This window comes from Chlorobium sp. (assembly GCF_036528655.1).
Classification (GTDB): Bacteria; Bacteroidota; Chlorobiia; order Chlorobiales; family Chlorobiaceae; genus Chlorobium.
Genome location: NZ_JAIGND010000033.1, coordinates 1 through 57,229 on the forward strand (window position 1 = coordinate 1; position 57,229 = coordinate 57,229).

Consider the following 57,229-nt stretch of genomic DNA (forward strand, 5'->3'; position numbering starts at 1 on the left):
AGCCCACATCCGTGATGAACAAACCGGCGAGGTTCACGTGATGCAGATGGATACCGATGAATTTGCTGGCAGCGTGCTCGGTAAACTCTTGGGTTCCGAACTTTCGCACTAATGGCACAACTCAGGAGGGCTGCGTGAAACATGAAAGCCTCATGTTCGGTACTTATGCCGGACATGAGGCTTTTAATGTTGATGGCGACGTTGTCTCCGTTATGCTTCGACGGAGGTTATGTATCGAAAAACAGTTTCCTGAGCTGTCGGCGTGCCGAGAAGAGCAGAGCTTTGACCTCCTGTTCATCGATATGCAGGGCTTCAGCAATAGCGGTTTCTGTAAGTCGTTCGTGTTCCGACATACGGTAGGCCTGCTGTTCTGCTTCGGGCAGACGTCCAAGGCAATCCTCCAGCTTTCGGTCTTCGGGAGACGGGGATTCTGACGGTATTCTGACTGATGGCTTATTGACCGGCTTTCCGAAAAGCTCGTCTTCCGTTGCCGGTACCGGATCATCATCGCTTACGTCCCCGAACAGGCGGATGAATTCTTCAAAATCAAGGCCCCTGGCTTCACATGGTTTTATGCGGTGTTCGAGAATATCGGTAGCGAGATTCCGGTACAGTTTACCGATTTCGGGCAGTCCGACGGCAAAATCGAAACTGTCGTCCCTGTCGCGAGCCTCGGTGTTGTAAGGGACTTTCATGAGCACCGTAATGCCTGCGGCCGCCGCATATTTTTCAGCTACGCCGGAACCGTCATCCCTGTTGACTATCATGCCGAGCAGTCGCGACTGTCCCCCTACGGTTTTGAAGTAGTTGTTGGCCTGACAGATATTGTTGGCCGTGAAGATGGATTGCCGGTCGTTGCTCGTGACCAGAATCACCTCTTCACTGAGGGAGCGGGCAAGGGGGGTTGCAAATCCGCCGCATACCACGTCGCCGAGAAAGTCCATGAGAATGATGTCGATATTCCATCTGAAAATACCGAGCTTTTCAAGTACGTCGAATCCCGAAATGATACCGCGTCCGCCGCAGCCGCGCCCTACCTGCGGGCCGCCGAGCTCGATGCCGTAGATCGGTTGAGAAAAACCGGGTATGTCGCGTCGGAAAACGATGTCGCTGATCCTGACCTGCTCGTTTTCTGCATTTTTTTGTGCGAATACATCCGTGACGGTCGGCAGGGATATGCCGCCGAAAAGCGATGTCGTGGAGTCGTGTTTGGGGTCGCAGCCGAGCTGCAGCACCTTCTTGTCCATCATCGCAAAGGTGGCGCTGAGGTTTGTTGTGGTAAAGCTTTTTCCAATTCCGCCCTTGCCGTAGATAGCAATGGTTTTTGCTGCCATGATGCTCCTCAGATATTGCCGGCCATGTAACAGGCTGTTTTCTGCTCTTCGGCTTCCGGTTTCCAGTGCAGTATCATCTTCAGGCAGTCCGGATCGCTGAATGCCTGCATGTAGATTGACGTGATGTTTTCATCGACATGACACTGGTGAGTGAAAATTTTTTCGGCGTTCAGCTTTTTTGCGGCAATGAGGTCGCGCACCCGTTCGAGATCGCCTTTAGCCCACTGTCGAGCCGCAATAAACGAAAGCTCTTTCTGAAAAGCCTGGGAGTAATCGATGTTGATTCGCTGGTAATATCCCCCGAAAATCACTGTGCCGTGAAATTTAAGAAAACGTAAGCCGGTATCGATGGCGCTCATAATACCGGTACTGTCGATCAGGACATCGAATTCATGTCCGGCCAGCGCGGCCGAAACATCTTCCGTTTCAGGGTTGACCTTCAGGTCGGCAGGGGAGTATTTCAGTCTGTTCTGATGCGGTTCGGTGGCGGCAACGAGTTTCGCGCCCATATGGCGGGCCAGTTCCGCAGCGAGAATGCCTACGGCACCCTGGCCGAGTATCAGTACTTTCCTGTTTTTCACGTTTGCCAGATCGACGATATGCAGCGCCGTGGCTCCGAGCGGCAGCGCGATACCACATTGCGGGTTGGCTATGGCGTCGAGAATGGTGATGCTGTCAACCGGGCATGCGATGAACTGCGATGCGCCGCCGAAAGCGGCGTTGACGTCGCTGTAGCCGAATGACCCGGCCACATAGGCGAACTTTCCGATCAGGTTCTGGTTGACATGGTCGCCTGCATCGATGATCTTTCCCACGGTTTCATAGCCGGGAATGAAGGGATAGATAAAGGGGGGCGACGGGATAAGGCCGTTATAGGCCATTTTTTCGGTGCCTGTGCTTATGGAGGACCAGTAGGTTTCAACGAGCACGTCGGTCGAGGAAAGCGGCCTGAGGGTCACCTCTGCAAGGGAAACCTGCTGAACGCCGCTGAAAACAATCGCTTTTGATTTCATCATATCCGGATGTGGTTCAGGCCATCTGCTGCTGTTTGAGTTTTTTCTCGTTATGCTTTTCGAGCAGCAGACGGATGACGAACTGGGCGGCATTGACAAGGTAGCTCAGGTAGGCAAGCAGTGCCGTCCAGATCAGGAAATTTTCGTCGAGACCCTGAAAAAAGAGAACGAAATAGGCGATATGCACGATCATGGCGATGGCGCTGCCGAAATCTTCCCAGAAAAATTCCGGAGCGAACGCATACGCGCCGAAAACTTCTTTTTCGAAAAAAGCGCCGGTGATGAAAATCAGGAAGAGCATGAAAGTTTTAACGGTCACGAAAAAGGTGACCCATGCGAAGTCTTCGATCCAGATACCTTCTTTATAGAGCCATGTAACGGTGAGTCCTGCAAGAAAAATCAGGAACTGGACAGGGGCTAGAATGGCCTGTGATTTCGTCCAGGGGGATGCGTTTCGCCTTGCAAGCTGTTCCGGAGTATAACGGGGCATAAAAAAATGATTTGGCTTGTTGTCAATTGCGCATCGTGTGCGATAGAATGTGGTTGAATATAAGAAAATAGAACAGGCCGGCAAATGTCTGCCGGTTCTCCCTCGGATCAGGGTTTCAGCTTCCAGTCATAGACGTTGTAGAGCGTCGAGAGCAGGTTGACCTCGACGTTTTTCATTCGTCCGCCGAACCCTTCGAGTTCATCGTAATAGTAAAGGAATGTCCTCGGCTGTTCATCGTTCAGGATCTGCTGGTAGGTTTTCCAGAGGGTTGCCTGCCTCGCGCCATCGAGCGGCCCGCTGAGTTCGGCTATGACCCTGTCGAGTTCGGCATTCCGGAAAGCGGAAGAGTTGAATGGTCTGTTGGCAAAATCGCTGCCCCAGATGATAAGCTGGAACGGCAGTGTCTCCGCGGCAAGTCCGGATAGCGCGGCATCGTAGCGGAATTCGTTCTGGTTTTTATTGAAAATCAGGCTTTCATCGAATCTCAGCCGGCATTCGATACCGATATCCCTCAGGTTCTGCTGGATGATTGTGGCGGCATAGTTTCTGCGGGGATTGCCGACAGGGGCTGCAAGTTCGAAGGAGAACCTGACGCCGTTTTTCTGCAGGATGCCGTCCGGTCCGGCGCTCCAGCCTGCGGCTTTGAGCAGTTCCCTCGCTTTTGCCGGGTTATAGGCAAAAGGCTCCATGGATCGGTTGGTTATTGCCGAATATGCGGGTGAGAGAGAGGTATTGACGATGACGGCGTGGTCCGGACCCATGAAGCCGTCGATGATGGATTCGCGGTCGATGGCATAAGTCATTGCCCGACGTACCGCGGCATCGCCGAAAAAGCGGTTCGATGCGATGGTTCGCGAGCTGCGGTACTGCTCACCGTCGATGTTCAGCCATACCACGCTGTCGAAGTAGCGGTTGCGTACCGGTTTGATGGCGATCTCCGGGTTCGTGGTTTTCAGTTCGACGGCGTCCCTCGGGGTGATGCCTCCGGCGGAAATAAGCGCGTCGATCTGCTCCGATTTCAGCATGGCAAGCCTCGTCGTATATTCCGGTATAACGAGAAAGGTTATGGTTCCGGTAACTGCCGGATGCGGCAGCACTGAGGACTCGCTGGAAACCAGTACCAGTTTTTCCTGTCGCTTCCATTCCTTCACTCTGAATGGTCCGGCGCCGACGATGGGCAGTTCGGCAGCCCTGCTTCTTATTTCGTCGGCAGGAATCGCCGTGAACACATGTCTGGCGACAGGCATCAGGTCGTTGAAATGGTCGAGAACGATTTCCTTTGCCAGCGGTTTGTTGAAATGCAGCACCAGCGTCGAGTCGTCAGGCGTTTCAACGGCACGTTCAATATCAGCGGTGCCGTCCGGCAGCAGGAGCAGGTCGTCGAGATAGTCCTGGCGGGAACTGGCGATTTTTGGGTTTTTATACAGGCTGTAGGAGAATTTGAAGTCACGGGAAGTTACCTTTTTTCCGTCTTCCCATACGGCATCGGCGCGCAGATGGAACGTCGCTTTTTTTCCGTCGGCAGAAAAATCCCAGCTTTTTGCCGACGATGGCTTGTAGGTTATCTCACCTTTTTCTTCATTATATTCCGGTTTTACCAGCGTCGGATAGATGTGCGTGCAGACTTCTCGTGAAAGAGAGAGCTGTATGAGCAGGGGGTTGAGGTAATCGAAATCGGCGGAGATACCCACAGCGATATGGTTGCTGCGGGAGTTGCCGCTTTGTTGCCCGCACCCGTACAACCCCGTAACGCAGAGCAGAAGAAGAAGCAAAGAGATGACTGTTTTTCGCATGTTTTGCAGCTGTAAGGAGTTGCGCATATGTAAAGACGATTATAGCATAAGAATTTAGAGAAACTATCCTTCATTCAAAACCAAATGCCTCATGCAGAACGATCTCTACGACGTTATCGTTATCGGCGGCGGACCGGCAGGATCGTCATCAGCGCTCTATACATCAAGAGCGGGTCTGAAAACCCTTGTCATCGATAAGGATCCTCATGCAGGCGCTCTGGGCATGGCGCATCTGATTGCCAATTATCCGGGTGTACCCGATGCCGTGAGCGGCATGGAACTGCTTGAGCTGATGAAGCATCAGGCAGTGTCGTTCGGTGCGGAGTACCTGCGCGACAAGGTTACGGCGATCGATCCCGACGGAGAAGAAAAGAGCGTATTCACGGTTTCCGGAAAGTTCTTTCGTGCCGGTACACTGATCCTCGCCACCGGCGCCATGGGTAAAAGCAGCGAGATACCGGGCGAAAAGCGGCTTGTCGGCATGGGAGTAAGCTACTGCGCTACCTGCGACGCTGCGTTTTACCGGGGAAAAGAGGTAGCTGTGTATGGCAAAAACAGGGAGACCGTAGAAGAGGCGCTGGTTCTGAGCCGTCTTGCCGCGAAGGTCATTGTGCTCTGTCCTGCAGCAAAATTATCCGTTTCGGAGGAAGAGTCTGCGGTGCTGCTGAACGAAGAAAATGTGGATATTCGCTATCACACCAGAATCGCTGCGGTGAACGGCGATAAAGAGCTGGAGTCGGTGACGCTCGAGGGCGTCGAACGTCCTCTGCCGGTTGACGGGCTTTTCATCTATATAAGCGGTTCGGCACCGGTGCTCGATTTTATTGGAGGGCGCCTCGATATTTCGCAGTGCGGATGTCTTAAGGTCAACCGCGAATTCGCGACATCATCTCCGGGAGTTTTTGCGGCGGGAGACATGCTCTGCAAGGAGATAAAGCAGGCAGTCATCGTGGCAGCCGAAGGATGCCAGGCTGCGCTCTATGCCGACAAGTATCTTCGGGGGCGCCACAAGCCGAATAACGATTACCGGTAAGGTTTCCCCTGTCAGGCGAACAGACCGGTAAAGTTCCTGATTCCCGGCGTTCCGGTCGTCAGCAATCCTTCGCCGTACATCGTGCCGATCTGTTCTCCGAAATACCGGGCTCTCGCTTCCAGACCGGTCAGGAACTCCTTCCGGTTGATCAGCGTCCGGGGTTCGGAGCCTTCCCTGTAGAACTGCGAGCCGAACGCGAGGACGCCGGCTCTGGAGGCCTGGAACGTATCGCTGACATCGACGATGATGTCCGGTTCTATATGCCTGAACTGCAGGTAGTGAAAAAGATGCGGGGGACGATGGGGTTCCTGGGCTTTGCCTGTATCGTCCAGGGTGACGAGCTGCTTCAGTCCGGCGTAATAGACGGCATCGGCAATCAGCCTTGAGGCTTTAATATGATCGGGATGCCTCTCTTCGGGTGGGTTCGCAAACACCACTGTCGGCCTGAAGCGGCGGATGACGCCGATGACGGCATGCAGGTTTTTTTCGTTGTACCAGAGTTTGCCGTCGCCAAGATCGAGCCGGACGCGCGCGGAATAGCCCATCACGTCTCGAGCATCTTCGGATTCCCTTTTTCTTGTTGCTGCCGATCCGAGCGTGCCGAGTTCTCCTTTTGTCAGGTCGCAGACGGCTGCGCTGCGTCCCTCCCGGATGATTTTGAGCAGCGTCGCTCCGCAGGAGAGTTCAACATCGTCCGGATGTGCTCCGAACGCCAGCGCATAGACGTTTTCGGATGAATGTTCCACAATGCTATCTTTTTGAAGGTTAAATTGTCTGCCAATTCAGAATGGTTCATGCCTCCGCTCGTCTGCAGGTATGTTCTGCCAATAAGGAAACATTACTATCGATGCTTAAAGTAAAAATTGTCAGAGTAAACAAAAACGCGATTCTGCCGGTATATGCAACCGAACATGCCGCAGGCATGGATATATCGGCATGTCTGGACGCCCCGGTGAATCTTGAACCTTTCTCGACGGCACTTGTTCCGACAGGATTGTGCATCGAACTGCCGCTGGGCTACGAGGCTCAGTTGAGGCCGCGCAGCGGTCTGGCTCTGAGGCATATGATTTCACTGCCGAATACTCCGGCAACCATCGATGCCGATTACCGTGGGGAAGTGAAGGTCATTCTGGTGAATTACGGCAAGGAACCCTTCAGCGTTGTTCATGGAGACAGGATCGCCCAGATGGTGGTTGCCAAAGTAGAGCGCGTGGCATTTTCGGAAGTGAAGGAGCTTGCACCGTCAGGCCGGGGAGAGGGCGGATTCGGTCATACGGGAAAAGGCTCGATACCGTGAGCCGGCGTTTTTGTGAGGAACCCCGCCATCATCCGTTTTTCAGGTGCTGAAGGCTGAATTTGTCGAGTTTCCGGTATAGCGTCGCTCTGCCGATCCCAAGCATTTTTGCGGTTTTTGTGAGGTTCCCCCTCGACAGGCCGTAGGCTTTGACGATCGCCTCGCGTTCATGATCGTCAAGGGAGAAAAGATCCGAGGGCGTTTTAGCCGATTCAGCCGATTCCTGGTTATGCCTTGCCGGTATTGAAGGGCTGTTGCCATGAATACGCGGAGCCGGAAGCATCTCTATGACGTTGCTTTTCCTCGTTACCGCGGCCCGCTGAACGGCGTTTTTCAGTTCGCGTATGTTTCCCGGCCAGGTATAGTCAAGAAGAGACGCCTTTGCATCTTCACTGAATTCCAGCGAATCAAGGTTGTTTGCGCTGGCGAATTCAGAGAGAAAATGTTTGGCAAGAAGCAGAATATCGTCGCTTCTGTCGCGAAGAGGCGGTATGCAGAGCGGAAACTCTTCAAGCCGGAAATAAAGATCTTCACGGAACAGGTTGTTCATTATGGCTTGCGAGAAATCCCTGTTCGTTGCCGATATGACCCTGAAGTCAACCGATCTTTCGGTTTTTTCTCCGACTTTGCGGATTTTTCTCTCCTGCAGCGCACGAAGCACTTTAGCCTGTATATCGGCATTCATATCGCCGATTTCATCGAGAAAAATGGTGCCTTTGTCAGCCTGTTCAAAAAAACCTGTATGGTCGTTATTCGCTCCGGTAAAAGATCCTTTTACATGACCGAAGAGCAGACTGTCTGCAAGATCGTTGGATATGGCCGCGCAGTTCACCGATACGAAAGGCCCTTTCTTTCGTCTGCTTCCGTTATGGATCGATTGTGCGAACAGTTCTTTGCCTGTGCCGCTTTCTCCGAGAATAAGCACGTTCAGATCGGTTTCCATGACCATCATGGCCTGTTCCATGGCATCGCGCAGAGCCTCGCTTTTGCCGATGATGTGATGGAATACCTCTTTGCTTTTGAGTTCTTTCTGCAGCTTGATGACCTCGTTCTGCAGATTCGATTCTGCCAGGGCATTTCTCAGAACGATTTCCAGCCTGTCCATGCTTACAGGCTTGGTTAAATATTCGAACGCTCCCATTTTGATGCATTTGACGGCTAACGGGATTTCGTTGGAGGCCGTAACCATGATGACCGGAAAGTCGAAATGATTTGCCTTGAGGTAGCTCATGACTTCGAAACCGTCTTTGACCGGCATGGAGATGTCGAGCAGGAGGACGTGCATATCCTCATCGGACTCTTCGAGTATACGGATGCAATCCATACCGTCTACGGCTGTATGAGGGATATATCCCATCTTGCTGACAAAATGACTCATCACTCTTCTGGAAGTTTCGTCATCGTCGGCTATAAGTACATGATATCTGATCTTTCCTGATGTTTTTTTTGCGGAAAGAGTGCCGTTGGTCTCAATGGTCTGCACTGAAGTCCGTTTTTAGGGGTGTAGGGGAGTATGGCTTTCTGTGTCTTTATCAGAGAGCATTGAACCAATACCCCTGATTGAAGACGAACGACCAGGGGTATCAAAAAGTTCTCACGTTTTACCGTACAGAGGGCCTGGCCGGAACGGCGGGTGTTTCGGGGGCCTTTGATGCAGCCGTTGCTTCCGGAGCCTTTGATGCCGCATCCTTCGTGCTTGCAGCTTTTTGTGAGAACGGTATCTGCTTCACTTCTTTTTTGTGCGTCTCTTCGCCGCCGCCGGGATACATGCCGGGAGAGAACAGGCTGCCGGCAAGCTGCCCGAGACCTGCGCTCACATTCTCGAAAAGATTCTGAACCTGCCCGGAACTTACTGTGGCGTTGACGGAACTGACCGTTGTGTTGAGGCTCTCCAGCAGATTTTTCCAAAGCTTCCCTATCTCCTGGACTGATGACTGTACCTGTTCGGATTTAAGGGTTGCCGTCACGCCTTCGATAAGCTGCCCGGAAACCGAGTTCACGTTATCGATTATTTTTTTGACCGGTTCGGAATTGATGGTGGAGTTCACACCTTCGATGATCTGGCCTGTAGCATTGGTGACCGTAGTGATCATGCCCTGCACGGATTCAATGGTGGAGTCGATCAGGATTCCCATGTTGCCTATCAGGCTTGCCATATCGCCGTTACCGACATTGCTTGCCGTATCGGCAGAGGGAGCGGGTTTTGCCGCAGGTTTGTTGAGTTCTTCAGCTGCCATGGTTCGTCATGTGTTTAGATGATTGTAATATCAGATAATGCCGTAATATAACAATCTCTTCCATCCGGTTTTTCAAAAAAACGCCGATCGTGTGTATTATTTCTTTCATGCAGGCTTTGCGGAAATGCCGCACAGTGGGAGGTGTGGAAGGAATCTGTTTTATTTACGCATTCGTTTTTTCGGCAGTCCTGCTGAAAAGTAAGGCGAGGTCGCTTCATTGAGCAAAAAGAGGTAACTTGAAACGCAATATGGAATGTTTTGAATCGGAGCGTAACGGGGATGCCGTACCGGACGCGATTCGGGGTGACATCGTTCACGACAGGAGTTTATAATGAAAAAATCTTCATCTGTCCGGCTTCCGGAAAAAGAGTCTGCGCACAATCCTGAAAAGAGGGGCGAGGGAGTCTCATTTCCTGTTATCGGTATAGGCGCTTCTGCCGGAGGACTCGAGGCGATCGAGCTTTTTCTGCAGCATGTGCCTCCTTCTTCCGGCATGGCGTTTGTCATCGTTCAGCATCTCGATCCGACCCACAAGGGAATCATGGTCGAGTTGCTGCAGCGGGTTACGGCAATGCCTGTCTGCCAGGTTTCCGATCGTCTCGAAATAGAGCCGGATCACGTCTATGTCATTCCTCCCAACCATGATATGACGATTCTTCACGGGGTGCTCCATCTGCTTGATATGGTCAGGCCACGGGGTCTGAGATTGCCGATCGACTTCTTTTTCCGTTCAATGGCAGACGATCTTCAGCATCATGCTGTCGGCGTGATTCTCTCCGGTATGGGTTCCGACGGAACACTCGGCCTCCGGGCAATCAAGGAGAAAGGAGGCGGAGTTTTTGTACAGGATCCCGTATCCGCGAAGTTCGACGGCATGCCCCGCAGCGCAATCGATGAAGGACTTGCAGATGTTGTGGCTCACGTAGAGGAACTTCCGGCACAGATTATTGCTTATCTCAAACATATTCCCGTTATCGCCGGGCATACAATTGCTCAAAAAGAGAGGTCGTCGAGTTCTCTGGAAAAAATCGTCATTCTTCTGCGAACGCAAACCGGCCATGATTTTTCTTATTACAAGAAAAACACGATATACCGCCGTATAGAACGGCGGATGGGTATTCATCAGATTGAAAAGATATCCGATTACGTAAGGTATCTTCAGGAGAATCCGCATGAAATCGAGCTGCTTTTCAAGGAATTGCTGATCGGAGTCACCAGTTTCTTCCGCGATCCTGACGCATGGGATGCTCTGCAGACGCTGGTAATTCCTTCCATTCTCGCCTCCCGTCATTCCGGCGGCGTCATAAGGGCCTGGGTGGCAGGCTGTTCGACCGGCGAGGAGGCATATTCTCTGGCTATTGTTTTCCGCGAAGTTTTTGCTTCTTGCAAGCCTTCCGGTAATTTCAGACTTCAGATTTTCGCAACCGATCTGGACAGGGATGCCATAGAGAAAGCCCGATCAGGAATTTTTCCTCCTAATATTTCGGCCGATGTTTCTCCTCAGCGCATCAGGCGTTTCTTTGAAAAGGATGATCGGGGTTACAGGATAACGAGAGAGATTCGCGAAACCATCGTTTTTGCGCCTCACAATGTCATTATGGATCCGCCTTTCACCAAACTTGATATTATCGTATGCCGCAATCTGCTGATCTACATGGAGCAGGAACTCCAGAAAAAACTGCTGCTTTTGTTTCATTACAGTCTTAATCCCGGCGGAACGCTTTTCCTTGGCAGTGCCGAAACTGTAGGCACCAATGCACATCTGTTCGAACCGATTGACAGCAAGTTTCGTCTTTTTCGCCATCATCCTCAGTCAGTCAGGTCGATGAATGTCGATTTTCCCGCATCGTTTGCGCCTTCACATAAGGATTTTCCGGAATTGCCCGAAAGACGGTTTCCTGCTGCAATTTCCGGAATAAACCTCCAGTCTCTGACCGAACAGCTTATACTCCGGCATTTTGCTCCGGCAGCGGTGCTTACGACCGATCAGGGGGATATCATCTATATCAGCGGGCGGACCGGAAAGTACCTGGAGCCAGCAGCAGGAAAGGCCAACCTTAATGTTTTTGCGATGGCAAGGGAAGGGCTTCGCTACGAGCTGAGTCTTCTTTTCGGTCGTGTGCTCCGGCAGAAAGGGGAGATCGTCAAAACCGGCTTGAGCGTCGGTACCAACGGAGGATCACAGATCTTCGATCTCACGGTTAAACTTGTTGAAAAGCCGGAATCCCTGAAAGGGATGGTCCTGATTGTTTTTTCTGATGTGGCCGGAAACAGGTCAGCTGTTGCCGAGGGAGGTTCAATCGCACCCGGGGATGCAGGCGAAAGAAGGCCCGGATCGCTTGAAGAAGATCTCCGGCAGGCGAGGGATGAGATACTTGCCCTTCGGGAAGAGATGCAGACTACCGAGGAAGAGCTGAAATCGTCGAATGAAGAGATGCAGTCGGCCAATGAAGAGTTGCAGAGCACCAATGAGGAGCTGACTACTTCCAAAGAGGAGATGCAGTCGCTGAACGAGGAACTGCAGACCGTCAACCAGGAACTGCAAGCGAAGGTGAGTGATCTTACCCTGGCCAGCAATGACATGAAAAACCTGTTGAACAGCACCGATATTGCAACGCTTTTTCTCGATGACGAACTCAATATCCGCAGGTTCACCAACCGTACGGTCGGTATTATCAAACTGATTGCGTCGGATATCGGCCGGCCGATTACCGATATTGTTACCGATATGCACTATCCTGAACTGGCTGACGATGCGCGCGAGGTGCTTAATTCCCTCGTGTTCAGTGAAAAGCAGGTTTCGGCAAGCGACGGGCGCTGGTTTACGGTAAGGATTATGCCCTACCGTACCCAGGAAAACCGCATTGACGGTCTGGTGCTGACGTTCAACGACATCAGCGTTGCCAAAAACCTGGAGCGGAAGCTTCTGGAAAGTGAGCGGAGTTTTCTGTTTCTGATCAATACCATGCCTGTCGGCATCATGCTTCTGGATTCGGACGGGAAAATTGTTATGGCCAATCCGGAAGCGGAGCGAATTACCGGAATCCCGATCCCGGAAATGCAGGGCAAAAGCGTAACTGAACTTCGATGGAAGCTTGTTCGTGAAGATGGTTCGGTTTTTCCTCCGGAAGAACATCCGGCATTGATCGCGTTACGCTCGGCCCAAAGGGTTTCCGGGGTGGTCATGGGCGTGGTTCATCCCGATAACCGGAAAATCAGATGGATCAGAGTCAGCGCATCGCGCCGGCCAATGGTGGGATCCGACAATCCCTGTCAGGTCTATACCACGTTTTTTGAAATTCAGGAAGCCTGCCTTGAGGGCATATCATAGATGCGCTGAGCTGTTCGGATATTTGATTTCCTGTTTCTGCTAACGCTCCTGAGTTTTCTCTTTGCTTATCGTCTGAAGCGATATTTCCGGCAGGGCTTGAGCCGCAACATCTCAACACCGCCGGTTTACGGCATCTTTTTGCGACAGTAACGGCTCTGCGTCACTTCCATATTTTGTATTCGCCCTTGGCGGTGAACGTTCCGGGCGTCAACTTTGTTGCATAAAGTAATTGAGCACAATATCCGCACGATGGACGCCATGGCTTTCATTCCGGAATGTGAAATTTCTTGAACAGGATTACCCGGCATGAAAAAGAATAGGGATTTATCGGCATTTTCGTCGTTAATGTACATGGATGGTGAAAAAAAACGTACCGTCAGCCGGCATGACAACGGAAATTATGTATCTTCACCTGAAGAAATGCATCGCATCATCCATAAAATGGCGCTGCAAAAGATCGAGCTTGAACTGCAGAATGATGCGCTTGTTCAGTTGAGAGAGGAACTTACGGAGAAGCTCGACCGGTATGCCGGGCTTTTTGATTTCGCTCCCGTCGGTTATCTGAGGCTTGCCAGGGACGGTTCCATTTTCGAAACAAATCTGACGGCATCCAGGATTCTTGGCGTAGACAGACTTCTGCTGAAGGGCGATCGTTTCGGCCGGTTTGTGGTTTCTGAAGATCTGCCGCTGTTCAACGATCTGCTCGAAAGGGTATTCAGCCGGAGAGAGAAGTGCTCGTGTGCGGTCAGGCTCCTGAATGATTCAATTTCTCATTTTTCAGTTCCCATGACTGCGGCAAGCATGCGCGGTCAGACGATCCGAATCGACGCGGTTGCAAGCCAGGACGGTATGGAGTGTCTGGCGGTGGTTTTCGAGACAATCGGGTATAACCGGATAGAATCGGATTGCGTGTCCTGCAGAAATCATGACAGTCCTTCTTCTATTCCCCCCAATGCTGTAAACAGACGCACCATTAATGAACGATAAAAGCAAACATGAGCCGGGTTTTTCCGCATTGCGCAGAAAAGCCGAAAAACGCCTCGAGTCGGTACGGCAGAACCAACCCGACAGGTCTCCTTCCTATTATGAAATGCAGCATCTCATTCATGAACTTGAGATTCACAAGATCGAGCTTGAGATGCAGCAGGATGAGCTGCTTCAATCAAAAGCGGAAGCAGCAAAAGGAATGGAGCGCTATACACAATTCTATGATTTCGCGCCACTGGGCTATCTGACTCTGTCCCGGAACGGTACCATAATCGAAGTAAACCTGACCGGCGCCAAAATAATAGGTCTGGAACGTTCTCTTCTGAATGGCGATCGTTTGGGAAGATTTGTTTTGGAAGAGGACCTTCCTGTTTTCAATGCGTTTCTCGACAGGGTTTTCAGCAAGAGGGATCCCTGGTACTGCGAGGTCAGGCTTATGCATGATCAGCCCTCGCAACCGGTGTTCGAACAATCTCCTTCGAGCGGAACAGTGACGGGTCCTCGTCGAACCATCCGTATGGAAGCCGTTCTCAGTGAAGACACGAGCGAGTGCCGGATTGTCTTGTCGGATATCACAATTCACAAGCAGATCGAACAGATCGGAGAGACAGAGGCCCTGAAGAAGCCGGAATCAGCCGTCAGTCCTGAAGACCGGAGCACGGATGATTTCAACCACCAGTTGCTCGACAAGGTTATTCATTCAAGAATACGGTTTCCCGTGCTTTCATATCTTAATACGGTCAATCAGGCGTCTTTTGTTGAAATCAGGGACAAGATCAAGGCTACGGACGGTAATCTGAGCATTCACATGAAAATGCTTGAGAGCGCAAGGTATGTCAGCTTCAAAAAGGGGTTTCAGGCACGCAGACCTCAAACCGTCTACAGGATCACCCAGGAAGGGCGTGATGCCTTTAACCTGTACACAAAGATTATATCCGAGCTCATTTCCGAAAGAAATCCGCATTTCTGAAAAAAATTATTCCCCTGGCAATGCTATCCCGTCATCGCTCTCCACGGAAAACAGCCGGAGACGGATTTCGGAATTTTCCCAGCGGACCACAATGCCGGTACAAGACTTCCGCAAACCTTTATCCTTGCCATCGGCACTGAAACAGCCCGAAACCGGCAATACGTTTTATCGTTGAGCGAGCAGGTTCGTATATGTCCGGACACAAAGGGTTGTGAACGTTTATTCTTTTGGCTTTGTTATATAGAGTATGCGGTAATGTCAAGTATGAGCGTCGTTAGGGCTGGATGAGTGCTATAAGAGCGCAGAAGAGGCGAGTTGCCTGTCATGCAGTTTTTTCAGAATCGTTCCGATCAGATGGTGATGCGGAGCGGGGTTACTGCACCGGAACTGCAGGCAGGATTTCCGGAAGAAAAAAATGTGCTGATACGACGGTAGTCCATTTGATGCCAGTGCGTTAATCACCATCGACGTTAACTGTATACTAATGGAGTGCCTGATGAACAGAGAAAGAAAAACGCCTCTGGATGTAATGGACGATCTCTACACGCTCGCGTACTGGATGACCGGAACCGGGAAGAATGCCAGTGAACTGGTAAACTGTACCTATCTGAATGCCGAAGATGACGGGTCTGCCCTGGAGCTTTTCAGGATGTTCAGGGCCTGTTATTTCGAGACGTCCGGATTATCCGTACCTGAGGGTCACCCGGCAGAACCGGAAAGTGTGTCATTACGCAAGCGGTTTGCCGATATGAAATTATCGGTACTGCTATCCGAGATCTGCGGATTCACCTACCGGGATATTGCGGAAATAACCGGCATGTCGGTTGAAACCCTGCGCATCAGGTTATCGTGGGGCCGCAAACTGCTTTTCAAAGCCTTTATGCTGATGCCTCCCGCTGAAAAACGCGTTCTGCTGACGGGAGGATCACTCTCATGAAAAAACTCAGAATTGCTCAGATCGCTCCCCTTGTAGAGCGGGTGCCTCCGAAAAAATACGGAGGAACCGAGCGGGTCGTTTACCATCTGACCGAAGGACTCGTTGCGAAAGGCCATGAGGTCACCCTGTTCGCCTCGGGAGATTCCGTAACCAGCGCCAGGCTTATAGCGCCGATCAGCGAGAGCCTTCGTCTCGGACGAAAAACACATTCGGCGACCATCGTGACGATGATGATGCTCAGCAAGGTCTATGAGGAGATGCTGCATGAATTCGACATCATTCATTCGCATCTCGAATACCTGACTCTTCCGTATGCGCATAAAGTTCGGGTGCCAACCGTTCTGACGATGCACGGCCGGCTTGATATCGGTGAATATGGTAAAATGCTCGGTTTGTATCCTCATATGGCTTACGTATCGATCAGCGATTCGCAGCGTTTTCCCGTCGAAGAGATCAACTGGGTGAAAACCATCTACCATGGTTATCCACCTTCCGGTTTCGAGTTTAATGACATGCCTGAAGATTATTTCCTGTATCTCGGTCGTTTTTCCGAAGAAAAAAGGCCTGAACAGGCGATCATGCTTGCGAAGGCATGCAATATTCCTCTGAAAATCGCAGCCAAGATCGATCCGACCGATCAGGACTTTTTTGATAACAAAATCAGGCCGATGCTCGATCATCCGCTGATCGATTATGTCGGCGAAGTCGATGAGAGCAGAAAAGTTGCGTTGCTGAAAAACGCAAAAGCCCTGCTCAATACCATAGACTGGCCGGAACCATTCGGACTGGTGATGATCGAGGCGCTTGCATGCGGAACTCCGGTTATCGTCAGAGGGTGCGGATCGGCGCCCGAAGTGATTTCGCATGGCAAAACCGGCTATATCTGCCAGACGAGGCTTGATTTTATCAATGCCATTCGCAATACGGACAAACTGTCGCGAAAAACCTGCCGGGAGGAATTCGAACGGCGTTTTTCGGCCGATACGATGGTGAATAATTACGAAGAGCTTTATTACGATCTTCTTCAGAAGAATTCTTTCCCGGAGGCGACGCACAGCAAGGACGCGCAGCGCAGCTCCGGTTTGATGCAGCTGAGGAGATCAGGCGTTTCCGCTGAGCCGGAGGCAGATTGTTGCCGATTGCTATTTGACGATGCGATGTATATAAATGACCGGAATCAGCGGAATTGTTTTTGGTCGAAAACGGGTATTATGAAATGAAACTTCTGCTCATCTATCCTGAGTTTCCCGATACGTTCTGGAGCTTCAGGCATGCCCTCAAATTTATCGGAAAAAAGGCGGCGCTTCCTCCTCTGGGCATGCTTACCGTTGCCTCGATGCTTCCTGAAAACTGGGAGCGAAAACTTGTCGATCTAAACGTAAGCCCGCTCACAGCAAAAGATCTTTTATGGGCGGATATGGCTTTTGTCAGCGCAATGGCGGTTCAACAGCACTCTGCAAGGGATGTTATCCTGCGCTGCAGGGATGCCGGTGTAAGAGTTGTCGCTGGCGGCCCGTTGTTTACTGCGGATCATGAACAGTTTCCAGATGTGGATCATTTTGTGCTCAATGAAGCCGAGCTTACTCTTCCTCAATTCCTCAGCGATCTGGACGGCGGAGTTCCGCAAAGAGTGTATGCCGCCGAAGCGTTTGCCGATATTACCGGAACGCCGGCGCCGCAGTGGAACATCCTTGAAATGAGGAAATACGCTTCCATGGCCATACAGTTTTCAAGGGGATGCCCCTATCAGTGTGATTTCTGCAATGTCACGGCATTGTTCGGTCATAAAATACGAACAAAAACAAGTGAACAGATTATCGGCGAGCTTGAGGGACTTCGCGAGGCCGGATGGAATGGTACCGTATTTTTTGTGGACGATAATTTCATAGTTCAAAAGTCGTACCTCAAAAAGGAGCTGCTGCCGAAACTGATCGAATGGCGCCGGTCGAACGCCGTCTCCAACAGATATTATACCGAGTGCTCCATCAATCTCGCAGACGATCCCGAGTTGATGAATCTCATGGTGCAGGCAGGTTTCAACCAGGTTTTTATCGGAATCGAAACTCCGGATGATTGTGCGCTTCAGGCGTGCGGAAAGCAGCACAATACCTCACGAAACCTGCTGGACAATGTCAGGAGGCTGCAGCATGCCGGACTGGAGGTCATGGGCGGCTTTATCGTTGGTTTCGACACCGATACTCCCTCGATTTTCAGGAGACAGATAGAGTTTATCCAGAACAGCGGAATTGCAACCGCGATGGTAGGCATTCTGCAGGCCCTGCCGGGTACCAGGCTGTATGAGCGGATGAAAAGCGAGGGGAGGCTGCTCTCTGCGTCGAGCGGCGACAATGTCGACGGCAATACGAACATCATACCCAAAATGGACCCCGAGAGTCTCCGGAAAGGATACATGAAGATGATGATTCATCTCTATGCGCCGGAACACTACTATCGACGCGTTATGACATTGCTGAAGGAATACCGGATGCCGGAATTGAAAAGAAGCCGTATCCGGATCGATCAGCTTATGGCTTTTGCCCGCTCGATGGTTTTGCTGGGTGTTGTTGGCCGGGAGCGATTCCATTACTGGAAAATGCTGCTCTGGACATCGTTCAATAGTCCTCGGGCACTTCCTCTGGCAGTGACGCTGGCTATCTATGGGCACCATTTTCGTAAGGTCTGCCGTCTGCATCTCGGGCAGGCCGAGCGGCAGGCGCAGGGGTGATCCTCATAGGCATGGTGCGCAGTAATACCGCATGAATGCGGAACATGCCGTGAAGGTCCGACAGGGTAAACAATAACTAATAAAACAGGAGATGACCGATGAGTCTGAAAGAAGCCTACAAACAGAAGGCCGAGGCCGAACTGGAGCTTGCGCATGCAAGACTGGTTGAGTTCAAGGCTAAAGCCAAAAGCTATACAGCCGATACCCGTCTCAAATATGCAAAACATGTCGATGAGCTTGAGCATCGAATCGATTCGGCAAAAGCCGGATTGAAGGATCTCGGAGAGGCGGGAGAGGATGCGTGGGAAAAAGTGAAGGATGGTATGGAGAACGCATTGGGCTCATTACGTGAGGCCGTTCGCAATACCGCCGACAAGTTCAGGGAGTAGGAGGCTGCGCCAGACCCGGTTCACAACAGCGAGCCGCATGCGAATAGTGAGGCACCTGTATTTTTTGCTTGTTATCCAATATTCTCCTGATCCTCTTCCGGCTTGATGTTATCCCGGTAAAACCGGACAATGCTCTCCTGATCGTATCCTGCGGCGTACATGAAGTGGATGGTTCCGAAGATGGCCTGCAGGCGCAGGATGCCGTTTCTGCGATATTTCCGGGCTGAGGTGACCACTTCGCTTTCGAGGATATGGAACTGCGTTCGGCGTTCGATGCGTCCGATGATATCGATATCTTCCATAACCAGAAGGTTTTCGTCGAATCCTCCGGTTGCCTCGAACAGCTTTTTGGCGATGAAAAGCGACTGGTCGCCGCCCCGGCAGATCGGCAGAGGCACTCTGGTGAACCAGCCGTAGAACGCCATGATTGGGTGGGGATCGTCGAACCGCATCCTGAAACAGCCGGCGTTTTTTCCTTCCTTCATCGCTTTCCGGATATCATCGATAAAAGTTTCAGGCGGGAGGGTGTCTGCGTGCAGAAAGTAGAGCGTGTCGTGTCTGGCAATCGCAGCTCCGGCGTTCATCTGCCGGGCCCGGCCTTTTTCAGGCCGGCAGAGTATGACCGGATAGCCCGAGGCGATTTCTGCGGTGCGGTCGGCGCTGGCATCGGCAACGATAATCTCTGTGTCGCGATAATTTTTCGTTATGGCGAGCAGCGTTTCCAGCGTTTTTGCTATGCCCTTTTCTTCGTTGAAGGTCGGAATGATGATCGTTATGCCTTGATGGGCCATAATCTGCTTTGTTTGAGGTCTTCGAAGGTGTCGATGTCCTGCAGTTCAGGGAGCAGGAAGTACGATGCACCATTTCGGTCGAGGATGTCGATTGTTTCGTGCAGCACCAGAGCGTGGCTCCATGTGCGGTCCCTGAAGAGTTCAGGACGTTCCTGTTTCAGCCCGATCAGATAAAACCCGCCGTCCCGCGCAGGGCCGAGCACTGCATCGTGGTTTTCAAGCTCCGTGAACGCAGTTTCGATAATGCAGGTGTCGATTTCCGGACAATCGGTGCCGATGAGCACTACGCGGCGGAAATCGAGTGAGAAGCCTGTTGTAAAGGTGTGGTGCATGCGAGCTCCGAAATCATGACCATCCTGCAGGAACGCCAGCGTGCCCCCGCCGAGGAAACAGTCATGGGCCGGAATGTCATCCGAATAGAATACCGCTTTCTCCGTATGGCATTTTTTTATCACCCCGGCGGTGTACTCGCGGAGCGTCCGGTATACATGCAGGGCGGTTTCAGTACCGACAGTCGAAGCAAGACGGGTCTTGACCCGGCCAGGCGCAGGGTTGCGGGTCAGTACCGCCAGCAGGCGGTGCGAAGATACTTCATGCATCACGACAGACTTCCATGACGGCACGATTCGACCAATGCCATGAAACCGCATAACCTTGCTTCAATGCCCCTGCACAGGTAAGGGTGCTTTTTCGGTTCTGAAGAGATGGCTGCCTGTTCATGGTCCGGTTCAGGTGTTTGATGGACGTTCTGTTTTCTGTAACACCCCTGCCCGGTAAAAACGTTCGAGGCATGAACACAGGAGGAGGCAGAACAAGGTCGGTAAGACGGCAAGGATTTCAAAAGAATTCCTTGCCGTCTTACCGTATGTTTCATGCACAGAATCTGGCGTGGAGTTTTTCGGCTGCCTGCCGTCCGCTGAGGGCAGCCCCCTCCATGGAGGCGAGGTAATGCTGGTAGGTGTAGTCACCGGCAAGAAAGAAGTTGTTAACCGGACTGATCTGGTCGGGGCGGAACCTGTCAACGTCCGGTACTGCCTTGTATACGGATTGTGGAATTTTTACGATAGTTGATTTAAGCAGTTTCGCATCGCGCGAAAGCGGGAATCGGTCGTGTATGTCCTTCATGACGAGTTTCGTGATAACTTCGTTCGGCATATCGATCAGCTGGTGTGCCGGTGCGAGCACCAGACTCATGACGCTGCCTCCGCTGGCCGTGCCCATACCCTGCTGAAAGTCGTCGGGGCAGGTGACAGAGACATCGGCGAAGGTGGCAAAGGTTGTTCCCTGCGAGAACATGAGGTTGTCTGTCGAAGTGATTTTGCGGTCAAACCAGAGCTGGCAGTTTGCCACGGGGCTTCCGACGAATTCATGCAGGTTGCGGAAATAGGCGTGGTTGAGCCATTCGTCCGGCACGATTTTTTTGATATTGTGTACCGGAAGCGCAGAAACATATGCATCGGCCTCGATTCTATGCCCGTCCTGCAATACGGCGCATTTGACGGTTTCGTCGCTGTTCAGCTCGAAACGGTTCAGCTTCGCGTCGATGAAGATTTTTCCTCCCTTGCTCTGAATGTACTGGCGCATGGGCTCGATCATGGAGTCGCCGGGATTCTTGCGGAAAAAAGCGAACTTCGTGGCGGCGTAGTCGGTGCCGAAGTATTTGAAGATCGTTATCATCGGACGAGCGCTGATGATATTGGGTTCGATGAAATTCATTGCAAGCGCAATCGCTCTCCAGAGTTTCTGCAGCGAATGCTCCGAAGCCCCTCTCAACCGGTGCCATTCCGAATAGGTCATGTGGTCCTGGCTGCGAAAATACTCTTCATTGCCTGCGAGTGCGGGGTAGAGCCCTTTGATCAGCGAAAGTTTGTCCCACATCGTCAGGAAGTCGGTCTGCATGCCGCCGATGACTTCCGCCCATGGACTCGGCAGGTTCGCTTTTTTGAATAACGACTGCTTTCCATCCGGTTCCGCATAAATCAGGGCATGTTCCTTCCAGAGGTAATTCTCGCCGGCGCCGACTTTGTCGAGATATTGCTGCAGCTGTTTATAACCGCCGAACACAATGTGCAGGCCCGATTCGATCGAATCGCCGTCGCTGTCTTTCCAGACGGAGACTTTTCCTCCAAGTATCTTGCGTTTTTCGTAGAGTTCGACGGTGTGGCCGCGCTCGACCAGTTCGATGGCTGTGCTCAGGCCTGCTACTCCAGCTCCAAAAATTGCTATTTTCACCGTGTTAGGATTATTATGTCGTTATTGATAAAGAATGTGGAGGCTCCGGATCTCAAGGCAACAAAGCGAAATATATATAATTAGTTTCATTGACAGGAAATGTGCTCACTTCCTGAGCGCGGAAAGCAATCTGTCAAGTTCGGTTATGGCCTTTCCTCCGAGTCTGATGGATTCCCTGACGATGAAGCGGAGATCATCCATTGCCGCTCTTGGCGGAACGGCCGGAAAACCTTTTTTTTCAACCGGTTTGAATGGTTTGTTTTCAGGGCACAGACCGATTTTGTTTTGTTCTTCGTTCATGACTGAAAAATAAGGTTACAGCAGTGGAGATCGCCATTGCTCCGTATATTGTAATAAATTACGATCAGAAGATGAAATCGTGCATCTGTATGGCAGGTCATAATCCGACAGGTATATAAGTCCTAATTTATTTAGGAAAAATCTATAAAATAAGTGATTTTTTTAGAGTAAAGGTTTTTTTCCTTCCTGTTTTTGTGTATTTTCTTACAAAATCGAAATAATTACAGTTCTGTTATGTCCGGACATCTTGATCTGATCGATCTTAAAATTATCGAGTCGCTGGGAGAAAACGGGAGACTTCGGCTGAGCGAACTTGCGGAAGTTGTCGGCCTTTCGATACCCTCAGTCAGCGAACGCCTCGACAAGCTGCAGAAAAACGGCATCATCCGGGGGTTTACCATGGAGGTGGACGAGCGGACGCTCGGATTCGACATACAGGCTTTTGTCAGGGTACGAATCGATTCATCGAAGCATTACAAGTCGTTCATGGAGCATGTCATGAAGGAAGACGAAATCATGGAGTGTTTTTCTGTAACAGGAGAGGGTTCGCATATCCTTAAAGTAATGACCCACAATACCGGTTCACTCGAGAAATTCCTGTCGCGCATCCAGAGTTGGCCGGGTGTCCTTGAAACAAACACAAGCTTCGTCTTGTCGCAACTGAAACGGAACAGGAAAATCAGTGCGGAGATCGTGAGGAAAAATCTTCAGGACAGACAGGTTTTAATTACATTTGATGAAAAAAAATCAAGAAAGGCTTAGTGTTTCTTTTTTTTATTTCGGTTGGGTGGTAAAAAAGCATAATAAAACAAGGAGGATCTAATCAAGATGGATAGTAAAGTTCCCGTATCGAGCTATTTCGGAGCGATGACCTTCGATCAGAAGGCAATGCGTGCAAGGCTCCCGAAAGAAGTGTTCCAGGCATTACTCGGCACTATCAAGGCCGGAAAGAAAATTACCGACGAGATTGCCGGGGTAGTGGCACACGGCATGAAAGAGTGGGCCATGGAAAAGGGTGCAACGCATTATACGCATTGGTTTCAGCCTATGACCGGTTCCACTGCCGAGAAACACGATGCGTTTCTGTCGATTGACCGCGATGGAACTCCGATAGAACGCTTTTCCGGAGAGCAGCTGATCCAGGGCGAGCCCGATGCATCGAGTTTCCCTTCAGGCGGCATGAGAACGACTTTCGAGGCTCGCGGTTATACCGCATGGGATCCTTCGAGCCCGGCATTCCTCATGAAAGGTGGCAAGGGTTTGACGCTTTGTATTCCTACGGTATTCATTTCCTACCACGGCGAGGCGCTCGATGCAAAAACACCGCTTCTTCGTTCAATGGATGCTGTAAGCAACTCTGCAATGCGGCTCCTTGGACTGCTTGGCGTGCCCGGAGTATCGCGCGTGAAAACATTCGCCGGCTGCGAACAGGAGTATTTTCTCATCGATAAAAAATTCTATTCCGAGCGTCCCGATCTGGTGATGTGCGGTCGCACGCTGCTCGGCGCCCTGCCGCCGAAAGGACAGCAGCTCGAAGACCACTATTTCGGCTCCATTCCTGACCGCGTCCTTGAGTTCATGCAGGATGTCGAACACGAGCTTTATCTTCTCGGTATTCCTGCAAAAACCCGCCACAACGAGGTGGCTCCTCACCAGTTCGAGATCGCTCCGATTTTCGAAGAGGCCAATATTGCCGTTGACCATAACCTTCTGGTTATGGAGGTTATGCGCAAGATCGCCGACAAGAAAGGCTTTGCGATGCTGCTCATGGAAAAACCTTTTGCCGGCATCAACGGCTCCGGCAAGCATAACAACTGGTCTATCGGTACCGATACCGGCATCAACCTGCTCGATCCGGGCGATACCCCGACCGAGAACATCAACTTCCTCGTTTTCCTTGTTGCCGTCCTTAAAGGCGTATACAAGAGAGCCGATGTGCTGAGGATGTCCATTGCAAGCATCGGCAACGATCATCGTCTCGGGGCTAACGAGGCGCCTCCGGCTGTCGTTACCGTTTTTCTGGGCGAACTGCTTGAAACCGTGCTCGACGCGATCGAAAGCGGAAAAGTCGACCTGAAGACCGAAAAGCAGGTGCTCAATCTCGGCCTCTCGCAGGTGCCTCTGCTGAACAAAGATTATACCGACCGCAACCGCACCTCGCCGTTCGCTTTCACCGGCAACAAGTTTGAGTTCCGGGCAGTCGGTTCTTCTCAGGCTCCATCTGTGCCGAACATGGTGCTCAACACTCTTATGGCCGAGGCTATTGACGAGCTTGCCGATGCTATCGAAGCGAAAATCGCCTCGGGAATGGATCGCGACTCCGCAATTCTTGAAGCGATCCGTGAAGGCATTACCGAAACAAAAGCTATCCGTTATCCGGGAGATAACTACAGCGAGGCGCTTCAGGAAGCTGCCAGGGAGAGGGGCCTGCCCAATCTGAAAAATACTCCGCAGGCGCTCCGTACGCTTGAAAAAGGGGATGTCAGGGCGATGTTCGTCAGATATGGCGTGCTGACCGAGCAGGAGATCGAATCCCGTCTGAACATTCGTCTTGAACGATATGTGAAGGGTATCGATATCGAGGCCCGCACATTGCAGCTCATGCTGAAAACGTTTGTCATTCCCGATGTTTCCGAGTATCAGGGTGATATCGGCAGTTCGTTCAACAACCTGCTTGCCGCAGCCGAGGCCATCGGACTTTCAGATGCCGCTATCGCAAGCCAGGCGAATCATCTGAAGAACCTCGCCGAAAATCTTTCGACGCTGATCGATCTTACCGCAGAACTCGATGAGGCAGTTGAGATGATTGAAACAATCGAGGGCGAGTTCGGTAAAGCCGATTACTGTGCAGACGAACTGCTGCCTCTGATGAACAGGGTTCGAGAGATTGCCGACAAACTCGAACTGATGGTTGACCGCAGCCGCTGGCAGCTTCCTACATATTCGGAAATGCTGTTCGAGCACTAAGCACCTGCTTTTTATGCCTTCAAACCGGAGCGGGCCTGCATCAGCAGGCCCGCTCCGGTTTGTGTTTTCATTCTCCGATGATCTTCACCAGCACCCGCTTTCTGCGGTTCCCGTCGAACTCGCCGTAAAAAATCTGTTCCCATGCACCGAAATGCAGTTTTCCGTTCGTTACGGCGATAACGACCTCGCGTCCCATTACCTGCCGTTTGTGATGCGCGTCGCCGTTGTCTTCGCCGGTCATGTTGTGGCGGTAGCGGCTGATCGGTTCGTGAGGAGCCAGTTCTTCAAGCCATCGTTTGTAATCGTGATGCAGGCCGGGTTCATCGTCGTTGATGAAGACCGATGCGGTAATGTGCATGGCGTTTACGAGACAGAGCCCTTCCTGTATGCCGCTCTCTTCGAGAGCTTTTTCAACATCGCCGGTGATGTTGACGAAATCCATTCTTGCCGGCACCTGCATCCACAGCTCCTTGTGATATGATTTCATGACGGTTTGTTCAAGGGTGGTTCTTCCGTTTAAAATAAATTCTTGCAAAGGCAAACTTAAGCCTTATTTTTAACATCCTGTAACCGAATCTCAATAAAACCAATCGACAGTGCTATGCCCGAGGTTTTCCAGTACCCCATGACCTATCCTTCCTGGTGGTTGGATTACTATTATGTCGCTACATGGATGCTTGGCATGGTGTTTCTCGGCATAGGCTGGGCTGTTTTTTTCAGATACGGCAAGTTTTCTTACGGAGTGGATCTCGGCTGCCTCTGGAAAACCACGCTTCTGATCGTTCTTACGACCATCGCACTCGGCGGGCCGAACTACTACAATACACGGTTTGTCGGCGAGCATGGTCAGGATGGTGACTCGGTGAAAATTACCGATAGGGATCTTCTCTATCTCGACAGGAAGGGGAACGAGAAGAAGTTCTCTCTGGAGAGTATTACGGCAATATACCAGGAACCAAGAACCTATAATCCGCCGCCGAAAATCTATGTTGTTGCCGGAAAGGACGAATTGAAGGATTCCCTTTTCGTGACGAAGAACCTGCAGGGTTTCGAGGCTTTTCTTGCTTCCCTTTCTTCGAAAACGGGAGTTCCCGTCAAGCGGCCCTGAGTTCCGTAGCGCATGACTGATATGGTTATTCATCCTTTATCCCGGGAACGAGGGCTTCTTGTGGTTGAGATCGGAAACACCACGACCACATGTGCCGTTTTCCATCAGGAGGATCCTCTCGAGGTACTCAGGATTTCAACGCAATCGATCGGTGACGGGGATTTTCTGAATTCCGGGTTGCCGCGCCTGCTCGATGTTTTTCAGAATACCGGAGCTGCGGTTCTGTGCAGTGTGGTGCCAACCGTTTCGGAAGCTGTTACCGGCATGCTTCGCCAATCAGGTATTGCCGATGTTTTACTCATTTCATCGAACCTGAAGCTGCCCTTCGAGCTGCAGTACGAAAATCCCGAATCTTTCGGTTCAGACAGGATTGCGCTTTGCGCCGCCGGGCGGAAGCTGTTTCCTCAGCGGCCGCTTATCGCGCTCGATATCGGAACTGCTCTCACCGTCGATGTGCTTTCCGCTTCAGGACTCTACGCGGGAGGGTTTATCATGCCGGGTCTGGATATCATGGCGCGTTCGCTTCATGAGGGTACTGCACAACTGCCGCATGTGAGGGCCGTCCATAGAGGGGAGTTTCTCGGACGTTCGACGGCGTCATGCATAAGGAACGGTATTTTCTGGGGTTGTGTGGCGGGCATCGACGGATTGACTGCCAGGATCGTCCGGGATCTCCGTGAACAGGGGGAAGAAGAGCCTGCGGTACTCGTTACCGGCGGAAGCGCTCCCGCCATAGTTCCTTTTCTTGAGCGGGAGGTCATACAGCTTGAGCTCGCAGTCGCAAGGGGGGCCCGCTATCTGTACGAGCTTAACGCTTCGTACGGGTAGAAAAGAACTTTCGAGCCTCTTCAATTGCTTCGATCACGGCCCGGTCCTCCACATTATCTTCCAGCAGAAATGCTTCTCCGGGTTTTTTCAGCAACACGAACCGCAGTTTGCTGTCGAGCTTCTTTTTATCCGAAAACATGTTTTCAAACACAATATCGGCACGGTGCGCGAGAAACCTTTTATTGACGAGACCCGCCGGCAAGCGGATCCGTGCTATAAGGTCGAGGCCGGATTGCATGTCTGCTGCGTCGAGGTAACCGAGGCGGCGTGAGAGTGCAAGTGCACAGGCCATTCCGATAGTGACGGCTTCGCCATGGCGGATACCGCGGAATCCTGCGAGTTTTTCGAGGCCGTGCGCAAAGGTGTGGCCGAAGTTGAGGGTTGCCCTCAGGCCGGTAGTTTCTCTGAAATCCTTTTCAACGACGTCGGCTTTTATCAATGCGCTGCGTCGGACGGCTTCGGAAATGAACGGTTCCTCAAGCGAAGTGATCCTGTCGAAGTGCCGTTCGAGCCAGCGAAGGAAATTCAGGTCGGCAATGAAGCCATACTTGATCACTTCGGCCATGCCGCCGAATACTTCGCGTTCCGGCAGGGTGGAGAGGAACGACGGATCTATCAGCACCATCTCGGGCATATGGAAAAATCCGATAAGATTCTTTCCGAGCGGGTGGTTGATGGCTACCTTGCCGCCTATCGCGCTGTCGGTCATGGCAAGCAGCGTCGTAGGACACTGCACTACAGGGATGCCGCGGTAGTAGCTTGCTGCGATGAACCCTCCCAGATCTCCAACGACGCCACCCCCGACTGCAAGCAGGTTCCAGCTTCTGTCGATTCCGGCTTCGATCATGGCGCCGTAGAGACGGTAGGCGGCTTTGAAGCTTTTCGATGATTCCCTTGCCGGTACCGTGATTTCCAGCAGCCTGAATCCCTGCTGTTCCAGCGTGCCGATAACCCGATCCCTGAAGAGTTTTCGGGTGTTGTCGTCGAAAAGTACGACTGTTTTTCGTGAAAGTCCGTGTTTGCCGTATAATTCGCCGGCTTCGGAAAGTACCGGCGAGCTGACGATGATCGAACTTTTCGCGCTAGTTGTCTGCATGGTTGTCTGATTGTTTTTTTTGCCGGTATTGTTCCTTCTGACGGATGTACCGGTTGATTTTTCGCGTCAGTTCCTCGACGGTCGATCCTATTCGTTTTGTATCGGTCTGCACGGTAAGCTCCGCGGCGGAATAACGGGTTTCGCGCTTTTCGAGAATGATCGTTATTTTCCGTTCTATTTCCTCGCGCGAAAGTCTTGTTCCGTTATCTCCCAGCAGCAGCGGTCTATCGGTTTTATGACAGAGTCGTTTTGCAAGCGCTCCCGGGGTGGATTTCAGATAGATGAGCGTTCCGTTTTCTCTGATGAAGCTGAAGCATTCATCACGCTCAAGAACGCCTCCGCCGAGCGAAACGACCATCTCGGTTTTTCCGGCAAGTTTCTGCAGCGTTTTCAACTCCAGCAGCCTGAATGCCGGTTCCCCTTCCTCAGCGAAAATTCTTGTGATGGATTTTCCTGCAGATTGTTCAATGGCTTGATCGAGGTCGATGAATTCGTATCCGAGGGAATTGGCCAATAGCGGTCCTATGGTGGATTTTCCGGAACCGCTGAACCCGGTGAGAAAAATGAGAGAGAGGTCTTTCATGATTCATGCCTGCGACATAAGAACGCTGACCGGCGGCTTCAGGCCGAACCTGGCCGCATGCGTCCTGAAAAAGAGTGTAAAACAGTTCTTAAGGGCGGAATATAGCAAAAAATGTTTTATCGTTTGCCGGCACTGTCGCTGCATGCTTCCGCAAGCCTGGAGGCCAGCGTGGTCATTCTGCTGCCGGCTTTGCGGTTCCCGACGGCAATTGCCAGCGCTTTCGGCTGGGTTATGATCACCACAAGTTTTTTCCCCCTGGTGACCGCGGTATAGATGAGGTTTCTTTCAAGAAGGGTGAAGTGCTGCATTCCCAGGGGGATGACAACTGCCGGGTATTCCGATCCCTGGCTTTTATGAATGCTTGTGGCATAAGCAAGGGAGATCTCGTCAAGTTCGCCGAATCCGTAACGGACGGGGCGTCGTTCGAAATCGACCACCAGTTCGCTTTCCTCCGTATCGATCGAGGTGATTGTGCCGATATCGCCGTTGAACACCTCCTTGTCGTAGTTGTTCACCATCTGAAGCACCTTGTCGCCGGAAGAAAACGTGGTGCCGAAACGCGAGATTTTCGGTTCCGCACTGCCGTTCAGCGCTTTCTGCAGCTCTGCGTTCAGAGCACGGGATCCGAGTCCGCCCCGGTTCATCGGCGTGAGCACCTGAATATCCCTGACCGGATGCAGGTTGAAACGTTCGGGAATGCGGCTGGTGACCATCTGCATCAGTTTCCGGTGAATTTCTTCCGGAGATGTCGCTTCTACTACATAGAAGTCGGAGAGGTTTCCGGTTTCGGTATTGAGCGGAAGGTCTCCGCGGTTGATGCGGTGTGCATTGACGATGATCTGCGATTCGGCGGCCTGACGGAAAATTTCCGTCAGGGTAATGACCGGCATGACACCGGATCTGATGATATCGGTCAGTACCGCTCCCGGTCCGACCGATGGCAGCTGATCAGCATCGCCGACCAGCAGCAGGCCGGCTTTTGCCGGCAGGGCGGAGAGAAGACGGCTCATCAGCACGATATCAACCATGGATGTTTCATCCACAACAATCAGGTCGGCTTTGATCGGATTGCCGGGTCCATGTTTGAAGCCGCCCGATACCGGATCGAATTCAAGCAGCCGGTGAATGGTTCTGGCTTCCATACCGGTCGATTCCGATAGCCGCTTCGCAGCTCGTCCGGTCGGAGCGCAGAGGGCGATATTCGTGATTTTGTTACGGATGATCCTGAGAATGGCATTGACAAGCGTTGTTTTACCCACGCCAGGACCGCCGGTGATGACGGCGGCCTTGCTTGTGAGCACCGTTGCAAGCGCTTTTTTCTGGGATGCCGACAGACTGAGTCCGGTCTCTTTTTCAACTTGCAGAATTGCTTTTTCGCGGTCGATGCCTTTCCAGGGAGGAGCGCCCTGCAGAAGAACTGCCAGAGACGCTGCCGTACGTTCTTCGGCCCGGTGGAGCGGGGCCAGGTAGTACATTTCATCTTCTCCGACGATCTCCCTCATCAGATTGCAGCTTCCGGTTTCTTTCGCTATGGCTTCTTCCATGACCGGTCCGGCAATATCAAGAATCGCCGTTGCTTCGGAAACAAGCCGGGGTTTGGGTACGGCACAATGGCCTTTTGCGGCAAGTTCCTGCAGGACGTGCCGTACGCCGGCTTCCGCTCTTATAAGCGAATCATGTGCGATGCCGAGCTTCGACGCAATGGTGTCGGCGGTGAGAAAACCGATGCCGTCGATATCCAGCGAGAGGCGGTAGGGGTTTTCAGTGACTTTGCTGATCGCCTCTTCGCGATAGGTTTTGAATATCCGTGATGCCCTTGCTATGCCAACACCGTGCGATTGCAGAAAGACCATGATATCCCTGACGGTTTTCTGTTCGTTCCATGAGGTTGTGATGATATCAAGCCGTTTTTTTCCGATACCGGGTATATCGAGCAGTTTTTCCGGATCGTTGTCGAGTATGTCGAGCACGCCGGTGCCGAATTTTTTGACGAGCTGTTTCGAGTAGAAGGAACCGATTCCCCTGACCATGCCGGATGCGAGGAATTTTTCTATACCCTCAGCAGTGTTCGGGGGTACGACAACAATCTCTTCTGCCTTGAATTGCAGGCCGTGAGTACGGTTGTTTTGCCAGTTTCCTCTGCATTCCACAATCTCGCCGGATGAAACGGCAGGTATGATACCGACGACCGTTGCAGGTTCCCGGCTCTCACTGGTCCTGATTTTCAGGACGGAAAAGCCGTTATCTTCGTTATGGTAGGTTATCCGTTCAACCGTTCCGGTCAGATGTTCGCCCGGTTGTCCGGAGTCGTTTGCGGCTTTCGGATCTGAAGCGTGTTGGTCCATGGCAGAGTCTCCCGGGTGTTCCTGTTTTTATTTATTGTACAAAATAATCTGTCGTTGTTGTGTCGGCTTGTTGATCGATATGAAAAATCATAGTTTCCTGCCATAAAGGTTCTCTTTGCAATAGTACTTGCTCTCGCTGCAGACATGAAACAGCTTTACATCATCAGGGCCGGAACGACCTGCAATTCGATTCTGCAGGATTACGGTGATTTCGGGGACTGGATAAGGATGCGCCTGAGAGGTTCCGGTCTTCCGGTGACCGTCGTCGATGCTGTCGTCGGGGAGACCCTGCCGGAACCATTTGCATGTTGCGGTGCAATTATCACCGGTTCTCATGCCATGGTCACCGATAATCTTCCCTGGAGCCTGGCGATCGAAGCATGGATTCCACAGTTCGTCGAAAGCGGGGTGCCGCTTCTTGGCATCTGTTACGGCCATCAGTTGCTCGGCCGGGCGCTTGGCGGAACAGTCGGGTACAATCCCAATGGTCGGGAGATCGGTACGGTCCGGATATCGCTGAAACCCGAGGCTGCCGATGATCGGCTTTTACGAGGTGTTGCTCCTGTTTTTTATGCCCATACCTTTCATGAGCAGTCTGTGCTCGAGTTGCCCCCTGGCGCTGTATGCCTTGCAAGTAACGGGCATGAGCGACATCACGTTATTCGGGTCGGCGCATGCGCGTGGGGCGTACAGTTTCATCCCGAGTATACTCTTCCTGTCATGCAGGAGTACATCAGGGTGGAAGGGGGTTTTTCTGACGAACAGCTCGATATGCTGCCGGAGGTTCATGAAGCCCCCGAAGCGGCCGGTATTCTTGCCGAATTTGCCTGTATCGCGGCACGGAACCGATAAACCTGGTCATGGAACCGCGAGCTGACGCATGTTTTTTCTATAAAGTCAGTTCCGATAAAAACACAATCCGCGGGAATTATTCTGATAATTCAGTGCCGAATCGTTAGTTTTCGGGTTAAGAGAAGCGGATTTGATTTTATTACAGATTTTTTTACCGGTATTATGAATGACAGGACGCACAATCCGGTCACTGCTGACGAGCTTGGCGAACTTGAGGATTTTCTGCTTTCCGGCAAAGTTTCCCAAAGCGCCATGGATCTCGACATGCTCGACGGTTTTTTTGCTTCGCTGGCCGCCGGCCCGGAACCTTTGCCCACCGGGCAGTGGCTTCCGCTTGTATGGGGAACGGATGCCGACAGCGCACCGCAGTTCGTCTCTCCTGACGAAATGCAGCGCATCCTTTCCATTATTGTGCGCTACAAGGAGCTTGTCGAAGCAGTGCTTCTGAGAACTCCCGGGACCTATCTGCCGTTATTCAGCAGATGTTCTTTCTCCGAACAATCTGAAGAGCGTTCTGCTGTCGAGAACTGGGCCAGAGGGTTTCTTGTGGGTATCGAACCGGCACGGGAGACCTGGCAGCCGCTTTTCGAGGAGGACACGGATTTTTCCGCCCTTGCCCCTATGTTTCTTCTGGCCAACATCGGGGAGGAGCGGGATCCTGATGATCTGCGGTGGTCGGAGTGCCGTGACGGCATTGCCGAATCCGTAAGGGCGATCCACCGTTTCTGGACTCCGTTTCGCAGCAGGCCAGCAAAGGCGGATCGCGCTGCAGCGGCAGATGCTTCCGACTGGCAGGCTGACGATTTAAACCATGAATGCAAATGCCGTCGAGACAAACAGTAAGTTTTTTTCGATCGATGGCCGGCACCTGATTGACAGATGATGCATAAATCTGCTTAATGGAAACGAAGGTTGTCATTACCGGGAGTTCACGGGGCATAGGCTTCGGGCTTGCGGAACAATTCCTTAAACGGGGATGCCGGGTTGCGTTGAACGGGAGTACCCGTGCCTCGACTGACAGGGCGCTTGAACGGCTCGCACGTTACGAAAACCTGGTGATCGGCGTCTCTGCTGACGCGAGTCGCCGCGACGGTTTGCTTCTGCTGCATCGCGAGGTTCTCGCAAAGTTCGGTTCTGTCGATATTTGGATCAACAATGCGGGAATCAGCCATGAGACCCTCAATGCATGGGAACTCGATGCCGGCGCGGTGGAGCGGGTGCTGCGCTGCAACATCGACGGCGTGGTGCATGGCACCATTATTGCCTTTCTTGAAATGCGCAAGCGGGGAGCGGGGAAGATCTTCAATATGGAGGGATTCGGAAGCGACGGATTCATGCTTGACGGGATGACTCTCTACGGTACTACGAAACGTGCCCTGACCTATTTCACCAGATCATTTTCGCATGAGGCCCGTTCAACGGGAGTGCAGGTCGGCACGCTCAGTCCGGGGATGGTTGTGACCGACCTGCTGCGAATGACGGCAGGAGACGATTCGCCGGAAAGCCTTAAAAAAAGGAAGTTTTTCAATGTCATGGCTGACGATGTCGAAACCGTATCGGTTTTCCTTACGGATCGGATGCTTGCCGCACGAGACCCTTCACCTGAAATCAGATGGCTGACGAAACCCAGAATGCTCGGAAAACTGCTCCGTGCTCCGTTCGCAAAACGGGATTTCTTTTCATGACAGTAGAGCAGTGGGTCATAACGGAAGTCCGTATTCTTTGAGAATGACCGGTACATGTGCAGGAACCAGTTTTTCCGTATGATCCGGAAGCCGATACCTGACGTAGTAGTAGTGGCGGATCATGTGGTAGTCGGCCGAATAATGAGCAAAGCCTATGCCTTTAGGTCCGACGAAACCCATGGCGGTACTGAGCAGGTGTCCGATCCATTGGGGTATGAGCGGTTCGGCTGAATAGGTTTTATCGGCGTTTTGCATCTGTTCGATAACTCCTCCTGCCGACCGTCTGATAAACCCTTCGCATTCCCACTCCCCCCATTCGGGAAACCGTTCGAGTTCATCCTTGACGAGATCGAGCAGCTCACGGCCTTTTTCCGTTCGCACCAGGACCCACTGACGATCCTGCCGGGGGGTCAGTTCAGCCGCGAGGTAGCCGATAGTGATGTCCGAAAGGCTGTTCAGGTAGTCGAAACAGCACATGCATGCCTGAGGAAAAACAGCGGGATCGGAGAGCTCCTGAGGAAGGCTGAAATAAGGGATTTTTTCTGTCGAACCGTCGCAATGGCGTATATGAATGCGGAAATCCGGCATGAATTCCATGTGACGGGCTGTAGCGGGAGATGACGATATCCGCTCCAGCACCCACGACCAGCGGTTCCGGTCGATGTTATCGACACAGGGGATGCCGATAGTGTATATCTGCATGTTCCGGAGATACGGAAACCGTTCCCGGAAATCGCGGAGCATGTGCAGATGGCATGCCGCGCCTATTACCAGAATACGCGTCAAACCCTGACGGTATGCGGTCTGCAGCGATCGCAGTACCGGTGATAGTACCGGTTTGTTGCCTCTTGAAGCATAGACATCTTCAATGTTTCGCGCAAGCACGGGTACCGAAAAAAAATGGTGTTCAGGATCTCGATGCAGGGTGACGACTCCCTCGACAAGCTTTCGTTCGATAGCTTTCATCGCCGTTGCAGTGATGATGCCGCTCCACTGGGCATCGGGTATTCTCTGCTTGAGACGGGCGGTGAATCGTTCGGATGTAATGCCGAAACGCATTTCAACCGGGTTTTCAAAATTTCTTTCCCTGCCGAACAGCTGTTTTTCAAGATCTCCGAGCCAGCCGTTTTTGAACACGCAACTCTGGATGCTTTCGTGCGCCGGCCATTCCTGAATAGAGCATAGCCCGCATGCGCTGCAGATTCCTTTTCCCATTCGTAACGGGGTTGTGAAGTGATGAAATTGCTTGTGATTGTCGAGTCAGTTTCCGTCAGTCCCGAATCCGGGCGGCTCCTTTTTCTCCGGGTTCAGAGGTAAATTGCGTAATAATAGATATTTTTTTTGATCTCGCTGATGACGAAGCGGTAGCTGGTTTTATTTTTCCACCACAGAAACCTGTTCCACCAGTCGGGTTCAGTCGAGACGAGGATGATTTTTTTCGACGATCCTTCGAAGACCTTCGACCAGGTCTGATGGATTCTGAGCATATGAGGAGGGTCGCTGACGACGATTGCGCTTTTCCATCCTTTTTTTTGCAGTGTTTCAGCGGCATTGATTGCCTCCTCCCAGGTCGTTTCTGATTCCGTATCGACTTTTATTGCTTTTTTCGGTACACCGAGTGCTCTCATGCGACGTTCACGCCAGTTCGGGTTTCCTGGCCGATAAAACCTTGCATCGATTCCGGTAAGCAGCACGTTGGGTGCAAAGCCTCTATTGAAAAGTTCTGCCCCTTTTTCAACTCTTAATCCGCTGTCTCCGCCAAGAACGATGATCACATCGGCTTTCTGAGGTTTCTCGGCCGGGTAAGAAACGACGAAACCGAGGCTCAGGAAAATAACGCCCGCAAAAACAGATGCGGAAAACAGCGAGATGGCCAGAAATGTCAGGAATGATTTAATCATGCATGTACCGTGAAATCATTTTCCGCCCTTACAGCCGGTAATCAGTTTCCGGCAGATGAAGCGCACCTATCCTTTTTTAGAAGGCTTGTCGATGATGATGGCATTTTTTACGGTATGATGCAAAAAAAATCGGCCGTTCACGGTAGACATCAACAGGCTCAAGAGGGTATTGAAGATTGAAATCCGGTTTTCTGTCTCATCGATCAGAGGTGCATTCTTTTGAGACAGATTGTCTCGTTTTGTTTCATTATTATGAGACATGTTATGATGAGTTACGTATAAAAACGCTGAAATCGGCTGCTTGCCGATTGTTTTTCGTTCAGGTATGATAGTTGCAGACTAAAAAGGTAAACGCGGCAAATAAACCGGCTGAACGGCACTACGACAATGCTCTACCTCCTTTCTTCTTTACTTGTTTACATCTTTATTGCGGGTGTTCAGAATTTCTATCATCGAGGCCGGATAAGCAGGATTGTCGCTGCTGCCGATTTCTCTGCCGTGCTGCTTATTTCTTTCATTATTCTGCTTGGCATGGTTCATTAATCGGCGAAACATTTTTCGACCTGTATTTTTTCTTTACCCGGACGGCATTACCTTTGTTTGTAGTGCTGTCTTTTTTTTGCGTTTTTCCCTTCGATACATGGCGAAAAGAACTATTACTTTGTTTAACCCGTCGCGAATGATCAAACGATTCGGGTTGCTGATCCTGCTGCTGCTCTGGTCCGGCTGCGTCTTATCCGCCGAGGCGGCTGTCGTCAGAACCGGCATCGATATGCTTGACGATTCCCTCTGCAGCGGGTTGCGGGGCAAAAAGGTTGCCCTCATCACCAATGCAGCGGCGGTGACCTCTGAAGGAGAGCCGGGTTATGCGGTGCTGCTCCGCAACGGGGTGGATCTGCGGTTTCTAATGGCTCCGGAGCATGGTTTTTCTGTCGATGTAGAGGCCGGAAAACGTGTCTCCGGAACTGTCGTACAGGATACGCTTAAAGTCCATTCCTTATACGGCGCTTCGAAAAAGCCCGATGCCAGGCTGCTTGGAACCGTCGATCTGGTTGCATTTGATCTGCAGGATGTCGGCGCCCGCTGCTATACCTATATTTCCACCATGAAACTCGCCATGGAGGCGTGCGAGGAGGCCGGAAAGTCATTCATGGTTCTTGACAGGCCGAATCCGATCTCGCCGGTTGCGCCTTCGGGCTTTATGGCGGAGAAAGATTTCGAGTCGTTCGTAAGCGCTGTCGATGTTCCATTCGTTCACGGACTGACCATCGGCGAAATCGCGCAGTTCCTTCAGAAAACCCGTTTCAGAAAACTGCAGCTGCAGGTCGTTCGAATGGCGGGTTACGACCGGAGGCTTTTCGGAGATGAACTCCGGGGATTTACCTTCAGAAGCCCTTCACCGAATATACGGAATGTGGAAACGGCAATCGTCTACCCGGCTACCGTCATGCTCGAAGCTACCACGGTCAGCGAAGGAAGGGGAACCGATGCTCCCTTTCTGCAGTTCGGAGCGCCTTATATCAGAGGAGATGAGCTTTCCCGGCAGCTTGCGGGGTATGCGCTTCCGGGGGTGGCGTTTCGTGCCGTCGAGTTTACTCCCCGATCGGGTAAATTCAAGGGAGAACGCTGTTCAGGGGTGAGGGTCGCTGTTACCGACAGGACCCTGTTCGAGCCCTTCACCGTTTCGGCAGCTATTCTTCTTTCACTGCATCGCAGCTATAAGGAAAAGCTCGGCCTTGAAAAGGGAGCGGATTTTTTCGACAGACTCGCCGGAACCTCCCGGTTCAGGCGTATGATAACCGGTCAGGCATCGTTGCGGAACATTATCGAAGCCGCAGAGCGCGATGTCGATCTTTTCATCAGGAACAATGGGGATATACGGTTGTATCCCTGACCATAGCCGCAGTGTATGAAGGATTACCGGGGTGCCCGGTATGTGCCGCCAAGGCCTTCAGCTGAAAAAAGAATTTGCCAGAGTTGCAGAAACCGGGCCTTGAATGCCCCTGCGCAACTCAGAAGATAATAGTTCCACATGCGGCGGAATGTTTCCGGATAATGCCGTTTCAGCACCTCCCAGCGGCTTTCGAAGTTTTCATGCCATGCCTTGAGGGTAAGGTAATAATCGAAAGCGAATACATGCCAGTCTTCGAGCATGAAGAGCCCTTCCGCGTTCCGGGTTATCTGGCTTGCCGAAGGGATCATGGAGTTGGGAAAAATGTAACGGCATATCCACGGATCGACGCTGACGCAGGGTTCGTTGCCACCGATGGTGTGCAGGAGGCTCAGTCCTCCGGGCTTAAGACATCGTTTTACCGTTTCGAAGTAATTCCGGTAGTTTTTATAGCCGACATGCTCGAACATCCCGATAGAGTAGATGCGGTCGAAGGATCCCTCGACGTTACGGTAGTCCGAAAGCGCAATGGTCACCGGCAGGTTTTCGCACTTTTGTTTTGCCTCGGCGGCCTGTTCGCTCGATACGGTTATTGCTGTAACCTTTACCCCGTAATGCTCGGCGGCAAATCGTGCCGCGCCTCCCCATCCGCAGCCGATATCGAGCAGATGCATGCCTGGTTCGAGCATCAGCTTGTCGAAGACAAGCCTGAGTTTCCGTTCCTGCGCCTCGTCGAGGTTGCGGGCGCCGTCCCAGTAACCGCAACTGTATACCATGCGATTGTCAAGCATTGCCCGGAAAAGGTCGTTGCCGGTATTGTAATGTTTTTCGCCGATGATGAATGCTCGCGATGTGGTCTGGAGGTTGAACATCCGACCGGTCATTTTTCCGGCAATGCGTTCGATGGGCTTCACTTTTTCGTCGGCTCGTGAGCGGAGAAGGCGATAGAACAGCTGGTCGAGGGCATCGCACTCCCACCACCCTTTCATATATGATTCTCCCAGGCCCAGGTTCCCCTGGGTTATCGCCTTGCGGAAGACTTTATGGTTGTGGATGCGAATATCGTGTTCCTCTGCCCCGTCTATGGCTATGCCTGCAGCATTGAATATCGTCTCGAGCCGCTTTCTGTAGAAATTATCCGGCATGTGATGACGTCTCGGGAGTTGTTGAGATTAATCGTGGCGTTTTTCCTTCGGGGTTCTCTGTACCCTGAACAGGCCTTCGACGCCGACAGGCGAAAAGAGCACCTGCCAGAGCTGGACATGACGGGCACGGAACGAACCTGCGGCACTGAGCAGATAGTAACGCCACATCCTGAAAAATCTCTCGCTGTAGTTTTTTTCGAGACTTGTGCGATGGCGTTCGATATTATCATTCCACGCTTTCAGGGTAAGAAAGTAGTCATATCCGAAAGAGTGCCAGTCTTCCATCACAAACGTTCCTTCCGATGTTCTTGCGATATGGTCGGCGGAGGGAAGCATCGAGTTTGGAAAGATGTAGCGGCTTGTCCATCTGTCGGTATTGGTGCCGGTACGGTTGCTGCCGATGGTATGCAGGAGAAAGAGCCCTTTCGGGTCCAATGCGTTGCATGCCTTCTGAAAATAGGTTCGGTAGTTTTTATGGCCTACATGCTCGAACATTCCTATAGAATAAATGCGGTCAAATCTTCCGGACAGATCCCGATAGTCCATGAGTTTTATTTCAATCGGAAATCCTGAGCAGTACTGCCGGGCATGTTTCACCTGTTCGCTTGATATGGTGATTCCTGTAACCTTTACTCCGTAATGTTCGGCGGCAAATCGAGCGGCGCCTCCCCATCCGCAGCCGATATCGAGCAGGTGCATGCCGGGTTCGAGCATCAGTTTGTCGAAGACAAGCCTGAGTTTCCGTTCCTGCGCTTCGTCGAGGTCGCGGACGCCGTCCCAGTATCCACAGCTGTAGATCATGCGTTTGTCGAGCATTGCGCGGTAAAGGTCGTTACCGATATTGTAGTGGGTTTCGCCTACCGTGAAAGCTCTTCGGGGATGCTGGAGGTTCATTATGTTTCCGGCGATCGAGCTGATGAATCGAGGCAGGCCGGATACTTGTCTGTCCAGCTTTTTGCGGAGCACCCGGTAAAAAAATTCGTCCAGCGCATCGCAATCCCACCAGCCGTCCATATAGGACTCTCCGGTACCGAGATGGGCTTCAGTCAGCACTCGTTTGTAAAAACGATCGTCATGTACCCTGATATCCCAGGGTTCTTTGCCGTTAACGACGATTCCGGCATCCCGAAGAAGGTTTTGCAGTTTGTGCTTGAAAAATGATTCGGCCATAGTAGCAGAACATTATCCATACAGGCTGGTTGTCAGAGCTACAGCACGGAACTTTCGGCATGGTTTTTACTGCTTCAACCTTTAAAGCCGTTGAAATCGTTCACGGATAGGTGGGGATATAGTGTTTTTTGCGGGAGTCCTGCAGATCCGGGCGGGATAATGCGTCCGAAATGATCGTGTCATCCGGTAAAAAAACTGCGGTGTTCAGCTGTTGTTTTTTTTGGGGCGTCCTCTTTTTTTCTGGGCGCAGCCTTTTTCCTCCTTTATCTCGGGATCGGCTGTTGAGTCGTGATCCGGGTCGTCTGCAGAGATCTCTTCATCCAGTCCGGTGTCTGCAATGACGGCTTCGTCGATGATAAGGATGTCGTCACAGATATCATCGGGGGCGTCGTCGATAGTGACAGCGGATTTTCCCCGGCTGCTCCGCTTGTTTTTCATGGCGGGCTCGATCAGGGTCATGACTTCGTTAATGGAAGAGAAAATATAGAGTTGCTTGTCGAGATTGGTGAGTTTCAGCAGATCTTTGATCTGCTGGCAGAGGGATACGAAAATGGCAAGTCCCTGACACTGGTTCGATAGCTGGTGGGCGATCAGCATAGAACTGATGCCGCCCGAATCGATGGCTTTTACCTGCGAGAAATCTATGATGAGATTTCTGCTGTTTTCCTCTTGCAGGAGGGTTTCGATTGTGTGACGAAAACAGGCGGAGTGCCGGAAATCGAACACTTCTTCTTCGAGTTTCAGAATGGTCAACTCCTTGCGGGAGGATACCGTATTTTTCATGGCAGCACTTCTTGTTAGGTCTTGAAGAGAGCGGCTCTCTCTGCAGCCTGCCCCGGTCAGCTTATTTACCGCCTGCAAGCCTTCTGTTCTCTCTGCAGGAAGAGTAATGGCAGAGTCTGAATACATGGCCTGTCCGAGTCATGCTTCCTGCAGAAACCGGCAGCATGCAGCGGAAAGCGCTTCCATTGCCGCACGATCTCCGGGAGCGTGCACCCAGTTAACATTAAGCCTATTTTTAAAAAAAGTCAACTGGCGTTTTGCATAATTGCGTGTATGCTGTTTTATGAGCGTAACCGCTGTATCAAAGCTTGTATACCCTTCAAAGTAATCGAAGAGTTCCTGATACCCAACGGTTTTCAGTGATCCGGGGTTTTCAGTATCCGACCGGTTACAGAACGTTTTATATAAAAATTCAGCTTCTTCGCAGAGGCCTTCCCCGATCATCTTGTCGACCCTCCTGTTGATACGCTCGTAAAGGAGAGTTCTCGGCATATCGAGGCCGAAAGTGTGAAATACATGTGGAGGAGTCGTGTTGAGATGTTTCAGTTCGGTTACGGTTTTTCCGGATACTGCGATGATTTCAAGGCTCCGGATCAGTCGGTGGGTTTTGGATGCATCGAGTGTCGCGGCCTGAACAGGGTCCAGTTTCCTGAGTCGTTCAAAGAGTTTATCGCTGCCCAGGCTGGCAAGTTCCGCTGCGAGTCGTCGGCGTATTTCAGAGTCGCCTGCCGGCAGTTCGGAAAATCCTTTGAGAAGTCCTTCAAGATAGAGAGGCGACCCTCCGCTCACGATAGCGTGTTTGCCTCTCAAGTGGATATCGGCGATTCTTTTCCATGCCTCGAATGCGAATTCTCCGGCGGTGAATGGTTCTCCGATCGACTTTTCGTTGATGAAATGATGCCGGATCTCGCGGAGTTCCTCGCAGGAGGGTTTTGCCGAGCCTATGGTGAGTTCCCGGTATATCTGGCGAGAATCTGCGGAGACGATCTCGGCATCGAGCATTCTTGCGATATTCAGTGCCAGAGCGCTTTTTCCGGACGCAGTCGGTCCGGTAATGACGAGCACCGGTTTTTCCGGAAAGCCGGCTGCTGTCTCGGCAATGGTCACAGGCCGGGGATGAAGGTTTTCATTGCATGGCAAAGTCGGGAAACCGGCAGTCCGACGACATTGTAATAACAGCCATCGATGCGTCGGACGTAACAGGCCATAATCGGGTCCTGGATGCCGTAGGAACCGGCCTTGTCGTAGGGCTTCATTTTTTCGAGGTAGCGCTCGATCTCCCGATCGTCCATCGGTTCGAAGGTTACCGAGGTTGTTACGCATTCGCAGTGCCGATGCGAATCCGAGACGACGGCAAAACCGGTATGCACCTTGTGGGTAGCATTCTGAAGGTTCTGCAGCATTCGGAATGCTTCATCGTATGTCGAGGGCTTGCCGAGAACGGACTCTGCCTGAACGACGACCGTGTCGGCTCCGATGATTACGGCAGGTTCGGGTCCTTTATAGTCCGTTCTGGCTGCTTCCGCTTTCTGCATGGCGATCTCCCGCACATTCTCTTCAATGGTTTTCCGGGAGTCGAAGGTTTCATCCGTATCGACCGCCAGGGTGGTGAAGGGGATGGCCAGCAGCGAGAGCAGTTCCCGTCTTCTCGGCGACTGCGAAGCAAGTACAAGATTCGGCGTTGCCATTCGATTGATCATTGCAGGTTGTTCCATCCTCTCCGGTTAAGATCGCTGTATATCAGCCATCCCGAAAGAGCTGCGGCCGTAAAGTAGAGCCCTGCGGCTGCCGGTTCTCCGAATATGAGCTTTCCGGTTCCGAACAGGGTCGAGTAGACCAGAACGATACCGAAAAACCAGTCGAGGAACAGCCTGCCGAACCCCTTGTCGGATTCAACCTCGGGCATTGTCGCCGCTATTTTCTTCCAGAGTGCTCCGCCGACCCTTGTCGTGCGGTAGAACGACCGGAGCCGCTCTTCTTCAGTCGGGGGAGTAAGAAAGGTGACCAGAAGAGTTGACGAGATGGTGAACAGCACGATGATGAAGAGCGAGTCCGGAAAGGTGATGCCGGTCATGGTCGTGAGCCAGCCGTAAGCAATGAACGGGGCAACCATGGACGTGATTTCGCTCCATGCGTTCAGTCGCCACCAGAACCAGCGCATGATGAGCACGAAGCCGGTTCCCGCACCGCACTGAATGATGAATTCCCATGCTCCGGTTATGGTTTCGAGCACGTAAAACGTGATATAGAGAGCGAACAGTGCGGTCAGGGCGGTTACGGCTTTCGATACCATCACATAGTGCCGGCTGTCGCCTTCAGTTCTGATAAAACGCTTGTAGAAATCGTTGATGAGGTAACTGGTGCCCCAGTTCAGGTGCGTGGCGAGCGTTGACATGTATGCCGCAAGAAATGCCGCGACAAGAAGTCCTCTGAGTCCGGGCGGGAGTACGGCTTTCATGACATAGACGTAGCCGTCCTCCTTTTGTGATGCGGGGAGGTCGGGAAACATGACGAGACTGACCAGCCCGACGACGATCCACGGCCACGGCCTGATTGCGTAGTGAGCGACGGTGAACCAGAGCGTTGCAAGCAGCGAGTGTTTTTCGTCTTTTGCGCTCATCATCCTTTGGGCAATGTACCCGCCGCCTCCCGGTTCGGCGCCAGGATACCAGGATGCCCACCACTGCACGAACGCCATGGCGGCAAACGAGGCGAACGGCAGGGCGAAAGCTCCCGCCGCATCGTTCAGGTTTGTCGGTGCGGTTGAAAACGACGGAAAAAAATCGAACATCCATGCGGGGAGCGCTCCTTTCAGGCCGCCGGCGGCAGTGACTGACGGGTGCTGGACGGCAAGAACGGCAAGGATGATGCATCCGGCCATGGCGATGACGAACTGAACGGCATCGGTAACCGATACGCCCCAGAGCCCGGAAAGTCCGGAATAGAATGCCGTAAGTACCACCAGCGCGACGATGGTGAGTTCGGGGTTCAGTTCCGGCATCATGATCCGGATGATCTTGAACATGGCGAGATTCACCCATCCGATGATGACTGCGTTGATGAAAAGCCCGAAATAGACGGCCTTGAATCCCCGGAGAAACGATGCCGCCTTTCCGCTGTAACGCAATTCGATGAATTCAAGATCGGTCAGGATATTGGCTCGTCTCCAGAGGCGTGCGAAGAAAAAAACAGTGAGCATGCCGCCCGAGACGAATGTCCACCAGACCCAGTTGCCGGCAATTCCGTTTTTTGCCACAAAACCGGCCACGGCCAGAGGTGTATCGGCAGCAAAGGTTGTCGCCACCATACCGGTTCCGGCAAGCCACCAGGGAAGTTTGCGTCCGGAAAGAAAAAATTCGCCTACGTTTTTGGATGCCCGCGCTGAAAACATCACGCCGATGATGAGTGTAAGAACAATATAGCCGGCTATGATCGCGTAGTCAGGAAAGGTGAACTGTTCCATATATGTGTTGTCTTGGGGCCGTTTTGTTTCAGCGAGGAAGCTTATGAAACAGTCTCCTCGCTGAGCGCTTCGAGACAGGTATGGTTATGCCTCTATTCTCGAAAGGTCGAGGAAGCTCTGGTAACGATCTTCAATTTCGAGCAGATCCAGCCCGACAACCCGTTCGGTTCCGAACATTTCCACGCAGAAGCTCGCCATTGCGCTGCCGTACAGTACGGCCTTGCGCAGTTCGAGGTCCGTAATGTTTTCACAGCGGGAGAGATGACCGATAAAGCCGCCGGCAAAAGTGTCTCCGGCCCCTGTCGGATCGTAAATGGATTCGAGCGGATATGCCGGTGCGGCGAAAATGCCGCTGTCGGTAAAGAGCAGTGCGCCGTGTTCTCCTTTTTTGATTATCAGAATCTTCGGGCCCATCTCGCGGATTATTCTGGCCGATCGTACCAGATTAGGATCGCCGCTGAGAATGCGTGCCTCGCTGTCGTTGATGATGAAGACATCGACGCGTTCGAGCGTTTTTTTCAGCTCTTCGGGCTTGCCTTCTATCCAGAAGTTCATGGTGTCGCAGATGACCATTTCAGGAGCGGTAATCTGGTCGAGCACCTTGACCTGGAGTTCGGGATCGATGTTGCCGAGACAGACGAATTTCGATTTGCGGTACTGTTCCGGAACATGCGGATCGAAATCGGCAAATACGTTAAGCTGGGTATCAAGCGTATCCCGGGTGTTCATGTCATAATGGTATCTCCCGGCCCAGCGGAACGTTTTTCCGTCCTCCACTTTCCTGATTCCCTGCGTATCGATGTTTCTCGAATGGAGCAGAGTGAAATGTTCATCGGTGAAATCCGAACCGACCACGCCAACCATGTTGATGTCATCGGTAAAGTAGCTCGCTGAAAGAGCGATATAGGTTGACGATCCGCCAAGAGTATCAGGGGAACTTCCGAATGGCGTTTCGATATCATCAAATGCAAGTGAGCCGACGACGAGAATGGACATGATGGTATGATTTTTTCAGGGTTAACGGAAAAATCTGAAGATAACGATTTCACGGTTCAAATCTGCCGGGGGAGTTCAAAAAGCATGCATTGACCGGGTCGGCAGGTGATGGTGAGCCTGTGTTGGGCCACCAGGTGATCCCGGTCTTCCACAAGATCCCGGAGTGCTGCGTCGGGGAACGAAAACTCGATGGTGCCGGTTCTTTCCTCCTCGCCGTTGCTGTTGCCGATAAAGAGCAGCGCATGGTTTCCGTTTCTGCGAAGCACCGCGAACAGATCCGGTTCGCTGACATATGGCAGGATGATGGATCCGCTCTCGCCGCAAAGAATAAGTTCGGCATACCGGTTCCGTATCGAGAGGATCCTGCTGATATGGGCGTTGAGCGGCTGCTGATTGTTTGCGCCGTTCCAGTCGTAACTGTATGCGCTGAAAAGCGGCAGTGTTTCCGCAGGGAATCTTGCCCGGTCGTTATCGTCGAAGTTCAGTCCGAGGTTGACCGGGTGCCATTCGCAGAGTTCCATGCCGGAGTGGATGAACGGTATGGCCGGAAGCACGGCCGAGAGAGCGAAAACGAATGCCGCGCGGTTCCGCCCGGTTTCCATGCCGGGCCACCTGTGGCATATTCTCGGGGTGTTATGGTTTTCTCCGGTACCGAAAAAAGGCAGGGCGACGCCGGTTCTGTTGAGGTGGTTGAGCAGCCCCCTGATGAAAACCGTATCGTGGATAACGAAGGGCAGCGAGCCGAATACCCCATCGAACCCTTCGTCACGAACATCCGGCGTGGGATCGAAGTTTTCATCCCAGAAGGCGAAATCCGGCCGGTTACGGCGCGCTGTTTCCACAACCCGTTTTTTCAGCTGCTCAGGCAGCGCATGGCCCATGTCTATCATGGCGCCGTCGATGCCGAAGTTGTCCTGATACCACGGGATAATGGAGGCGATGGTTTCCCAGAGTTCCATGTTGAAGGTTTCCGGATCCTCCAGGGCCGAGTCGTACATCCGGATGGTATTATAGGCAATATAGTTGAAGTCGGGATGGTTGTGCATCTTCAGGTAGGTGACGTCGGTCCAGGGCGGCTGGCGGTCGTCGGGCGGCCAGTCGGAAAAGGCGCTTGCGACATGGCAGGAATTTCCGTCTCTACCGGTACCCGTGACAGTACTGTCTTCAATTCTGACGCTCCCGGGAGCAGGAGCGAACATGCCGGTATAGTCGGCAGAGGGTGCGGGAAGGCTATGGTGGTCATGCTTGTCCACCTTTTCGTATATGGTGTTCAGGGTGGCGGCGTCGAAAACCGGAGGACCGTAAGCTTTTGCTGCCTCGGTTTCCCACAGCCAGTAAAACCATGAAGGATGATCGGTTATCCAGCTGCTGTCGATAGCCGCCGTGCGGAAAACGAATTCGAAAACCACCCTCATGCCAAGCAGGTGCGCGGCCTCGACAAATGCTTTAAGGAGGAAGTCCGCAGTGAGTCCGAGTGCCGGTTCGTCGAGCAGCGGATCGATTGTGAACGGATCTTTTACGGCGTATGGCGATCCGAGATTTCCTTTTCTGTTGACCATGCCGATAGAGGTGAGCGGCAGGAGGTAGACCGTGTCGGCACCAAGAGAGTCGATGTATGGCAGGAGAGCGATAGCCTTCAGGATGGTGCCGGTTTCTCTGAAGCCGGAAGAAAGGGGAGGGAGGCCGATATTGCCGTCAAGGTTGTGGTCAAACGCTGTGGAGAGTCGTACGAAGAGGTTATAGACAACGGCATGTCGGCTCCATGAGCGGTTCTGATCCCTGTCGAAAGAAATGGGACCGGGGTGATCGAGAATTTTTTCGACGATTTCCGCATAATAGGGGCCAGGCTGAACGGCTTCGACTCCGGTCTGATCGCCGGTCCAGAGTTTCGGTACGTGGTAGGGTTTTCCGTTCGGCGTCTCCCGGAGTTGGCGGAGACGATGCAGAAGTGTTTCAAGATGAGTATGTTGCACTGATGAAGAGGTGTTATTGAACAAAATATCCGTAACAAGATAGCGATTTCCCTTTTATGAGAAACATATGTCTGGAGGTTGAGTATGACGGAACGGATTATTGCGGCTGGCAGCGCCAGTCAGGGGGAATTCCAACCGTTCAGGGGGAGCTTGAAACGCTATTGCGGCGGATTCTCCGGGAGCAGATCGAACTGACGGCCGCAGGAAGGACGGACAAGGGTGTTCATGCCCGCGCTCAGGTCGCGAACTTCAAGACCGCATCGTCCATCGAACTTCGCAGGCTTGTTCATGCGCTAAACGGACTGCTGCCCGTAACCATCAGGATTCGCGGGGCGGTTGTCGCCTCGCCGGATTTCCACGCCAGGTACAGTGCCAAAGAGCGGGAGTACCGATATTTTCTTATTGAACAGCCCTCCGCCTTGCGGCAGAGGTTTACCGGCTTTTCCGGAGGTACCCTCGACCTTTCGGCAATGCAGCAGGCCGCCGGTCTTGTGCTGGGGGCGCATGATTTTTCCGTTCTGTCAAAGGAACCTCATTCTGAAAACGGTATGTTCTGCAATGTGACAGCCTGTACATGGACCGGAGAAGAAGAGCATCTCGTTTTTCGTATTGCTGCGAACCGGTTTCTTCGTTCCATGGTGCGTTATCTGGTCTCCGCAATGATTTCGGTCGGGAGAGGAGAACTTCCTGCCGAAGATCTCCAGTCAGTACTTGAAACCGGTACCCGAAGGTTACCTCTTGTGCCTGCATCACCGGGTGGCCTTTTTCTGTGGGAGGTACGGTACTAAGGCATCCCATGCGGCAGGCTTGTCCGGCAAAATCGCCCTCCGGCGTGCAGTGCATGAGCATTGCATGAATAAATAGCGCCGTGCTTGTTTGTAATAATCAGTTACTGTTTTTATGTTAGCTCATAAGGGATGCTTTTCCTCCCTGTCGGAGTTTTTTACAATACCCCCCTTAACACCGGATTTCCTGTGAAGATAAGGTTTCTGTATAGAGTATGTACGGTTCTTGTTTCGATGCTCTTTTTCCATAATGCCATGCATCCGGGATTCGCGAGGGAATCGAAGGGGCGCGATGGCGATTATTCTGCCGCGAAATCTTCTGTGGCGGAAATTCTCGACAGTCTTGTCTATGCCACTTATTTCAAGGATGAATATTTTTCCACCTCGTCAAAAATGCCCGCAAAGCCCGGGTTTCCTTCGCATTTCGTTCCCCAGTACAGCGATTCGGTCTATGCCGCAAGGATAGCCGCCCTTGATCGCAAAACCCCTTTCGATCTTGTTTTCAACGAACATGTCAGAGGGTTCATAAGGGTTTACGCGGTTGACAAGCGGAACAGCACGGCGAAGATCCTTGGTCTCAGCAAGGTTTATTTTCCTCTCTTTGAAGAGCATCTTGACCGCTACAACGTTCCTATCGAGATGAAGTATCTGGCTATCGTCGAGTCGGCGCTCAATCCTACGGCTGTATCCCGAGCAGGCGCAAAAGGTTTATGGCAGTTCATGTACGGTACCGGAAAAATGTACGGTCTCGAATCGTCTTCTTTCGTCGAAGACCGTTACGATCCTTACAAAGCCACGCTTGCCGCCAGCCGACACCTCCGCGATCTCTACAAAATCTACGGGGACTGGTTTCTTGCCCTCGCCGCCTACAATTCAGGTCCCGGAAATGTCAACAAGGCCATTCGTCGTGCCGGCGGCGTCAAGGATTACTGGGCGATATGGGATTATCTGCCTGCAGAGACCAGAGGGTATGTGCCGGCATTCATTGCCGTCAACTACATCATGAATTACTACAAAGAGCATAATATCGTCCCTGTCGAACCAGGATATCTCTATCACGACATCGATACGCTTCGCGTGTCGAAGATGCTTTCCTTCGAGCAGATAAACGAGACGATCGGAGTCTCGATGCAGGATCTTCAGTTTCTCAATCCCCAGTACAAGCTCGGGATCATTCCCGGTAACGATTACTCTTCGAACGTACTCAGGCTTCCTCGCCGCCATATCGGGCAGTTTCAGCGCAGGGAGCAGGAAATCTACGCTTATAAGTCGAAAAGCGTGCTTGAGCGTGAACAGCTTCTTGCCCGCGTACAGAGTTTCGAGTCATCTTCTCCGGTTCCGGTAACGCAGTTTGACGGCACGAAGTCGGTACGCAAGGTTCATTACGTCAGAAAAGGTCAGGATCTCGCTATGATTGCCCGTTATTACCGTTGCGAGCCAAGCGAGATCGTTCGCTGGAATAACCTCAGGAACACTACTCTTTCGCCCGGTCAGCAGCTGGTTGTTTTTGCAGGTGACGATGCGATTTCCGGCAGTGCCGTTCTTTCTTCCGCCGATACCTCAGAAGGGGAGTCCCGGATTAAAACCGCACCGCAGCCCGCAAAAAAGGATCGGCTCGGTCAGCATACGGTTCAGCGCGGCGAGACCATAACCTCCATTGCCGGGGCTTATGGTATGAGTATAGATGAAATTGCCGAATTGAATGGATTGAGTGGAAATATGTCGATTCGGCCCGGTCAGAAAATCACGGTCAGCGGATCAGAAAAAAAAGTCGCAAAGAATAAAAGCTCGTCCGCCACAGCAAGGTTTCACAAAGTCAGAAAAGGAGATACCCTGTTTTCGATAGCCGATCGGTATGGCGTGAGCGTTGGGCAGCTTACCGAGTGGAACGGTCTCGTCAGGAAAAAGGCGATTCAGCCGGGTCAGAAGCTGAGAGTGGCTTCCCGCTGAACGGGCCGGTTGTTTCTCTCCGCCCCTGCAAATGCAGACCGTCCGGCCGGGAACCTTTTTTTACCCTGTTTATTGTTTCCTTTCTGATGTTCCATTAACCGATAATTTTATTATCTTGAGCCTTTTCATGTTGCTCAACTGAGGGAGAAAAAAGGCTGATCGGAACCGATTTATCAATTCTTCAAAAAAGTGATTAAAAAAACGTATGCGTAATATCATCTTTACCGGAAAGGGCGGCGTAGGCAAGACCTCTGTCGCGGCGGCTACGGCACTGAAGGCTGCGGACATGGGTTACAAAACCCTCATTATGTCCACCGATCCGGCTCACAGTCTGGGTGACTCGCTCGATGTACAGTTAGGACCTTCGCCTGTCAAGGTTGCCGAAAACCTATGGGCCCAGGAAGTCAGCGTTTTCGGCGATCTCAATCTCAACTGGGATGTTGTCAGGGAGCATTTTGCTCAACTTATGGCGTCCCGAGGCATCGAAGGCGTCTATGCCGAAGAAATGGGCGTGCTCCCCGGCATGGAAGAGCTTTTTTCGCTATCCTATATCAAACGTTACAACGAAGAACAGAAAGATTACGATCTTCTGGTCGTCGACTGTGCACCTACCGGCGAAACTCTCCGTCTCCTTTCGCTTCCGGAAACGTTCGGATGGTTCATCAAATTCATCCGCAACGTCGAGAAGTACATGGTTAAGCCCGTTATCCGTCCTCTTTCGAAGAAAATCAAGAAAATCGACGATTTCGTGGCTCCTGAAGAGGTCTATGAAAAGGTTGACAACCTGTTCTCTTCGACCGAGGGCATTATCGATCTTCTGGCCGACGGAAGCAAATCCACGGTACGCCTCGTCATGAACCCCGAGAAGATGGTCATAAAGGAGTCCATGCGCGCACTGACCTATCTGAACCTCTACGGTATTACGGTTGACAGCATCACCATCAACCGCGTTATGCCTGATCAGAGCACCGATCCCTATTTTCAGAAATGGCGCAGCATCCAGCAGAAATACATCGAGCAGATCGAGGATGCATTCGCTCCCATTCCCATTGCCGAGGTACCGCTTTTCGAGAGCGAAGTGGTCGGCCTCGAGATGCTTCGCAAGGTCGGCGCCAAGGTATATGAAGACAGAAATCCTCTCGATGTGTTCTTCAAGGAAGATCCTATCGACATCAGCAAGGTTTCCGATGGCCATTACAAGGTTCGCGTCAGGTTGCCGTTCATGGAAAATATGGGCATGGAGCCCAAAATTCTTAAAATGGGCGACGATCTTACCATCCGTATCGGCGATTACCAGAAAATCGTGGCACTGCCGATTTTCCTTGCAGGCATGGAGTCTACCGGAGCTTCGTTCGAGGATAAATGGCTCAGCATCGATTTTACCAAATAAGTCTGGCGATTCGGGAGTATCCAGTCTCTTCGTGAGCAAAAAAAAACCTGCTTTTTACAGCAGGTTTTTTTTGCTTTCCGCAGCATAGGATAGCTCAAAGCGTAACGATGGAGGCGTCGGACACGCCGTCTACCCGGTTTATTTCGTCAAGAAGGGCAGGTTCGACCTCTCCGTCCACTACAATTGCCGTCATGGCAAGCTTTTTTTCTTCATCCCTCGATAGCGCGACATAGGCAACGTTGAGGTTGTGCTGCAGCAGCAGCTGGGTTACGTTCGCAATCACGCCGGGCTTGTCGATGTTATTGTAGAGGATGATATTGCCTTCCGGTTTGAATTCCATCAGGAACTGGTCGATCATGACTATCCTGATGGCGTGATCGCCGAATACCGTGCCGCCGATCATGCGTTTCATTATGCCGTTTTCAAGTTCAACCCGTATAAGATTGGTGTAGTCGGGATTTTCCTTCTCGAATTTCTGCTCGAGGGTTATTCCCATTTCTTCGGCCATCGTAAAAACGTTGATGTAGTTGGTGCCGTCGGACTGACGCACATCGAGAAACCCTTTGAGTGCAGCTGCAGCTATGACTTCGCTGAACTTCTGCAGGTATTCTCCGGATGTTCTGATGGTCATGACGTGGGCGTCAAGGTCGGTGATCTGAGCCAGGCAGGAGCCGAGTTTTTCTGCAAGAGCAAGGTATGCGCTTACTCCGGGAGCCTGTGAGAGTTCAACAGCCGAAGCGTTGACCGCCCCTTCGAGTCGGCCTTTCTGCTTCCACTCGACGATCTGTTCGGCAATCTGCACCGCCACTTTCTGCTGGGCCTCATTGGTCGATGCCGCGATGTGCGGGGTTACTATCACCTTTTCGAGTTTCAGCAGCGGATTGTCAGGCTCGACCGGTTCGGATTCGAAGACGTCGAGTGCGGCTGCCGCTACTTTTCCGGATACGATCGCATCGGCAAGGTCGGCTTCGTTAACGATGCCTCCCCGGGCGCAGTTGACTATGATGACGCCGTCTTTCATCAGGTCGAACGTTTCGTTCGAAATGAGGTTTCGCGTAGATTCGTTCAGCGACGAATGAATGGTAATGACGTCTGCGCGACTGAAATTTTCATGGAGAGGAAGCAGTTCGATATTGAGGTGTGCCGCATATTCATCCGGAATCATGGGGTCGTAGGCGATGGTTTTCATGCCGAATGCCTGCATGCGGGATGCCACTTCCCGTCCGATTTTGCCGAGTCCGATAATTGAAATGGTCTTGCCCTCGAGTTCTATTCCGGTGAACTTCTTTTTGTTCCAGAGACCGGCCTTGAGTTCGGCTGTTGCCTGGGGAATCATACGGGCAGCGGACATAAGCATGCCGCAGGCGTGTTCCGCCGCAGAAACCGTGTTGCCTCCAGGGGTATTCATGACGATGATGCCGTGACGGGTGGCCGCTTCAATATCGATATTATCCACTCCTGCGCCGGCTCGCCCGATCAGGTTGAGCTTTTTTCCGCATTCTATGATCTCCGAGGTGACTTTCGTGGCGCTTCTGACGATCAGCTTGTCGAACTCGCCGATAATCTCCTTGAGTTCTTCCTTGCCGATTTTCGGCTTTTCTGTAATCTCGAAACCGTTACGCGCAAGAATTTCTCCGCATTGCGGATCGACACCGTCAGTGATCAGTACTTTCATGTTGTTTCTGATTGGGATTCACGGAACTCTGCAAGGCTTAATGCCTGTTTCTGTCAATAGCAGAAGACATCGCATTTGCCACGATTGTTAATATATGTTTTTTGCAGGTTTGCGATACATGAATTTGTGGCAGCCGGCTATCCCGGTTCTATGGACGCGGTATCCTTCGTGGCTGAAGGGATCCGGAATTTATTGGCTCTTTTGCCGATTATATATTCGGGTTTTTTTTATCTTCCGAAGCAATAAAATAACAGTAACAAGATCAGTTGCGGTATAAAGAGAATGGAACAGTTACACGATTTGCGAGTCTCGCGCATTAAAAGGCTTTCATCTCCCAGGTCGCTCAAGGAAAAGCTGCCTGTCGGAGATCTGTCGGCAACGACCATCAGTTCGGGACGTCGCGAGGTTGAAAATATATTGAACGGAACCGATGAACGGTTGCTGGTTATTGTCGGGCCCTGCTCCATTCATCATGTAGAGTCGGCCCTTGATTACGCACAGCGACTTTCGGCGCTGAGGAGCGAGCTGAGCCATGATCTCTGCATCGTGATGCGGGTATATTTCGAAAAACCCCGAACGACGGTCGGCTGGAAAGGCTTCATAAACGATCCTCACCTTGACGATTCTTACGACATCGAACATGGGCTCTATTATGCACGCAAGTTGCTGATCGATATCAATGCGATGGGTCTGCCTGCGGCGACAGAGTTCCTCGATCCCATCACTCCCCAGTATGTCGCCGATGTGGTAAGCTGGGCAGCTATAGGAGCCAGAACCATCGAATCCCAGACTCACCGGCAGATGGCCAGCGGCCTGTCGATGCCGGTAGGGTTCAAGAACTCCACGGACGGACGTCTCGGCGTCGCTGTCGATGCCATCCGTTCGGCGATGCACCCGCACAGTTTTCTGGGAATCGATCAGGACGGGTTCAGCAGCGTCATTACCACGAAAGGAAATCCCTGCGGCCATCTCGTTCTGAGGGGAGGGCTTTCTCCGAACTATGATGCCGACAGCATTGCCGAAGCCGAAACCCTGCTTGAAAAAGCCGGTCTATCCCAGACCCTTCTTGTCGATTGCAGCCATGCCAATTCAGGCAAAAAGCACGCCGAGCAGTTGAAGGTATGGGAAAATATTCTCGAACAGAAGCAGGCAGGCAACAGGAGCATTGCCGGCGTCATGATCGAGAGCAATATCTGTTCAGGCAATCAGCCGTTTCCTGAAGATCCCGAAAAGCTCCGCTACGGCGTTTCCATTACGGACGAGTGCATTTCCTGGGAGGAGACCGAACGCATGCTCCGTCAGGGAGCGGATGTTATGAGCAGGATCGTTTCAAAAGCAGTATCATAAATAACAAACTAATATACACGACCATCATGAATATTGACCGTCTCGTTTTTGCAATCGCCGGCTGCTTTGTGCTCGCCAGCCTGCTTCTTTCTGTATATCACAACCAGAACTGGCTATGGTTTACCGGATTTGTCGGCCTGAATCTGTTTCAGGCAGCGTTCACCGGTTTCTGTCCTCTGGCCAAAATCCTCAAAGCCACCGGAGTTCCTCCGGGCGAAGCATTCAGATAAGCGGCTGTTACCGCCGTACGTGACCGATATCCCCCTTTCGAGGGGGATTTTTTCTTCAACCCCTTCACCTGAAGCCGTATGACGATCGAAATCAGGCAGGTCAGGACAAAGAAAGAACGCCGACAGTTCATTACTTTCGCCTGGCAGGTCTATCGCAGCGATCCCGAACTGAAGAAACACTGGGTTCCTCCGGTTATCTCCGATTACATGAAAACCCTCGACATGGATGTGTATCCGCTCTACGACCATGCCGATCTTGCCATGTTCACAGCCTGGAAGGATGGAAAACTATCAGGTACGATAGCAGCCGTCGAGAACAGGCGGCATAACGAGATTCACGAGGATCGCGTCGGGTTCTGGGGATTTTTCGAGTGTTACAATGATCAGGAGGTTGCCGACGCCCTGTTCGACGCAGCTGCCGGATGGCTTCGGAAAAAGGGGCTCGATACCATGCGAGGGCCGGTAAGTCCTTCGATGAACGATCAGTGCGGCATGCTGACCAATGGGTTCGACAGTTCCCCGGTCTTTCTTATGCTCTATAATCCGCCCTATTACAACGATCTCGTTTTGAAAGCGGGGCACCGTATCGGCCAGGAACTTCTGGCATGGTATATCGACCAGAAGCTTATCGATATTGAACGTCTTCGCCGTATTTCTCAGCATGTGATGAAACGGGAGGGACTATCCGTCCGTGTGCTCGATATGAAGCATTTCGACCGCGAGATCGAAAATATGCGGGAGATCTATAACGGAGCATGGGAAAAGAACTGGGGATTCGTTCCAATGACCGACAGGGAGTTCGATTGTCTTGCAAGAAGCCTCAAGCCGATAGCCAATCCGCATTACGTCTATTTTGTCGAAGATCGCGACGGAAGAACCATTGGTTTTTCGCTTTCTCTGCCGGATATCAATCAGGCATTGAAACATGTCAACGGGAATCCGCTGACTCCATGGGGACTGATAAAATATCTCTGGTATAAACGCAATATAACCATGGTCAGGACCATCGTCATGGGCGTGCTGCCGGAATACAGGAATAAGGGAATCGACAGTATTCTTAATACATGGATTGCCGATTACGGCGGCAGGCACGGCGTATTCGCAAGCGAAATGAGCTGGGTGCTGAAATCCAACGAGGCCATGAGCAAGCTGGCGAAAGTGATAGGAGGCAGGCCATACAAGGAGTATGTGATTTATGAGAAGTCCATCTGAGGCAACGGAGGATAACCATAACGATCACTGAACAGAAAAGGAGCCGCTTGCGGCTCCTTTTCTGTTTTACACACACGGAGAAAAAAGAACAGTGTCGAAGTTCGATCAGAACGATGCCATGAAGACGAGATGCGATTTTTCGGTATCCGGATTGTAGATGTACGAAGCGGTATAGCGGTCTTTCGAAACTGAAATACCGGTGTTGACGAGTGCAAAATTGTCGCCTTCAAAGTCGCCGTAGAAATCTTCATCGCCAGCACCGACAAATCCTTTTGCACTGAAGCCGTCCTTGTCATAGAATTTGTAGCTGGCTTCACAGTATTTGGCGTTGTCGGTATCGGCACCGGCGATATTCATTGCAACAAGCAGGCTGAGGTTTTCATAAGAATACCCGATGCTTGCTTCTACGATGTTCGGGCCGTCGTCGCTGAAATCAAAGGTGTCTCCGGAGTCCGGATAGTGGTAGTCGGTCAGTGTGAAACTGAATGGGCCTACGGGGACGGTGACATAGAGATCGATCTCCTTGTACCTCTCACCGTCATCTTCAGCGATTGCATAAGAACCCCATGCGCCGACTACGACACCGATGCCAGGGAAGGTATAGGAAAGATTCGGCTGAATAGCTGCAGAGTTGCCGAATTCTGTGCCCCTGAACACGTAGCTGCTGACGACGTCAGCGCCGATCTTGAAGCCCTCTGCCTGGGCGGTGCTGCCCATTCCTGCGAAAAGCGCTACGGCAAGCGAGGCGATAGTAACTGTTTTTTTCATCAATGTACTCCTGTTTTCAGTTGTTGTGTGGTTTCGGGCATCTCATGGATATGAGACGCCCGTTGTTTTGTTAAAAAAATCGTTTCAGCCTATTGCATCGTTGCCGGTCTCTTCCGTCCTGATGCGGATGCACTGGGGAAGATCGAAGACAAAGATCTTTCCGTCACCGATCTCGCCTGTTTTGGCGCCTTTGATGATCGCCTTGACGGTTTTGTCAGCGTACTCTTCGTTCACGCCAATCTCGATCTTTACCTTTTTGAGCAGGTTGACCTCGCTCGGCACACCGCGGTAGACTTCGGTATATCCTCCCTGAGCACCGCAGCCGAGAGCATTGGTCACCGTCATTTTTCTTACCCCCACTTCTGCAAGCGCAGCTTTGACGTCAGGCAGTTTATGGGGCTGTATCATTGCTACAATGTATTTCATGCGTAAGCTCCGGTTTTGTCGTTACTGTGTTGTGAAGATCTCGAATCCATAATAGGCTTCCTCTTCGTGTTCCGAGATATCGAGACCTTTCATCTCCTCCTCTTTGGTGACGCGAAGTATGCCTGCGGCTTTCAGGATAAAAAAGAGTACCAGCATGGTGGCGAATCCCCAGAGCGGAATGACCGCCGAACCGATGATCTGGGCCATAATCGGGTGACCGCCGAAAATGCCGGTTGCAATGCCTCCCCAGATGCCGTTCAGGCCATGCACGGGCCAGGCGCCTACAGGATCGTCGATTTTGAGTATATCGAGCAGTTTGATGCCCAGCACGACAAGGATACCGGCTACTGAGCCGATGATAAGCGCTTCGTTATACGTAACCGAATCGCAGTTGGCCGTGATGCCTACAAGCCCGCCGAGCAAACCGTTGAGCGCCATGGTCAGGTCCGGCTTTTTATAGAGCGTCCATGCGAAGAGCATGGCAACCAATGCTCCGGCACAGGCCGCAAGGGTGGTGTTTGCGGCAATGAGCATGACGGCATTGGTGTTGTCTCCACCTACCACTGCAAGCTGACTGCCGGGGTTGAATCCGTACCAGCCGATAAGGAGAATGAAAACGCCAAGCGTACTGAGCGCGAGATTATGACCCGGCATCGCATTGGGTGAACCGTCCGCATTGAATCTGCCGATGCGAGGTCCGAGCACGATGGCGCCGGCAAGGGCAGCAAAGCCTCCAAGGGCATGGACCACAAGCGATCCGGCGAAATCATAGAATCCAAGCTCGTTCAGCCAGCCTCCGCCCCA

General features: G+C 52.0%; 54 protein-coding genes (1 of these 54 cut by a window edge). 24 read left to right on the forward strand and 30 right to left on the reverse strand.

The window, feature by feature from the left end; genetic code table 11:
* Positions 1-227: 227 nt before the first annotated feature.
* From K4305_RS09725 to K4305_RS09740, 4 genes are all read right to left on the reverse strand, one after another.
* Entirely contained in the window at positions 228-1,334 is a 1,107-nt protein-coding gene (locus tag K4305_RS09725; RefSeq protein WP_331562231.1) for a chlorophyllide a reductase iron protein subunit X, read from the reverse strand.
* 8 nt (positions 1,335-1,342) lie between these two features.
* Positions 1,343-2,347 (reverse strand): chlorophyll synthesis pathway protein BchC, encoded by a 1,005-nt coding sequence (gene bchC / locus K4305_RS09730; RefSeq protein WP_331562327.1) that lies wholly within the window; start codon positions 2,345-2,347, stop codon positions 1,343-1,345.
* A gap of 16 nt (positions 2,348-2,363) precedes the next feature.
* Complete coding sequence (gene bchF / locus K4305_RS09735; RefSeq protein WP_331562232.1) at positions 2,364-2,837, reverse strand: 2-vinyl bacteriochlorophyllide hydratase; 474 nt, start codon at positions 2,835-2,837, stop codon at positions 2,364-2,366.
* Between the two features lie 107 nt (positions 2,838-2,944).
* Positions 2,945-4,630, reverse strand: a complete 1,686-nt coding sequence (locus K4305_RS09740; RefSeq protein ID WP_331562233.1) for an ABC transporter substrate-binding protein — start codon at positions 4,628-4,630, stop codon at positions 2,945-2,947.
* Between the two features lie 91 nt (positions 4,631-4,721).
* On the opposite strand from K4305_RS09740, the gene K4305_RS09745 reads away from it, so the two are divergent.
* On the forward strand, positions 4,722-5,663 hold the full coding sequence (locus K4305_RS09745; RefSeq protein WP_331562234.1) for an NAD(P)/FAD-dependent oxidoreductase: 942 nt from the start codon (positions 4,722-4,724) through the stop codon (positions 5,661-5,663).
* A gap of 11 nt (positions 5,664-5,674) precedes the next feature.
* On the opposite strand, the gene bshB1 is transcribed toward K4305_RS09745, so the two are convergent.
* Entirely contained in the window at positions 5,675-6,409 is a 735-nt protein-coding gene (gene bshB1, locus K4305_RS09750) for a bacillithiol biosynthesis deacetylase BshB1 (protein ID WP_331562235.1), read from the reverse strand.
* 101 nt (positions 6,410-6,510) lie between these two features.
* Between bshB1 and dut the strand changes: the two genes are divergently transcribed.
* Entirely contained in the window at positions 6,511-6,960 is a 450-nt protein-coding gene (dut, locus tag K4305_RS09755) for a dUTP diphosphatase (RefSeq protein ID WP_331562236.1), read from the forward strand.
* 28 nt (positions 6,961-6,988) lie between these two features.
* Here the strand turns inward: dut and K4305_RS09760 are convergent, their stop codons facing one another.
* Together K4305_RS09760 and csmH are read right to left on the reverse strand one after the other, a co-directional pair.
* Positions 6,989-8,431, reverse strand: a complete 1,443-nt coding sequence (locus tag K4305_RS09760) for a sigma-54-dependent transcriptional regulator (RefSeq protein WP_331562328.1) — start codon at positions 8,429-8,431, stop codon at positions 6,989-6,991.
* Between the two features lie 127 nt (positions 8,432-8,558).
* Positions 8,559-9,194 (reverse strand): chlorosome envelope protein H, encoded by a 636-nt coding sequence (gene csmH, locus K4305_RS09765; RefSeq protein ID WP_331562237.1) that lies wholly within the window; start codon positions 9,192-9,194, stop codon positions 8,559-8,561.
* Between the two features lie 331 nt (positions 9,195-9,525).
* Between csmH and K4305_RS09770 the strand changes: the two genes are divergently transcribed.
* The 7 genes from K4305_RS09770 (at position 9,526) to K4305_RS09800 (ending at position 18,533) form a co-directional block, all read left to right on the forward strand.
* Positions 9,526-12,525, forward strand: coding sequence for a chemotaxis protein CheB (locus K4305_RS09770; protein ID WP_331562238.1), 3,000 nt, complete (start codon positions 9,526-9,528; stop codon positions 12,523-12,525).
* 306 nt (positions 12,526-12,831) lie between these two features.
* Entirely contained in the window at positions 12,832-13,512 is a 681-nt protein-coding gene (locus K4305_RS09775; RefSeq protein WP_331562239.1) for a PAS domain-containing protein, read from the forward strand.
* On the forward strand, positions 13,502-14,482 hold the full coding sequence (locus tag K4305_RS09780; protein ID WP_331562240.1) for a transcriptional regulator: 981 nt from the start codon (positions 13,502-13,504) through the stop codon (positions 14,480-14,482). Before K4305_RS09775 ends, K4305_RS09780 begins: the two co-directional genes overlap by 11 nt.
* A gap of 496 nt (positions 14,483-14,978) precedes the next feature.
* Positions 14,979-15,419, forward strand: coding sequence for a sigma factor-like helix-turn-helix DNA-binding protein (locus K4305_RS09785; protein WP_331562241.1), 441 nt, complete (start codon positions 14,979-14,981; stop codon positions 15,417-15,419).
* Complete coding sequence (locus K4305_RS09790) at positions 15,416-16,639, forward strand: glycosyltransferase family 4 protein (RefSeq protein WP_331562242.1); 1,224 nt, start codon at positions 15,416-15,418, stop codon at positions 16,637-16,639. Before K4305_RS09785 ends, K4305_RS09790 begins: the two co-directional genes overlap by 4 nt.
* The gene (locus tag K4305_RS09795) at positions 16,636-18,144 is read left to right on the forward strand and encodes a B12-binding domain-containing radical SAM protein (RefSeq protein WP_331562243.1); all 1,509 of its coding nucleotides are present in this window, start codon (positions 16,636-16,638) and stop codon (positions 18,142-18,144) included. Before K4305_RS09790 ends, K4305_RS09795 begins: the two co-directional genes overlap by 4 nt.
* Positions 18,145-18,242: 98 nt before the next feature.
* On the forward strand, positions 18,243-18,533 hold the full coding sequence (locus tag K4305_RS09800) for a hypothetical protein (RefSeq protein ID WP_331562244.1): 291 nt from the start codon (positions 18,243-18,245) through the stop codon (positions 18,531-18,533).
* A gap of 71 nt (positions 18,534-18,604) precedes the next feature.
* Here the strand turns inward: K4305_RS09800 and K4305_RS09805 are convergent, their stop codons facing one another.
* The 4 genes from K4305_RS09805 to K4305_RS09820 all read right to left on the reverse strand — a co-directional run bounded on the left by K4305_RS09805 (position 18,605) and on the right by K4305_RS09820 (position 21,856).
* A complete protein-coding gene (locus K4305_RS09805) occupies positions 18,605-19,324 on the reverse strand; it encodes a TIGR04283 family arsenosugar biosynthesis glycosyltransferase (protein WP_331562245.1) in 720 nt (239 codons plus the stop codon).
* Positions 19,306-19,974 (reverse strand): TIGR04282 family arsenosugar biosynthesis glycosyltransferase, encoded by a 669-nt coding sequence (locus K4305_RS09810; RefSeq protein WP_331562246.1) that lies wholly within the window; start codon positions 19,972-19,974, stop codon positions 19,306-19,308. Before K4305_RS09810 ends, K4305_RS09805 begins: the two co-directional genes overlap by 19 nt.
* 220 nt (positions 19,975-20,194) lie before the next feature.
* A complete protein-coding gene (locus tag K4305_RS09815; RefSeq protein ID WP_331562247.1) occupies positions 20,195-21,556 on the reverse strand; it encodes an FAD-dependent oxidoreductase in 1,362 nt (453 codons plus the stop codon).
* Between the two features lie 105 nt (positions 21,557-21,661).
* Entirely contained in the window at positions 21,662-21,856 is a 195-nt protein-coding gene (locus tag K4305_RS09820; protein WP_331562248.1) for a hypothetical protein, read from the reverse strand.
* Positions 21,857-22,090: 234 nt separating this feature from the next.
* On the opposite strand from K4305_RS09820, the gene K4305_RS09825 reads away from it, so the two are divergent.
* Together K4305_RS09825 and K4305_RS09830 are read left to right on the forward strand one after the other, a co-directional pair.
* On the forward strand, positions 22,091-22,618 hold the full coding sequence (locus K4305_RS09825) for an Lrp/AsnC family transcriptional regulator (protein WP_331562249.1): 528 nt from the start codon (positions 22,091-22,093) through the stop codon (positions 22,616-22,618).
* Between the two features lie 66 nt (positions 22,619-22,684).
* Positions 22,685-24,823 (forward strand): glutamine synthetase III family protein, encoded by a 2,139-nt coding sequence (locus tag K4305_RS09830; RefSeq protein ID WP_331562250.1) that lies wholly within the window; start codon positions 22,685-22,687, stop codon positions 24,821-24,823.
* Between the two features lie 67 nt (positions 24,824-24,890).
* Here the strand turns inward: K4305_RS09830 and K4305_RS09835 are convergent, their stop codons facing one another.
* Positions 24,891-25,310: a secondary thiamine-phosphate synthase enzyme YjbQ gene (locus K4305_RS09835; RefSeq protein WP_331562251.1), complete on the reverse strand. Its 420-nt coding sequence runs from the start codon at positions 25,308-25,310 to the stop codon at positions 24,891-24,893.
* Positions 25,311-25,424: 114 nt separating this feature from the next.
* Here K4305_RS09835 and K4305_RS09840 point away from each other — a divergent pair, with 114 nt between their 5' ends.
* Together K4305_RS09840 and K4305_RS09845 are read left to right on the forward strand one after the other, a co-directional pair.
* Positions 25,425-25,931 (forward strand): hypothetical protein, encoded by a 507-nt coding sequence (locus K4305_RS09840; RefSeq protein ID WP_331562252.1) that lies wholly within the window; start codon positions 25,425-25,427, stop codon positions 25,929-25,931.
* A gap of 12 nt (positions 25,932-25,943) precedes the next feature.
* Complete coding sequence (locus K4305_RS09845; RefSeq protein WP_331562253.1) at positions 25,944-26,759, forward strand: type III pantothenate kinase; 816 nt, start codon at positions 25,944-25,946, stop codon at positions 26,757-26,759.
* Here K4305_RS09845 and aroB read toward each other — a convergent pair.
* The 3 genes from aroB to recD2 form a co-directional block, all read right to left on the reverse strand.
* On the reverse strand, positions 26,740-27,855 hold the full coding sequence (aroB, locus tag K4305_RS09850) for a 3-dehydroquinate synthase (protein ID WP_331562254.1): 1,116 nt from the start codon (positions 27,853-27,855) through the stop codon (positions 26,740-26,742). The two genes, K4305_RS09845 and aroB, sit on opposite strands and share 20 nt — an antisense overlap.
* A complete protein-coding gene (locus tag K4305_RS09855) occupies positions 27,842-28,438 on the reverse strand; it encodes a shikimate kinase (RefSeq protein ID WP_331562255.1) in 597 nt (198 codons plus the stop codon). Before K4305_RS09855 ends, aroB begins: the two co-directional genes overlap by 14 nt.
* Positions 28,439-28,554: 116 nt before the next feature.
* Complete coding sequence (recD2, locus tag K4305_RS09860) at positions 28,555-30,783, reverse strand: SF1B family DNA helicase RecD2 (protein WP_331562256.1); 2,229 nt, start codon at positions 30,781-30,783, stop codon at positions 28,555-28,557.
* Positions 30,784-30,927: 144 nt separating this feature from the next.
* On the opposite strand from recD2, the gene K4305_RS09865 reads away from it, so the two are divergent.
* From K4305_RS09865 to K4305_RS09875, 3 genes are all read left to right on the forward strand, one after another.
* Positions 30,928-31,635 carry a glutamine amidotransferase gene (locus K4305_RS09865; protein WP_331562257.1) on the forward strand — a complete coding sequence of 236 codons (708 nt, stop codon included), beginning with the start codon at positions 30,928-30,930 and terminating at the stop codon, positions 31,633-31,635.
* 162 nt (positions 31,636-31,797) lie between these two features.
* Positions 31,798-32,478, forward strand: coding sequence for a UPF0149 family protein (locus K4305_RS09870; protein WP_331562258.1), 681 nt, complete (start codon positions 31,798-31,800; stop codon positions 32,476-32,478).
* Positions 32,479-32,534: 56 nt separating this feature from the next.
* Positions 32,535-33,320 (forward strand): SDR family NAD(P)-dependent oxidoreductase, encoded by a 786-nt coding sequence (locus K4305_RS09875; RefSeq protein ID WP_331562259.1) that lies wholly within the window; start codon positions 32,535-32,537, stop codon positions 33,318-33,320.
* Positions 33,321-33,335: 15 nt separating this feature from the next.
* Here K4305_RS09875 and K4305_RS09880 read toward each other — a convergent pair whose 3' ends face one another.
* Both K4305_RS09880 and K4305_RS09885 read right to left on the reverse strand, forming a co-directional pair.
* Positions 33,336-34,535, reverse strand: a complete 1,200-nt coding sequence (locus K4305_RS09880; protein WP_331562260.1) for a Coenzyme F420 hydrogenase/dehydrogenase, beta subunit C-terminal domain — start codon at positions 34,533-34,535, stop codon at positions 33,336-33,338.
* 92 nt (positions 34,536-34,627) lie between these two features.
* The gene (locus K4305_RS09885) at positions 34,628-35,221 is read right to left on the reverse strand and encodes a YdcF family protein (RefSeq protein WP_331562261.1); all 594 of its coding nucleotides are present in this window, start codon (positions 35,219-35,221) and stop codon (positions 34,628-34,630) included.
* Positions 35,222-35,230: 9 nt separating this feature from the next.
* Between K4305_RS09885 and K4305_RS09890 the strand changes: the two genes are divergently transcribed.
* Complete coding sequence (locus tag K4305_RS09890; protein ID WP_331562262.1) at positions 35,231-35,401, forward strand: hypothetical protein; 171 nt, start codon at positions 35,231-35,233, stop codon at positions 35,399-35,401.
* 228 nt (positions 35,402-35,629) lie between these two features.
* Here the strand turns inward: K4305_RS09890 and K4305_RS09895 are convergent, their stop codons facing one another.
* A complete protein-coding gene (locus K4305_RS09895) occupies positions 35,630-35,761 on the reverse strand; it encodes a hypothetical protein (protein WP_331562263.1) in 132 nt (43 codons plus the stop codon).
* A gap of 139 nt (positions 35,762-35,900) precedes the next feature.
* Between K4305_RS09895 and K4305_RS09900 the strand changes: the two genes are divergently transcribed.
* Positions 35,901-37,115, forward strand: a complete 1,215-nt coding sequence (locus tag K4305_RS09900) for an exo-beta-N-acetylmuramidase NamZ family protein (RefSeq protein WP_331562264.1) — start codon at positions 35,901-35,903, stop codon at positions 37,113-37,115.
* A gap of 23 nt (positions 37,116-37,138) precedes the next feature.
* On the opposite strand, the gene cfa (K4305_RS09905) is transcribed toward K4305_RS09900, so the two are convergent.
* The 8 genes from cfa (K4305_RS09905) to K4305_RS09940 form a co-directional block, all read right to left on the reverse strand.
* Complete coding sequence (cfa, locus tag K4305_RS09905) at positions 37,139-38,257, reverse strand: cyclopropane fatty acyl phospholipid synthase (RefSeq protein WP_331562265.1); 1,119 nt, start codon at positions 38,255-38,257, stop codon at positions 37,139-37,141.
* Positions 38,258-38,284: 27 nt separating this feature from the next.
* Positions 38,285-39,427 (reverse strand): cyclopropane fatty acyl phospholipid synthase, encoded by a 1,143-nt coding sequence (cfa, locus tag K4305_RS09910; RefSeq protein ID WP_331562266.1) that lies wholly within the window; start codon positions 39,425-39,427, stop codon positions 38,285-38,287.
* Positions 39,428-39,631: 204 nt separating this feature from the next.
* Positions 39,632-40,210: an STAS domain-containing protein gene (locus tag K4305_RS09915; RefSeq protein ID WP_331562267.1), complete on the reverse strand. Its 579-nt coding sequence runs from the start codon at positions 40,208-40,210 to the stop codon at positions 39,632-39,634.
* A gap of 138 nt (positions 40,211-40,348) precedes the next feature.
* Positions 40,349-41,311: a tRNA (adenosine(37)-N6)-dimethylallyltransferase MiaA gene (miaA, locus tag K4305_RS09920; RefSeq protein WP_442880464.1), complete on the reverse strand. Its 963-nt coding sequence runs from the start codon at positions 41,309-41,311 to the stop codon at positions 40,349-40,351.
* Positions 41,312-41,313: 2 nt separating this feature from the next.
* Complete coding sequence (locus K4305_RS09925; protein WP_331562269.1) at positions 41,314-41,925, reverse strand: Maf family protein; 612 nt, start codon at positions 41,923-41,925, stop codon at positions 41,314-41,316.
* On the reverse strand, positions 41,907-43,673 hold the full coding sequence (locus K4305_RS09930) for a sodium:solute symporter family protein (RefSeq protein ID WP_331562270.1): 1,767 nt from the start codon (positions 43,671-43,673) through the stop codon (positions 41,907-41,909). The genes K4305_RS09925 and K4305_RS09930 overlap by 19 nt, the downstream gene beginning before the upstream one ends.
* Positions 43,674-43,757: 84 nt before the next feature.
* Entirely contained in the window at positions 43,758-44,669 is a 912-nt protein-coding gene (locus tag K4305_RS09935) for a carbohydrate kinase family protein (RefSeq protein ID WP_331562271.1), read from the reverse strand.
* 56 nt (positions 44,670-44,725) lie between these two features.
* Positions 44,726-46,642, reverse strand: coding sequence for an alpha-amylase (locus tag K4305_RS09940; RefSeq protein ID WP_331562272.1), 1,917 nt, complete (start codon positions 46,640-46,642; stop codon positions 44,726-44,728).
* Positions 46,643-46,698: 56 nt separating this feature from the next.
* Between K4305_RS09940 and truA the strand changes: the two genes are divergently transcribed.
* The 3 genes from truA to K4305_RS09955 all read left to right on the forward strand — a co-directional run bounded on the left by truA (position 46,699) and on the right by K4305_RS09955 (position 50,767).
* Positions 46,699-47,430, forward strand: a complete 732-nt coding sequence (gene truA / locus K4305_RS09945) for a tRNA pseudouridine(38-40) synthase TruA (protein WP_331562273.1) — start codon at positions 46,699-46,701, stop codon at positions 47,428-47,430.
* Between the two features lie 186 nt (positions 47,431-47,616).
* The gene (locus tag K4305_RS09950; protein ID WP_331562274.1) at positions 47,617-49,377 is read left to right on the forward strand and encodes a LysM peptidoglycan-binding domain-containing protein; all 1,761 of its coding nucleotides are present in this window, start codon (positions 47,617-47,619) and stop codon (positions 49,375-49,377) included.
* Positions 49,378-49,582: 205 nt separating this feature from the next.
* On the forward strand, positions 49,583-50,767 hold the full coding sequence (locus tag K4305_RS09955) for an ArsA family ATPase (RefSeq protein WP_331562275.1): 1,185 nt from the start codon (positions 49,583-49,585) through the stop codon (positions 50,765-50,767).
* Positions 50,768-50,861: 94 nt separating this feature from the next.
* On the opposite strand, the gene serA is transcribed toward K4305_RS09955, so the two are convergent.
* Entirely contained in the window at positions 50,862-52,442 is a 1,581-nt protein-coding gene (serA, locus tag K4305_RS09960) for a phosphoglycerate dehydrogenase (RefSeq protein ID WP_331562276.1), read from the reverse strand.
* A gap of 282 nt (positions 52,443-52,724) precedes the next feature.
* Here serA and K4305_RS09965 point away from each other — a divergent pair, with 282 nt between their 5' ends.
* From K4305_RS09965 to K4305_RS09975, 3 genes are all read left to right on the forward strand, one after another.
* Complete coding sequence (locus tag K4305_RS09965; protein ID WP_331562277.1) at positions 52,725-53,789, forward strand: 3-deoxy-7-phosphoheptulonate synthase; 1,065 nt, start codon at positions 52,725-52,727, stop codon at positions 53,787-53,789.
* Positions 53,790-53,815: 26 nt separating this feature from the next.
* On the forward strand, positions 53,816-54,019 hold the full coding sequence (locus tag K4305_RS09970; protein WP_331562278.1) for a YgaP family membrane protein: 204 nt from the start codon (positions 53,816-53,818) through the stop codon (positions 54,017-54,019).
* A 78-nt stretch (positions 54,020-54,097) separates the two neighbouring features.
* A complete protein-coding gene (locus K4305_RS09975) occupies positions 54,098-55,231 on the forward strand; it encodes a GNAT family N-acetyltransferase (protein WP_331562279.1) in 1,134 nt (377 codons plus the stop codon).
* 105 nt (positions 55,232-55,336) lie between these two features.
* Here the strand turns inward: K4305_RS09975 and K4305_RS09980 are convergent, their stop codons facing one another.
* The 3 genes from K4305_RS09980 to K4305_RS09990 form a co-directional block, all read right to left on the reverse strand.
* Complete coding sequence (locus K4305_RS09980; RefSeq protein WP_331562280.1) at positions 55,337-55,999, reverse strand: TorF family putative porin; 663 nt, start codon at positions 55,997-55,999, stop codon at positions 55,337-55,339.
* 84 nt (positions 56,000-56,083) lie between these two features.
* A complete protein-coding gene (locus K4305_RS09985) occupies positions 56,084-56,425 on the reverse strand; it encodes a P-II family nitrogen regulator (protein WP_331562281.1) in 342 nt (113 codons plus the stop codon).
* 21 nt (positions 56,426-56,446) lie between these two features.
* Positions 56,447-57,229, reverse strand: partial view of an ammonium transporter gene (locus K4305_RS09990; protein WP_331562283.1) — the 3' portion only. 543 nt of this gene lie beyond the right edge of the window; 783 of the gene's 1,326 nt are visible here — the last part of the coding sequence; its start codon lies off the right edge, out of view; it ends in the stop codon at positions 56,447-56,449.

Excerpts from the sequence above, each read along its gene's own strand:
- K4305_RS09875 (WP_331562259.1), top strand. The coding sequence starts at position 32,535 with ATGGAAACGAAGGTTGTCATTACCGGGAGTTCACGGGGCATAGGCTTC.
- K4305_RS09915 (WP_331562267.1), bottom strand. The coding sequence starts at position 40,210 with ATGAAAAATACGGTATCCTCCCGCAAGGAGTTGACCATTCTGAAACTC.
- K4305_RS09885 (WP_331562261.1), bottom strand. The coding sequence starts at position 35,221 with ATGATTAAATCATTCCTGACATTTCTGGCCATCTCGCTGTTTTCCGCA.
- aroB (WP_331562254.1), bottom strand. The coding sequence starts at position 27,855 with ATGCAGACAACTAGCGCGAAAAGTTCGATCATCGTCAGCTCGCCGGTA.
- K4305_RS09790 (WP_331562242.1), top strand. The coding sequence starts at position 15,416 with ATGAAAAAACTCAGAATTGCTCAGATCGCTCCCCTTGTAGAGCGGGTG.
- K4305_RS09805 (WP_331562245.1), bottom strand. The coding sequence starts at position 19,324 with ATGGCCCATCAAGGCATAACGATCATCATTCCGACCTTCAACGAAGAA.
- K4305_RS09955 (WP_331562275.1), top strand. The coding sequence starts at position 49,583 with ATGCGTAATATCATCTTTACCGGAAAGGGCGGCGTAGGCAAGACCTCT.
- K4305_RS09935 (WP_331562271.1), bottom strand. The coding sequence starts at position 44,669 with ATGTCCATTCTCGTCGTCGGCTCACTTGCATTTGATGATATCGAAACG.
- K4305_RS09900 (WP_331562264.1), top strand. The coding sequence starts at position 35,901 with ATGATCAAACGATTCGGGTTGCTGATCCTGCTGCTGCTCTGGTCCGGC.
- csmH (WP_331562237.1), bottom strand. The coding sequence starts at position 9,194 with ATGGCAGCTGAAGAACTCAACAAACCTGCGGCAAAACCCGCTCCCTCT.
- K4305_RS09810 (WP_331562246.1), bottom strand. The coding sequence starts at position 19,974 with ATGCGGTTTCATGGCATTGGTCGAATCGTGCCGTCATGGAAGTCTGTC.
- K4305_RS09865 (WP_331562257.1), top strand. The coding sequence starts at position 30,928 with ATGAAACAGCTTTACATCATCAGGGCCGGAACGACCTGCAATTCGATT.
- K4305_RS09895 (WP_331562263.1), bottom strand. The coding sequence starts at position 35,761 with ATGAACCATGCCAAGCAGAATAATGAAAGAAATAAGCAGCACGGCAGA.
- K4305_RS09970 (WP_331562278.1), top strand. The coding sequence starts at position 53,816 with ATGAATATTGACCGTCTCGTTTTTGCAATCGCCGGCTGCTTTGTGCTC.
- K4305_RS09820 (WP_331562248.1), bottom strand. The coding sequence starts at position 21,856 with ATGAACGAAGAACAAAACAAAATCGGTCTGTGCCCTGAAAACAAACCA.
- K4305_RS09870 (WP_331562258.1), top strand. The coding sequence starts at position 31,798 with ATGAATGACAGGACGCACAATCCGGTCACTGCTGACGAGCTTGGCGAA.
- K4305_RS09745 (WP_331562234.1), top strand. The coding sequence starts at position 4,722 with ATGCAGAACGATCTCTACGACGTTATCGTTATCGGCGGCGGACCGGCA.
- K4305_RS09830 (WP_331562250.1), top strand. The coding sequence starts at position 22,685 with ATGGATAGTAAAGTTCCCGTATCGAGCTATTTCGGAGCGATGACCTTC.
- K4305_RS09740 (WP_331562233.1), bottom strand. The coding sequence starts at position 4,630 with ATGCGAAAAACAGTCATCTCTTTGCTTCTTCTTCTGCTCTGCGTTACG.
- K4305_RS09975 (WP_331562279.1), top strand. The coding sequence starts at position 54,098 with ATGACGATCGAAATCAGGCAGGTCAGGACAAAGAAAGAACGCCGACAG.
- serA (WP_331562276.1), bottom strand. The coding sequence starts at position 52,442 with ATGAAAGTACTGATCACTGACGGTGTCGATCCGCAATGCGGAGAAATT.
- K4305_RS09980 (WP_331562280.1), bottom strand. The coding sequence starts at position 55,999 with ATGAAAAAAACAGTTACTATCGCCTCGCTTGCCGTAGCGCTTTTCGCA.
- K4305_RS09800 (WP_331562244.1), top strand. The coding sequence starts at position 18,243 with ATGAGTCTGAAAGAAGCCTACAAACAGAAGGCCGAGGCCGAACTGGAG.
- cfa (WP_331562266.1), bottom strand. The coding sequence starts at position 39,427 with ATGGCCGAATCATTTTTCAAGCACAAACTGCAAAACCTTCTTCGGGAT.
- recD2 (WP_331562256.1), bottom strand. The coding sequence starts at position 30,783 with ATGGACCAACACGCTTCAGATCCGAAAGCCGCAAACGACTCCGGACAA.
- K4305_RS09775 (WP_331562239.1), top strand. The coding sequence starts at position 12,832 with ATGAAAAAGAATAGGGATTTATCGGCATTTTCGTCGTTAATGTACATG.
- K4305_RS09725 (WP_331562231.1), bottom strand. The coding sequence starts at position 1,334 with ATGGCAGCAAAAACCATTGCTATCTACGGCAAGGGCGGAATTGGAAAA.
- K4305_RS09930 (WP_331562270.1), bottom strand. The coding sequence starts at position 43,673 with ATGGAACAGTTCACCTTTCCTGACTACGCGATCATAGCCGGCTATATT.
- K4305_RS09795 (WP_331562243.1), top strand. The coding sequence starts at position 16,636 with ATGAAACTTCTGCTCATCTATCCTGAGTTTCCCGATACGTTCTGGAGC.
- bchC (WP_331562327.1), bottom strand. The coding sequence starts at position 2,347 with ATGAAATCAAAAGCGATTGTTTTCAGCGGCGTTCAGCAGGTTTCCCTT.
- K4305_RS09785 (WP_331562241.1), top strand. The coding sequence starts at position 14,979 with ATGAACAGAGAAAGAAAAACGCCTCTGGATGTAATGGACGATCTCTAC.
- K4305_RS09925 (WP_331562269.1), bottom strand. The coding sequence starts at position 41,925 with ATGGAACAACCTGCAATGATCAATCGAATGGCAACGCCGAATCTTGTA.
- K4305_RS09825 (WP_331562249.1), top strand. The coding sequence starts at position 22,091 with ATGTCCGGACATCTTGATCTGATCGATCTTAAAATTATCGAGTCGCTG.
- K4305_RS09770 (WP_331562238.1), top strand. The coding sequence starts at position 9,526 with ATGAAAAAATCTTCATCTGTCCGGCTTCCGGAAAAAGAGTCTGCGCAC.
- cfa (WP_331562265.1), bottom strand. The coding sequence starts at position 38,257 with ATGCCGGATAATTTCTACAGAAAGCGGCTCGAGACGATATTCAATGCT.
- K4305_RS09780 (WP_331562240.1), top strand. The coding sequence starts at position 13,502 with ATGAACGATAAAAGCAAACATGAGCCGGGTTTTTCCGCATTGCGCAGA.
- K4305_RS09840 (WP_331562252.1), top strand. The coding sequence starts at position 25,425 with ATGCCCGAGGTTTTCCAGTACCCCATGACCTATCCTTCCTGGTGGTTG.
- K4305_RS09835 (WP_331562251.1), bottom strand. The coding sequence starts at position 25,310 with ATGAAATCATATCACAAGGAGCTGTGGATGCAGGTGCCGGCAAGAATG.
- truA (WP_331562273.1), top strand. The coding sequence starts at position 46,699 with ATGAGAAACATATGTCTGGAGGTTGAGTATGACGGAACGGATTATTGC.
- bchF (WP_331562232.1), bottom strand. The coding sequence starts at position 2,837 with ATGCCCCGTTATACTCCGGAACAGCTTGCAAGGCGAAACGCATCCCCC.
- K4305_RS09965 (WP_331562277.1), top strand. The coding sequence starts at position 52,725 with ATGGAACAGTTACACGATTTGCGAGTCTCGCGCATTAAAAGGCTTTCA.
- K4305_RS09985 (WP_331562281.1), bottom strand. The coding sequence starts at position 56,425 with ATGAAATACATTGTAGCAATGATACAGCCCCATAAACTGCCTGACGTC.
- K4305_RS09880 (WP_331562260.1), bottom strand. The coding sequence starts at position 34,535 with ATGGGAAAAGGAATCTGCAGCGCATGCGGGCTATGCTCTATTCAGGAA.
- K4305_RS09855 (WP_331562255.1), bottom strand. The coding sequence starts at position 28,438 with ATGAAAGACCTCTCTCTCATTTTTCTCACCGGGTTCAGCGGTTCCGGA.
- K4305_RS09845 (WP_331562253.1), top strand. The coding sequence starts at position 25,944 with ATGACTGATATGGTTATTCATCCTTTATCCCGGGAACGAGGGCTTCTT.
- dut (WP_331562236.1), top strand. The coding sequence starts at position 6,511 with ATGCTTAAAGTAAAAATTGTCAGAGTAAACAAAAACGCGATTCTGCCG.